The sequence below is a fragment of the Veillonella parvula genome (genome assembly GCF_024461875.1).
GTDB classification, from domain to species: domain Bacteria; phylum Bacillota; class Negativicutes; order Veillonellales; family Veillonellaceae; genus Veillonella; species Veillonella parvula_I.
This window is the reverse complement of record NZ_JANGAL010000006.1, coordinates 1-57671: the sequence shown is the minus strand read 5'-3', so window position 1 is coordinate 57671 and position 57671 is coordinate 1. Positions and strand designations below refer to the sequence as shown.

42 protein-coding genes and 3 tRNA genes (1 of these 45 running past the window's edge) are annotated in these 57671 nt (G+C 39.4%); 41 read left to right on the top strand and 4 right to left on the bottom strand.

Annotated features, from left to right (window positions below; all coding sequences use genetic code 11):
* The 20 genes from NE668_RS08570 to NE668_RS08475 all read left to right on the top strand — a co-directional run.
* Positions 1-97, top strand: partial view of an immunity protein YezG family protein gene (locus NE668_RS08570; RefSeq protein ID WP_004695250.1) — the 3' portion only. 50 nt of this gene lie to the left of the window's left edge; only the last 97 of its 147 coding nucleotides appear in the window; its start codon lies beyond the left edge, outside the window; its stop codon occupies positions 95-97.
* An 11-nt stretch (positions 98-108) separates the two neighbouring features.
* On the top strand, positions 109-996 hold the full coding sequence (locus NE668_RS08565; RefSeq protein ID WP_004695252.1) for an immunity protein YezG family protein: 888 nt from the start codon (positions 109-111) through the stop codon (positions 994-996).
* 156 nt (positions 997-1152) lie between these two features.
* Positions 1153-1584, top strand: coding sequence for a hypothetical protein (locus NE668_RS08560; protein ID WP_004695256.1), 432 nt, complete (start codon positions 1153-1155; stop codon positions 1582-1584).
* 23 nt (positions 1585-1607) lie between these two features.
* Positions 1608-1997, top strand: coding sequence for a hypothetical protein (locus NE668_RS08555; RefSeq protein ID WP_004695258.1), 390 nt, complete (start codon positions 1608-1610; stop codon positions 1995-1997).
* 201 nt (positions 1998-2198) lie between these two features.
* Positions 2199-3896: a ShlB/FhaC/HecB family hemolysin secretion/activation protein gene (locus tag NE668_RS08550; RefSeq protein ID WP_004695260.1), complete on the top strand. Its 1698-nt coding sequence runs from the start codon at positions 2199-2201 to the stop codon at positions 3894-3896.
* A 44-nt stretch (positions 3897-3940) separates the two neighbouring features.
* Positions 3941-9850 (top strand): two-partner secretion domain-containing protein, encoded by a 5910-nt coding sequence (locus NE668_RS08545; RefSeq protein WP_227037405.1) that lies wholly within the window; start codon positions 3941-3943, stop codon positions 9848-9850.
* Between the two features lie 22 nt (positions 9851-9872).
* Entirely contained in the window at positions 9873-10340 is a 468-nt protein-coding gene (locus tag NE668_RS08540; RefSeq protein ID WP_004695264.1) for a hypothetical protein, read from the top strand.
* Positions 10341-10574: 234 nt separating this feature from the next.
* Positions 10575-11342: a M48 family metallopeptidase gene (locus NE668_RS08535; RefSeq protein WP_004695265.1), complete on the top strand. Its 768-nt coding sequence runs from the start codon at positions 10575-10577 to the stop codon at positions 11340-11342.
* A 12-nt stretch (positions 11343-11354) separates the two neighbouring features.
* On the top strand, positions 11355-14762 hold the full coding sequence (locus NE668_RS08530) for a DNA polymerase III subunit alpha (protein ID WP_227037407.1): 3408 nt from the start codon (positions 11355-11357) through the stop codon (positions 14760-14762).
* 200 nt (positions 14763-14962) lie between these two features.
* Positions 14963-16711, top strand: coding sequence for a pyruvate kinase (gene pyk, locus NE668_RS08525; protein WP_227037409.1), 1749 nt, complete (start codon positions 14963-14965; stop codon positions 16709-16711).
* Between the two features lie 35 nt (positions 16712-16746).
* On the top strand, positions 16747-17490 hold the full coding sequence (locus NE668_RS08520) for a Bax inhibitor-1/YccA family protein (RefSeq protein ID WP_004695271.1): 744 nt from the start codon (positions 16747-16749) through the stop codon (positions 17488-17490).
* Positions 17491-17503: 13 nt separating this feature from the next.
* The gene (locus NE668_RS08515) at positions 17504-18415 is read left to right on the top strand and encodes a LysR family transcriptional regulator (RefSeq protein WP_119563344.1); all 912 of its coding nucleotides are present in this window, start codon (positions 17504-17506) and stop codon (positions 18413-18415) included.
* Positions 18416-18782: 367 nt separating this feature from the next.
* The gene (locus NE668_RS08510; protein WP_004695275.1) at positions 18783-20186 is read left to right on the top strand and encodes a DASS family sodium-coupled anion symporter; all 1404 of its coding nucleotides are present in this window, start codon (positions 18783-18785) and stop codon (positions 20184-20186) included.
* A gap of 103 nt (positions 20187-20289) precedes the next feature.
* Positions 20290-20559 (top strand): citrate lyase acyl carrier protein, encoded by a 270-nt coding sequence (gene citD / locus NE668_RS08505; protein ID WP_004696923.1) that lies wholly within the window; start codon positions 20290-20292, stop codon positions 20557-20559.
* Complete coding sequence (locus NE668_RS08500) at positions 20559-21524, top strand: HpcH/HpaI aldolase/citrate lyase family protein (RefSeq protein ID WP_004695279.1); 966 nt, start codon at positions 20559-20561, stop codon at positions 21522-21524. The genes citD and NE668_RS08500 overlap by 1 nt, the downstream gene beginning before the upstream one ends.
* On the top strand, positions 21514-23061 hold the full coding sequence (citF, locus tag NE668_RS08495) for a citrate lyase subunit alpha (RefSeq protein ID WP_227037410.1): 1548 nt from the start codon (positions 21514-21516) through the stop codon (positions 23059-23061). Before NE668_RS08500 ends, citF begins: the two co-directional genes overlap by 11 nt.
* A 176-nt stretch (positions 23062-23237) precedes the next feature.
* Positions 23238-24113 carry a DUF4261 domain-containing protein gene (locus tag NE668_RS08490; protein WP_155086597.1) on the top strand — a complete coding sequence of 292 codons (876 nt, stop codon included), beginning with the start codon at positions 23238-23240 and terminating at the stop codon, positions 24111-24113.
* A 28-nt stretch (positions 24114-24141) separates the two neighbouring features.
* On the top strand, positions 24142-24498 hold the full coding sequence (locus NE668_RS08485) for a cupin domain-containing protein (protein ID WP_004696816.1): 357 nt from the start codon (positions 24142-24144) through the stop codon (positions 24496-24498).
* A gap of 241 nt (positions 24499-24739) precedes the next feature.
* Positions 24740-26053: an MFS transporter gene (locus NE668_RS08480; protein WP_004696907.1), complete on the top strand. Its 1314-nt coding sequence runs from the start codon at positions 24740-24742 to the stop codon at positions 26051-26053.
* Between the two features lie 146 nt (positions 26054-26199).
* Complete coding sequence (locus NE668_RS08475) at positions 26200-26817, top strand: SAP domain-containing protein (RefSeq protein WP_227037411.1); 618 nt, start codon at positions 26200-26202, stop codon at positions 26815-26817.
* 158 nt (positions 26818-26975) lie between these two features.
* Here the strand turns inward: NE668_RS08475 and NE668_RS08470 are convergent, their stop codons facing one another.
* Both NE668_RS08470 and NE668_RS08465 read right to left on the bottom strand, forming a co-directional pair.
* Complete coding sequence (locus NE668_RS08470) at positions 26976-27395, bottom strand: hypothetical protein (RefSeq protein WP_227037412.1); 420 nt, start codon at positions 27393-27395, stop codon at positions 26976-26978.
* Positions 27395-28318, bottom strand: coding sequence for a LysR family transcriptional regulator (locus NE668_RS08465; protein WP_008602616.1), 924 nt, complete (start codon positions 28316-28318; stop codon positions 27395-27397). Before NE668_RS08465 ends, NE668_RS08470 begins: the two co-directional genes overlap by 1 nt.
* 386 nt (positions 28319-28704) lie before the next feature.
* Between NE668_RS08465 and nifJ the strand changes: the two genes are divergently transcribed.
* The 3 genes from nifJ to NE668_RS08450 all read left to right on the top strand — a co-directional run bounded on the left by nifJ (position 28705) and on the right by NE668_RS08450 (position 35435).
* The gene (nifJ, locus tag NE668_RS08460) at positions 28705-32241 is read left to right on the top strand and encodes a pyruvate:ferredoxin (flavodoxin) oxidoreductase (protein WP_227037413.1); all 3537 of its coding nucleotides are present in this window, start codon (positions 28705-28707) and stop codon (positions 32239-32241) included.
* Between the two features lie 196 nt (positions 32242-32437).
* Positions 32438-34054: a methyltransferase regulatory domain-containing protein gene (locus tag NE668_RS08455; protein WP_227037415.1), complete on the top strand. Its 1617-nt coding sequence runs from the start codon at positions 32438-32440 to the stop codon at positions 34052-34054.
* A gap of 352 nt (positions 34055-34406) precedes the next feature.
* Entirely contained in the window at positions 34407-35435 is a 1029-nt protein-coding gene (locus NE668_RS08450) for a helix-turn-helix transcriptional regulator (RefSeq protein WP_012864707.1), read from the top strand.
* 47 nt (positions 35436-35482) lie between these two features.
* Here the strand turns inward: NE668_RS08450 and putP are convergent, their stop codons facing one another.
* Entirely contained in the window at positions 35483-36970 is a 1488-nt protein-coding gene (gene putP, locus NE668_RS08445) for a sodium/proline symporter PutP (protein ID WP_227037417.1), read from the bottom strand.
* 316 nt (positions 36971-37286) lie between these two features.
* Between putP and recQ the strand changes: the two genes are divergently transcribed.
* The 5 genes from recQ to NE668_RS08420 all read left to right on the top strand — a co-directional run bounded on the left by recQ (position 37287) and on the right by NE668_RS08420 (position 44799).
* Positions 37287-39155, top strand: coding sequence for a DNA helicase RecQ (recQ, locus tag NE668_RS08440; RefSeq protein ID WP_227037418.1), 1869 nt, complete (start codon positions 37287-37289; stop codon positions 39153-39155).
* Positions 39156-39326: 171 nt separating this feature from the next.
* Positions 39327-40118, top strand: coding sequence for a thymidylate synthase (locus tag NE668_RS08435; RefSeq protein ID WP_004695305.1), 792 nt, complete (start codon positions 39327-39329; stop codon positions 40116-40118).
* A 131-nt stretch (positions 40119-40249) separates the two neighbouring features.
* Positions 40250-40744, top strand: a complete 495-nt coding sequence (locus NE668_RS08430) for a dihydrofolate reductase (protein ID WP_008602629.1) — start codon at positions 40250-40252, stop codon at positions 40742-40744.
* A complete protein-coding gene (locus NE668_RS08425; RefSeq protein WP_227037420.1) occupies positions 40741-43056 on the top strand; it encodes a Tex family protein in 2316 nt (771 codons plus the stop codon). The genes NE668_RS08430 and NE668_RS08425 overlap by 4 nt, the downstream gene beginning before the upstream one ends.
* A gap of 258 nt (positions 43057-43314) precedes the next feature.
* On the top strand, positions 43315-44799 hold the full coding sequence (locus NE668_RS08420) for an aldehyde dehydrogenase family protein (RefSeq protein WP_227037422.1): 1485 nt from the start codon (positions 43315-43317) through the stop codon (positions 44797-44799).
* Between the two features lie 62 nt (positions 44800-44861).
* Here the strand turns inward: NE668_RS08420 and NE668_RS08415 are convergent, their stop codons facing one another.
* Positions 44862-45437 carry a hypothetical protein gene (locus NE668_RS08415; RefSeq protein ID WP_256196587.1) on the bottom strand — a complete coding sequence of 192 codons (576 nt, stop codon included), beginning with the start codon at positions 45435-45437 and terminating at the stop codon, positions 44862-44864.
* Positions 45438-45933: 496 nt separating this feature from the next.
* Between NE668_RS08415 and cshA the strand changes: the two genes are divergently transcribed.
* The 13 genes from cshA to NE668_RS08350 all read left to right on the top strand — a co-directional run bounded on the left by cshA (position 45934) and on the right by NE668_RS08350 (position 57323).
* Complete coding sequence (cshA, locus tag NE668_RS08410) at positions 45934-47499, top strand: degradosome RNA helicase CshA (RefSeq protein ID WP_227037426.1); 1566 nt, start codon at positions 45934-45936, stop codon at positions 47497-47499.
* A 171-nt stretch (positions 47500-47670) separates the two neighbouring features.
* Entirely contained in the window at positions 47671-48090 is a 420-nt protein-coding gene (locus NE668_RS08405) for a Fur family transcriptional regulator (RefSeq protein ID WP_004695325.1), read from the top strand.
* 193 nt (positions 48091-48283) lie between these two features.
* Positions 48284-49120, top strand: coding sequence for a deoxyribonuclease IV (locus NE668_RS08400; RefSeq protein ID WP_227037428.1), 837 nt, complete (start codon positions 48284-48286; stop codon positions 49118-49120).
* A gap of 251 nt (positions 49121-49371) precedes the next feature.
* Entirely contained in the window at positions 49372-50604 is a 1233-nt protein-coding gene (locus NE668_RS08395) for an exonuclease SbcCD subunit D (RefSeq protein ID WP_227037429.1), read from the top strand.
* On the top strand, positions 50605-53688 hold the full coding sequence (locus tag NE668_RS10525) for an AAA family ATPase (RefSeq protein ID WP_227037430.1): 3084 nt from the start codon (positions 50605-50607) through the stop codon (positions 53686-53688).
* A gap of 92 nt (positions 53689-53780) precedes the next feature.
* On the top strand, positions 53781-54155 hold the full coding sequence (locus NE668_RS08385; protein WP_004695332.1) for a VOC family protein: 375 nt from the start codon (positions 53781-53783) through the stop codon (positions 54153-54155).
* A complete protein-coding gene (locus NE668_RS08380; RefSeq protein ID WP_227037432.1) occupies positions 54155-54862 on the top strand; it encodes a tRNA threonylcarbamoyladenosine dehydratase in 708 nt (235 codons plus the stop codon). The genes NE668_RS08385 and NE668_RS08380 overlap by 1 nt, the downstream gene beginning before the upstream one ends.
* A complete protein-coding gene (locus NE668_RS08375; RefSeq protein ID WP_227037435.1) occupies positions 54859-55293 on the top strand; it encodes a peptidylprolyl isomerase in 435 nt (144 codons plus the stop codon). Before NE668_RS08380 ends, NE668_RS08375 begins: the two co-directional genes overlap by 4 nt.
* Positions 55294-55297: 4 nt before the next feature.
* Positions 55298-55927 carry a hypothetical protein gene (locus NE668_RS08370; protein WP_004695338.1) on the top strand — a complete coding sequence of 210 codons (630 nt, stop codon included), beginning with the start codon at positions 55298-55300 and terminating at the stop codon, positions 55925-55927.
* 83 nt (positions 55928-56010) lie between these two features.
* Complete coding sequence (gene speE / locus NE668_RS08365) at positions 56011-56850, top strand: polyamine aminopropyltransferase (protein WP_004695340.1); 840 nt, start codon at positions 56011-56013, stop codon at positions 56848-56850.
* A gap of 218 nt (positions 56851-57068) precedes the next feature.
* A tRNA-His gene (locus tag NE668_RS08360) sits at positions 57069-57144 on the top strand.
* 24 nt (positions 57145-57168) lie between these two features.
* A tRNA-Gln gene (locus tag NE668_RS08355) sits at positions 57169-57243 on the top strand.
* A 4-nt stretch (positions 57244-57247) separates the two neighbouring features.
* Positions 57248-57323 (top strand) — tRNA-Lys (locus NE668_RS08350).
* Positions 57324-57671: the final 348 nt, after the last annotated feature.

Genomic DNA, 57671 nt, shown 5'->3' with positions numbered 1-57671 from the left:
TGAACATTGGTATAAGGCTTATTTATATTTTGCTAGTACAGAAACTGGATCAATGACCTCAGCATATTACTATGTAAATATAATTTTAAATAATTAATAGGAGTACATATGAATATATACATTAATAAAATAAGAGATATATTAGTTGATTTAATGCCCAAGCATTGGTATAAAATTTATTTGTATTTTGAATGTTCTGAGTTAGGATCAACATCAGGTTGTTATTATATAAAAACGCCAGGTGGATCTATTATTCAATATGGTGAATTTATATATAATTTTTCTGATGAAAATAGCGAACGAATAAAACAGGGGATGTATGATATTTTAACGAATGTTAGATTATTACACGAAGCATCGATTGAGAAGTGGACTTGGGGAACAATGTATATTTCACGCGATGATTATGAGCCCCATTGTGAATTTCATAATGATATAGTAAGTGAAGATTATTGGCTTCAAAATAGATATAAGTGGGAATATCAGAATTTTGGTGTTCTAGCTAGAGAAGATGAATTTGATTCGCATGTATATAAAGAAATGCTAAAAGGGCCACGAGGTGTTTTATTATTGGAAGATATGGAATCTCGTGTATTAGCAAAAAATTATACTGCCATTGATAAGGTGTTTAAGTTAAAGCATAAAAGCTTAGAATCAGAACTTGAGAAACATTATAATAAAGTGGCCAAAAGTATATACAAATTAACGCCTTTAAATTGGCATCGTGCTAAATTACACTTTGATATGAATGTTAATAATCCCTCTGTAGAGCTTTTGGTTTATAAAACTGAGGATGATTCATGTATTACAAAGTATGTAGAAAATAATGATAAAGAGCCGGCTATTATTTCGGAAGTTATGTATGATTTAAAAAATGAAGTTGTAGCGATGATTGAGACTTTTAAATTCTATAATCAAAACCCATTCTCTGGTTTAGTATATACATTAACCTCTAATGGTGAGGTATCTTTAGAGCTAACTTATGGAGATAAATGATTTAAAGTTCGTTGATGAAATTGATTAGATAAGCTTTTACGGATCTGTTCATTAGGTGTTCGAAATCGATGGGTGGCAAACTATACTACAAAAAGTCAACTAATAGAACTGATTCTGATATTAGTGATATTGATGAGGTAAGAGGGAAAATTAGGGATGAATTTTAAAACGATTTATTCTGTTGTTTGGTATATATTTATAGGCTGTTTTAGCTTATGGTTAATTTGTGGATTAGGCTATAAGTTTTTGTTTAATGATACTGTTGAGCAGTCTAGAATGGAATTGACACAAGTTTTAAATGCAACTTTTCCACGAGAACACTATATGATCGCTGGAGATGTATATGATTCGAACAGAAAAAATCTATTATCTAGAGGAGTATCAATAAACATAAAGAAAGATTTACTACATAGAGATATAAAATCAATAAAGCCCTTGAGTGGGAATTGGACCTTAGTTGACCAAACTGAGTCTCGTTATGTATATGAAAATCAATCATATAGAGTATATGTAACAAAGGATCCGGTAAATGATGGATATATTGTAGTGTTAGCTCGTAATAATTGGTTAGAAAGATTGCATTTATAATTTTATTTTAAATGGAGCCATATATGAAGATTGGTCTTTCATTATTTTTATTATGTATATATTGTCTATATTTTATTAGGAATCCTTATTTTGTATTAGACAAGGAACAAGTTAAACGTTCTAAATCTATGTTATATACGGAAATAGGAATAGGTTGTCTGGGTTTTATACTCATTAATATTCCTTATGATGGTGCTAATTTAATTCATCTTTTAGCTGTTATAGGCATATTGAGTTGGGTATTAGAATTGTGGTTGAGAATTTTGGCCGTTAAGTCTGACTCTTCACTTACTTTAGAGAAAATGCCTATTCTATTGAAAAAAGCAAAAAAAGATTTTTATTCTGTAATACCTATAATAGTTATTTTTATGCTTATGATTATTTTTAATGTGATAATTGATAATTTTGAATAATCTTAAATTGCAATATGAAACTGAATATAACTAAAATTAAGTATATTTTGATTGATTAGTGAAAGAGAGTTGTATGAAGCAACTCTCTTTTGTCATATAAAACATATATATACATAAAATGTTGATTTTATGTTTTCTGAGAGATATAATCGAACTAATAAGTTAATAATTATTTGAAAGTAATATATAGGAGAGAGAATTATGAAAGTAGTATCAATCGCTGCCGGTTGTGTGGGTCTAGTTGGCGTTATGTGTGTAACGACAACTTTGGCAGCGGATGTACCTTCTTCATTTATACAACAAGAAGCGGCTCGAGCCGATGCTTCTTTGCGTCAACGCGCGGAGGCACCGATGGCAAGGGCCGCTTTGTCGCGTTCAGAATCAAGTTATGACAATTTAAATGGCGTACCTATGGATGCATTACCACAAGAAGCAGTGTCATTTCCAATTGACCAGATTGTGATTACGTCATCAGAACCTGTCTTTAAGAAGTATAGAAATCGACTTAAAATATATAATCATAACAACATTGGGGCAGAGGGGATTGCTGTTTTACAAAAGCAATTACAAGAGCAAATTCTTGCTGATGGATATGTAACGAGTCAAGTGGTAGTTCCGAATCAGGATTTACAATCGGGTACACTTACTTTTGAAATTTTACCGGGCTATGTGGAAGATATTGTTCTCACGAATCCAAAAGCTCGCACGAATTGGCGAAGTGCGTTTTCTGTTCGTCCCGGATATGTACTGCGTAGACAAGCATTAGAGCAAGGTATAGACCAGATGCGAAATGTACCGGGACAAGATGTAAAGCTTAGTATTGAGCCAGGTACAAAGCCACTTCACTCTATTGTGAAGCTAACGGTAGAACAAAAAGGATTTGTGCATGGGTCGTTGATTTTAGACAATGCAGGTTACGAATCGACAGGGAAATACCAAGGTACTATGTATGTATCATTTAGTCAGTTGGCAAGGCTTAATGATACTTTATCGGCTAGTATAACGAAGGATATTGGTCATCATGGTGATGGACATGGATCAAAGCAGTATGCCATAAATTATGCCGTACCTGATGGAAATCGAATGTATCGCTTATCCACGTATCAATATAGTTATCATCAATTGGTATTTATGCCAGAAGCATTCCGTTCTTCTGGGAATACTCGGGGGATTGAGTTTTCTGTAGAGCAGGTTTTGAATCGGACGAGTCGCTCCAAGACCGCTGCTGTCGCTAAGGTGATTCATAAAACACGCCATAGTTACATTGATGATATAGAAATCGGTGTACAAGAGCAACATACCACAGCATTGGAACTAGGATTATCCCATCGTCAGTATAGTGGGAATACCATGTCTGATATATATCTCTTTTATCGTCAAGGCATACGAGGTCTAGGTGCTACAGTTCGCAGCTGGGAAGGCGTGGCAGATAATCCGACTACGTTATATAAAATGGCGGGACTTGAGGGCGAAGTGCAAAGCGGTGTACGCATCGGTCATAAACAAGGTGTGTATACGATGCGTTTTAGAAGTCAGTTTACAAATCAACGATTGTTTGGAACTGATCAATTTAGTATCGGTGGACGCTATTCCGTACGTGGCTTCAGTGGGGAAGAAACATTACGTGGTGACTCTGGTTACTACATTCAAAATGAATGGGCCTTACCGTTCAGACGACAACAAATAACTCCGTATATAGGTGTAGATATAGGTCATGTATGGGGACCGTCAACAGCGACACAAATTGGTAATACATTAGTGGGTGGCGTTATTGGTATCCGAGGAAATATCGGCGATGCATTTCGCTATGATGTGTCATTAGGGACTCCAGTTAAAAAGCCGGATGGTTTTACTACTGATACAAGTGTATGGGCTTTCAGGTCCAGTTATCAGTTTTAATTAAAAATGTGTGTTATTAAATGAGAGAGTATAAGGAAAGAATAATGAAAATTAAACAGTATACAGCAACCGCATTGTGTGCAGCCTTATTAGTTACAAATTCTGGACCGTGGATTCCGCTAGCAGTGGCACAATCTATTGTACCGAATCAAGGAAAAATGGGTCCAACTATGGATGAAGCCCCTAATGGGACGCCCATTGTCAATATTAATAAACCGAATGCTAATGGGTTATCTCACAATCAATATGATATGTTTAATGTAGATGATAAAGGGGTTATTCTAAATAACTCAAGGAGACCTATATCTACAGAATTAGCTGGCTATGTGATGGGTAATCCTAACTTGAGAGGTGCTGCAGCTAAGACGATTTTAAATGAAGTAACTGGAACGGGTGCGACTGCTATGAATGGTGCCTTAGAGGTAGCAGGTCGTAAGGCACATGTTATCATTGCTAACCCAAATGGGATTGCTGTTAATAATGGGACATTTATTAATACTAGTGCGGCTATTCTGACAACAGGAAACCCTATTATTACAGATGGAACTATTGCTGGATATGATGTGAAGCAAGGTACTGTGACGGTATCTGGACAAGGTCTCGATGCATCGCGTACATCTCGTACAGATATTTTGGCTGAAGCGGTACAGCTCAACGGCAAGGTATGGTCTGATGAAAGCCATGTGGTAACCGGTAAAAATGCAGTATCTGTCGATGGTAGTGGTAAGGTAACTAATGTTACGAAGACCAGTAACTCAGAACAGGTAGGTCTTGACGTTTCTCAAATCGGTGGTATGTATGCGAATAGCATGTACTTAGTAGGAACCAATGATGGTTTTGGCGTGAATAATAAAGGGATTCTTTCCGCACAGAATCATATTTCTGTAGACAGTACCGGCAAGGTACAAAATAGTGGCACTGTGGTGGCGCCGGATATAAGCATTAGTGTAAAAGGCTTTACACAAGTCGGTAAGGCTAAATTCTATGCTGATTCGGCACGTATTTCAGCAGATGCTTTCACACAAACCGGTAATGCTGTTACGAAAGATGCACCGGTACTCATCGCGCGTAATAATTTAGCGGTGGCTACCAATACAATAAAAAATACGAATGGTAGTGTGCTGAAGTCTGAAGGCGTACTACAACTAGGAAAGACGATGGATTATAACGGCGCTATAGCCGGCAAGATGGATGCGTTGACTAATGTGGCGGCTACTATCGAGGCCGGTCAGCAGGGAGTGATTTTTGCAAAATCCATTGCTAATAAAAATGGTGGTATTACGTTGAAACGGGCTACTACAGGAACTACGGAGCATATTAAAAATGAAGTGGCACCGGCAGGCAGTATCAAACGATATCAGCTATCTGAGGAACGTATTTATGATCATGATGATCCAATTCCACAAGATAAGGTTGTAGTTCACTCTTCTGAAAATTTACAATTGTCTATTAATGGAGAGCATCATGATAGCTGGACGAAATATGAATATGATCGTACACGAGTAAAAGAAGTAGTGGATACGTCCAAACCAGGGCGTATTATTTCGGGTGGTAACTTACAGATTGAAGCAGACGTTGTTACTAATGATGCTAGCCAAATCAGTGCAGCGGGTACTTTGGCTGGTAAAATCGGCCATTATGAAGCGCTTAATCCGAAAGGAAATGAATATATTAGTGAGAATGGGACTGCTACTGGTTATAGTCGCCATAAACATCATGGATGGGATTCCACGAATATTCGTGAGGCGGAGTATCATAATGATGTAGTGCAACCGATAGATATACCAGTAGCTGTTTATGGTAGCAATATAGCGAACAGCACAACAGGTGCTACGGTAGATGCATCGGTATTGACGTCTATGAGTCAGTTATCCACCAATCCGAATACAACGTATGCGATGGAAACTGACCCGAATTTTACCAATCGAAGAAGCTTCTTATCCTCTGATTATGTCATCAATCGGTTACAACTTAATCCTATGCGTACACAAAAACGATTAGGAGATGGTTACTATGAACAACAATTGGTGATGCAGGCTATTTTACGTCAAACAGGTAAAAGTAGACTACAGGCAGGGCTTACAGAAGAAGAGCAGTACCGTAAATTAATGGATGCAGGTCTTACCGTGATGAAGTCTAAATCGATGACGCTCGGACAAGGATTAACTGAGTCGGAGCAACAGCAATTGACGGAAGATGTGGTAATGCTTGTCAGTCAACCGGTAGTGTTGCCGAACGGTAAGACTGAAACCTTACTCGTACCAATATTATATTTGGCGCCGACCACACAACGTGTTGAGGGGGCTGCAAATATGCAGGCTCAATCGATTAATTTGCAAGTAGGTACGATGCATAATCGCGGTAGCATAGTGGCGGATGATGCGATAACTGTACATGGTAATACGATACACAATGATAACGGACTGATTAAAGGTCGCACAACAACAGTGGTGGCGGATACCGATGTTCGTAATACACAAGGCACGATAGAAGGCCGTGAACGTACAACTGTATATGCTAAGAATGATGTGATAAATGAGGGCGGTACGATTAAGCAAACCGATGAAAAAGGAAAGCTTGTCGTAGTGGCAGAGCGTGATGTTATCAATAACGGAGTTAAGTATGAAGCCAGCAATAGTAAGGTTGTATGGAATAATGCCAATAGCCGCCGTGAAACGGTAACTGCTGTAGATCAAGGTCAAATTACGGCGAAAGGCGATGCTGTAGTTACAGCAGGTCGTGATGTTGCTATGCAGGGTGGTAAAGTGACTTCCGATAAGGATGTTACTCTAGTAGTTGGACGTCAGGTAAACATGCAGTCTATGACAGCGAATCATGAATTAGAGGAACATCGCTATGACAAAGGAAAATCCGGTGGTGGTCATTCTCAGACTACAGAAACACATGATTTAGTGAATGAAGCGACATCTGTAGGTAGCAGTGTGGAAGGTAAGAATGTAACTGTGGCTGCTAATGCTGATGTAGCACTTAGTGGTAGTGAAATTTTGGCAGCTGATAAGGTACAGGTGGAAGGTCAGAATGTAAAACTTGATACTGCATCGGCAACAAGTACCGTTGACCATGTGTATAAGGACAAGAAGAAAAGTTTAGTTAAACGGGAACGTACGGATGCAACCAGTGTAGCACAAGTGACGGCTGTAACAGGTTCTGTTGTGAGTGGTAAAGATATTGCAATTAAATCTAGTCATGATGTGACAGGACAATCCGCTAAACTGATGGGTGAACAAAGTGTTCAAGTGACGGCAGTTGGTAAGGTTGAACTCGGTGCAGATAAGAATGTAACGAAAGAAACGAGTACATATCGTCATAAAACCTCAGGTTTAATGGGAAGTGGTATCGGATTTACTATTGGTACAGAAAAACGAAATATAGATGATACCAATCGTGAAGAGGAAACTGTACGTAATACTATTGCTAGTACGAAGGGCCGGGTAAACATTGCGGCTAATGATACGGTACATCTTACTAGTGCCGACATATTGAGTAAAACCGGTACAACAATTGAGGGGGCTGCAGTGACCCTTGATGGTAATACTGATACGCAACATATGACACATGATGATCGCTATAAAAAGTCAGGTTTAACAGTAGCATTAGGTGGTGCTATAGCTGATAGTGTAACGAATGCAACGCGAACTATTAAACAAGCTGGTGGCCGTGATGATAAACGTTTGGCAGCACTTGAACTTAATGAAGCTCGTAAACAGTTACAAGATGGATATGAAGCTGTAGATAGTGCTTTACATGGAGCTAAAATACGAGATGCAGTAACTGGTAAAGTTGAAAAAGTAGATGGTAAAGCTAAACGAGGTTCAAAAAATATTGATAATGCTATTAATTTATCTGTATCAATTGGAAGCACATCACAGAAACAAGGTCAAACTGTAGATACCGCAACTTATAAGGGAGGCTCTGTTATTAGTGACGGCGATATTCGTATAACGGCTCGTGATACTAAGAAAACTGGTATTACCCTTACTGGTGAAAGTGTATCTGCTCAATCTATTAGTTTGGCTAGCGCTAGCGATATTAATCTTGAGGCTGGTAAGAATACAGTAGATGTGAAGAATGACTATAAGAGTTCTGGCTGGAGTGCAGGCGCGAGTATTAGTTTGACTGGTGGTGGACTTCTCGATATTAATGCGAGTGCTCATATGGCACGACAAAATGGAGATACCCATCAAGAAAGTTATGTGCCAACAAAAATTAAAGCTGCTAAATTAGCACAACTTAAGGCTAAACGAGATACGAATATTATTGGCTCTACTGTAGCGGGTAAAAAGGTAGAAGTAGATACAGGTCGTGATTTACATATTCAAAGTTTGCAAGATGTAGATAACTTTAAAGAACATAGTAAATCCGCTGGATTCTCTGTATCCTCAAAACCTACTTTCAAAGATCCAACTGGCAGTATAAATGCTAGTGTAGGACGAATTGATAGCAAATGGAAAAGCGTAACTCAACAAGCAGGTATCCTTGCAGGAGAAGAAGGCTATGACATTAATGTCGGTAATAGTACTACATTAGAAGGTGCTGTAATAAAAAGTGATGCTCCGAAAGTTAAGAATAAGTTGACCACTAAATCTCTAGAGATGAAAGATATCCAAAACGAAGCTGAGTATACATATAGCAATAATGGTATTGGCTATAACTACTATGGCAGTAAAAAGAAACTCGAAGAGATGAAGACCAACGATAAAAAAGGCTATGATAAGATTTATAACAGTATCGGTCTAGTTCCAAATTTAGGCGTAGGCTCTAAAGGGAAAGCAAGCTCCACTTCTCAATCTGCTATTTCTGATGGTATACTCACAGTAGATGGTAAAGAAATTGATACTAAAACCATCAATACGAATACCGAAAATACATTACATCAACTAGATAAGATTTTCGATAAAAAGAAAATTGAAGAACGTCAAGAATTAGCTCGTCTTTTCTCTAAAAACGCATATGAACAACTACATAATTGGCAACCAACAACTAAGGATGGAAAAGTTGCTAAGTCAATAGCACATGGTATCATTGGCGAGTTGTCTGCACGTATGGCTGGTAATGCACCGGGTAGCGGGTTTAAAGCTACTATGACTAATGAGTTGCTAATTGGTGAAATAAAGAAAGTAGCTAAACATGATCCCGCATTAGCACAATGGTTGAGTGCTGCAGTAGGTGGTGTGGTTAATAAAGTAACTGGCGGCTCAGTAAATACTGGTGCAGCAGTGACATCTTATGCCACTAAATGGAATGATGAATCTGGTGTAAAAAGTTCTTTAGAAGAAGCTTATGCTGCTATAGATAGAGATATATTAGATGAAATAAATAAGCAAGAATACGATGACCTTAATTTTTTATCTAAGTCAATAATTAAAGGCACTCAGATTGGAGAAAGGTCTGATTTGTTAGCTTCTATATTTGGCAAACACTCTCCTAACTATAGTGTAGCTGTAGCTTTATACAAACATGCATTATATGGTGATGGGGAAAAGCAATATTTTCCTCTAGGTACAGGTGCCTCTCAATTAATAAGTAACCATTCTTCATTTATTAATGGAGTGAAAGAAAAAAGTGCAGATTTGTCAGTTGGTGAAAGTAAAGTACAATACTTTGTTATTAAAACAGATGGTAATGCTAAAGCTGCATTCGGAAAATTAAAGATTGGTGTTAGAATGACAAAAATTTCTGAAGATAAAGTTCATGTGGTTGGGCAAGCAAAAGATATGTATAATTTTGAATGGCTTCCTGATTATGATAGTGATATTCCAGCTGTTCCACCAGCGGAATTCTCTGTTGATTATATAGCTAAACTGTTGTCTATAGCGGAAGATACATCAAAGCAAAGCGCATTAATTGCTGCAAATAATATTGCTTATTTAGAACAGAGAGCTGGAATTATAAAGCCTTATAAATATGGAATTCAAATTGATACTGTTATTTAAACTAAAGTGAGTGCATAGTGAAATGAAATATATATTAGGTATTTTTATAGGTATTGTTCTTTTGATAGTAGGTTCAATAATTTATATTGGTGAATCTAATTCTTATAAATATGAACCTCGTTATTTTTTAGGTTATTCAAAGGGTGAAAATTATATACTAGATACTCAAACTGGTGTTACATTAGAACATAATGGATACTCTTATGAAGCGCAATCAGATTATTTATATAGTTATGGAAAAACAGGTTTTTTAAAGCTTGATTTAAACTCAGGTCAAACTCATTATTTGTTTGATGACCAAACTGATGAAATATATAAAAATAATATTTTAAATAGATGTTTAATAGAGAAAAGAGAACAGAAACCAACACTAACATATATTTGGTCTAATAAGAATGACTTAACTTTAGAAGAACAGGATGTTTATAATCAGTTGAAAGATAAGAAGATGAGATATCCTAATCGTTCTATCATTGTTAAAGTAAAATAATAGTACTTAATATTTTTAGGTAATTTATATGCACCGTAAGACAAACTTGTGATATATTTATTAAGACTTTTATACACTAATAAATAATTTGATATTACAGATTATTTTAATGGCACCTATATCCCCCATATGGGGAAGATATAGGTGTCATTTTTATAAGCCCGTATTAAAAATCAGTATTACTCAAAATCTAAGTAGTTCTATTAAAATCACTAGATTTTTACGATTTTATGAGTGTTTTATGATAAAATAAAAGGTATGAATACTTCAATAACTAGGTCTATTACCTATAATGGCGACAGAATTGAATATGAGTTAACCATCAAGCGTGTGAAGAATATGAACATGCGCATTACAAAGGATGGTGTGATCCATGTGTCGGCGAATGGGTATGTGCCGGATTATAGGGTGGACAAGTTTGTCATCGAGAATATGCCTTTCATTGAGCGGGCTCGTTACAAGATTGATGCATTGAATGCCAAGCGTGTTGAGGCGTTACAGTATGTGAATGGTGAAAGCTTATCCATCCTCGGTATTCCCGTTACCTTACGCCTAGTTGAGCAGGATGGAAAGCCTCATATCGGTTTTGATGGAAAAGCCATCCTTACCATGGTGGTACCTCGAGGTACGACCTTTGAAGCAAAGCATAAATTAATGCAAAGTTACTGGCGTAATTTAGGGGAGAAGGTCTTTGTCCATTGGGCGAAGGTCGTATATCAGCGCTTTCACAAGCAATATATCGATGTTCCTATGCCAACTATAAAGCAGCAGCGTATGAAGAGCCGTTGGGGTTCTTGTACGCCAGCAAAGCAGCTCATCAAGATGAATACCCGCTTATTAGAGGGGCCACAGGCGTATATTGAATACGTTATGGTTCATGAGTTTGCCCATTTTAAATATTTAGACCATTCCAAGAACTTTCACAATCTAGTGGCACAGTTTTTGCCAGATTGGAAGGCTCGTAAGAAGTCATTGAACGTGTATTTTGCTCATCGCCCTTAAAGGAGGTGTACCATGCAGCCATTTGTACATTTACATAGTCATACAGAGTTTAGTTTGCTTGACGGCATCAGTCGTTTGCCTGACATGGTACGTCGTGCGAAGGAGCTAAATCAGCCCGCCCTTGCCATTACAGATCACGGCAATATGTACGCAGCTATTTATTTCTACAAAGAATGTATGGCGCAGGGCGTTAAGCCTATCATCGGTTGTGAAGTGTATGTAACGGAAAATAGCCGATTTGATCGTCCTGAAGGTCGCAGCCGTGAACGATTAAAACATCTCATCCTATTGGCGGAGACCATGGAAGGGTATCGAAATCTCGTTAAAATTGTGTCGAAAGCCTCTACTGAAGGGTTTAATTATAAGCCTCGTGCAGACCGCGATTTATTGCGCCAATACAGCAAGGGCATAATTGCCCTTAGTGCTTGTATTCAAGGGGAGATTCCTCAGTATATTTTGCAAGATAATATGGAAGGCGCGAAGCGATCCATTGAATGGTATATCGAGACGTACGGCAAGGATAATTTCTTCTTAGAAATTCAAAATCATGGCTTGCCAGAGGAGGCTAAGGCCCAAGAGGAGCTCATTAAGCTCAGCAAGGAATATGGCCTTGGCATCGTAGCGTCTAACGATTTCCACTATGTCTTAAAAGAGGATGCGGACGCGCAAGATATTAAGGTTTGTATTTCTACAGGTCGTCGCCGTGCCGAGGTGGACCGCTTAAAGTTCCCTAATGATGAGTTTTATCTCAAGTCTGGGGATGAAATGGCAGAGTTATTTGGACATATTCCGGGGGCCATCGAAAACACCTTAAAAATTGCAGACCGCTGTAATGTAGAGTTTGATTTCGATGAACATCACTTGCCGCACTTTGATGTGCCAGAAGGGGAAACCTCTAAAACGTATTTACGTAAGGTTTGTGAACGAGAAATTCCACGCCTTTATGGTGAAGCCTCTGAAGAGTTACAAAAACGTTTAGATTACGAGTTAGATGTTATTGGCACCATGGGCTTTGAGGACTACTTCCTCATCGTATGGGACTATGTACGCTATGCCAGAGAGCACGATATCTTAGTAGGCCCTGGCCGTGGTTCTGCGGCAGGTTCTGTAGTAGCCTACCTATTGGGTATTACCGGTCTTGACCCATTGAAATACGACTTGCTCTTTGAACGGTTCTTAAATCCAGAACGGGTAAGCATGCCCGATATCGATATTGACTTCTGCTATGAAAAGCGTGGTCAAGCCATCGAATATGTGACGAGAAAATACGGTCAAGCTCGCGTATCTCAGATTATTACCTTTGGTACAGAGGCAGCACGTGCCGTTATTCGTGACGTAGGCCGCGTGCTCGACTTACCACTGGCGGAGGTAAATCGTATTGCTAAGATGATTCCTAATGAACTAGGGATTACCTTAGATAAGGCGCTACAAGGCAAGGACTTAAAGGCTTTATATGAATCAGATTCAAATGTAAAAGAACTGTTTGATTTCGGTAAAAAGTTAGAAGGGATTGCACGTAATTCGTCCACTCATGCAGCGGGCGTCGTAATTTCTGCGGATCCTCTAGATGATCACGTACCGGTACAAAATGCCAACGATGAAGGCTTTGTAACGCAGTACGATAAGGATAACATCGAGGAATTAGGCCTCTTAAAGATGGACTTCTTGGGCCTACGTACCTTAACGGTTATGGGGGATGCCTTAAAGCTCATCAAGGCTAACCGCGGCATTGACCTCGACTTAGATGCTATCCCACTTGATGATAAGGCGGCTTGTGATATCCTTACAAAAGGCGATACATCTGGTGTATTCCAGCTTGAGTCGGAAGGTATCACCAAGCTTGTTATGGACCTTAAGCCTGAGCATTTTGAGGACTTAATCCCGTTGGTAGCTTTGTACCGTCCAGGGCCACTAGGCTCTGGCATGGTGGCAGACTTTATTGATCGCCGTCACGGTAAAAAAGAGGTTACCTACTTACATCCCATATTGGAACCCATATTGAAAGATACCTTTGGGGTAATCTTGTACCAAGAACAGGTTATGCAGATTGCCTCCGCCATGGGGGGATTCTCCCTTGGTCAAGCAGATTTGATGCGCCGCGCCATGGGTAAGAAGAAGGAATCTGTCTTAAAAGCACAGCGGGAGTCCTTTATTCAAGGCTCCGTTAAAAACGGTATTGATGAATCCGTGGCGAACGAAGTATTTGATTTGCTTGTATACTTCGCAGGCTATGGCTTTAATAAATCACATAGTGCGGCGTATGCGTATATCGCGTACCAAACGGCGTATTTGAAAGCCCACTATTTCCCTGAATTCATGGCGGCAACCATGACTAGCTTCATGCAGAATATGCAGAAATTGACTTACTACATTAATGCCTGCAAGAAGCACAATGTTAAGGTACTAGGCCCAGATATTAACTATTCTGAGCGTAGCTTCGCCGTACAAGACGATGCTATTCGTTTCGGGCTTGGCGGTATCAAGAACGTAGGGGACAATGCCATCGATCGCTTGATTACTGAGCGCAATGAGCATGGTCTATATACGGATATCGTGGACTTCTGCAAACGGGTGGATAATAAGGTCGTTAATAAACGATTGCTTGAAAGTCTCATTCGTTGTGGTGCCATGGATGGTTTCAAGGAAAATCGTAACCAATTGTTGCACATGTATGAAAGCGCACAAGCCGTTGGTGCTAAAGAGCAAAAGGATGCCGCTATGGGCACTATGAACCTCTTTGGCGATATGGAAGAAACTGTCGATTTCATTCCTGTTCCTAATGTGGAGGATTTATCGGAAGACGATAAATTAAAGGATGAAAAGGAATATACTGGCTTTTACATTACGGGGCATCCATTGCAAGGATATGCGAAGGAGTTGGAAGGGCTCTTTGAATTAGGGGCTCTTGTAGAAAATCCAGAGCAATATGATGGTCAAACCATTACCTTTGGCGGTCTCATCGAAAATAAATCGGACCGCATGACAAAGCGCAATGAGGTTATGTCCATTCTTCGCATCGAAGATTATTCTGGTGCGGCTAACGTAGTAGCATTCCCTAAGGTCTTTAGTCAAAGTCAACAATTCCTTGCGGTCGATATGATCGTTAAGGTAAAAGGTCGGGTTGATGCGGATGAAAAGGGTGTGCAAATCATTGCAGATCGTATTACGCCATTAAAGGTAAACTATAGTCAGGCAAAACAGGTGGCAATCCACATTTATAGTCAATATGATACGCCAGAAAATAGTGAAGCCTTAAAACGCGTGCTAGTAAATACAGCAGGCTCCGTGCCAACATCGTTATATTTACACCGTCAACGGAAACGCATTAATTTACCACCGAATATGTGCTTTGACCCTAGTGACGAATCCATTAAGGCTATTGAAGCTATTCTAGGGGAGGGCTCCGTAGAGGTGCAGTAAACATATAAAGTTAACGCAAGTATGTGTGACATGTAATGAGCATATATAGGTGCAACATGTAATAAGCATATACTTGATACAATAAGTATATAAACGGTGAAGAAAGACATATGTTGCGTGGGGCACAGATAGCTTTTACCAACATTGATATAATAAGAAATGAACTATCCTATCTAGGGATTGCTTTCATAGGAGGGATTATGAAACGTACAAAAATTGTATGTACTGTAGGTCCAGGAACGGATAAATTTGGCATCTTAGAAGATATGATGCGAGCTGGCATGAATGTAGCTCGTTTTAACTTCTCCCACGGATCCCATGAAGAGCAAGCCGAACGCATGCAAATGGTGCGCGATGCGGCGATGATTGTGAATAAACCAATCGCATTAATGCTCGATACAAAAGGTCCAGAGGTACGTCTTGGTCTATTTAAAGAGGGCAAGGTATTCCTCGAAGCGGGTCAACAATTTACGTTGACTACAGATGATGTGGAAGGCACAAAAGAAATTAGTTCCGTGAATCACAAAGGTCTTACAGGCGATGTGTCCGTAGGGGATAAAATTCTCTTGGCTGATGGGCTTGTAACACTTACCATCGATGCTATCGAAGGCAATAATATCGTTACAACGGTTCAAAACAGCGGAGAAATCGGCAACCGCAAGCGCGTAGCCGTACCAGGTGTAGCGCTAAGCTTGCCACCCGTATCTGAACAGGATGAAGCGGACTTGCGCTTTGGCTGTCAACAAGGGGTAGACTTTGTGGCCGCATCCTTCATGCAACGGGGTAAAGACATTGTGGCTATTCGCCGCATTCTTGAGTCTGAGAAAAAAGATATCAAGATCATCGCGAAAATTGAAAATGCGGAAGGCGTTAAAAATATTGATGAAATCTTGGAAGTAGCTGACGGCCTCATGGTTGCGCGTGGCGATCTCGGTGTAGAAATCCCTGCTGAAGAAGTGCCAGTACTTCAAAAGATGATGATTGAAAAATGTAATAACTTGGGTAAACCCGTTATTACGGCGACACAAATGCTTGAGTCTATGATTCAAAATCCACGTCCAACACGTGCGGAAGCAAGTGACGTAGCTAACGCCATTTTGGATGGTACCGATGCGATTATGTTATCTGGTGAAACAGCCAATGGGGCCTATCCTGTAGAAGCTGTTGCGACCATGACTCGTATTGCAGAAGTAACGGAAAAGGCTGCTATTTACGATAGCTATAGTCGCGCTCGTGAGGATGAAGAAATGACTACTACAAGCGCCGTATGCTTGGCTAGCGTGCGCGTAGCTCAAAACCTCGGGGCCGCAGCTATTTTGACATGTACTGAATCTGGTCACACCGCACTTAGTGTGGCTCGTCATCGTCCAGATTGTAAAATCATCGCTGTCACACCTCATGAGGAAACTATTCGTCGCATGCAATTATGCTGGGGCGTAGAGGCTATCAAAGGTCATGAAATTATCAACTCCGATGAAATGGTAAAACAAGCCATTACCGGTGCGCTTGGTATTGGTGCCATCGAGTCTGGCGACCTCGTAGTTGTTACCGCTGGTGTGCCATCCGGTGCAACCGGTACTACAAACATGATTCGCGTTCACATTGCAGGTCGAGTACTCTTGTCTGGTAATGGTATTTTACGTAAATCCGTTACAGGTAATGTGTACATTGCGGCTAATCATAAAGGTAATTATGAAAGCTTCAAGAATGGCGATATCCTTGTGGTAGGCACAATGGAGCCTGAATTGATGGCTATTGCAAAACGAGCAGGTGGCATTATTGCCGTAGAAGATGGTTATACATCTGACAGCGCTATTGCGGGCATTACCTATGGTATTCCGGTTATTTTAGGCGCTAAAAATGCTCATGAAGTGCTCCTTGAAGGTCAAGAAGTGACTATCGATGGCGAACGTGGCAAGGTGTTTGCGGGCATTGCAAATGCTCGATAATCTCTATGAGTGATAATTAAATAAGGAGGGATAGTATGAATCCATATAATGTAACAGGACCTACTGCAGCTGAGGTTGCACAGGTTGAAAGTATCGTATCCCAACGATTAAAAGGATCTTTCTTGTGGATGGTTGTAGGCTTACTTACAACTATCGGTGTTGGCTTTGCTGCATTAGTGAATCCAAATTGGTTACGCTTTGCATACCAAAATTTTAATATTATCTTATTAGTAGAGCTAGGTGTGGTATTCCTTTTTAGTGCTCGTGCATATTCTGCTAATGTAATGACGTTACGAGGTATGTTCTTTCTCTATAGTGCTTTGAATGGTCTCACATTGACTTTGGTATCGTTGCGATACAATGTGTTTGATGTTGTTATTCCGGCGTTAATAGGTACGCTTGCTTTCTTTATTGGCTTTGCCGTGGTAGGGGCTACTACAAAACGCAATTTATCATCCCTTACACCATATGTGATGGCGGCATTATTCGGCATGATCATCGTATCCTTGGTGATGATGGGAGCCCGCTTCTTTAACTGGACTGTACTTAGTGGTTTTAGTGATACTGTTAGTTTAGTTCTAGGTTATGTAGGTGTTGTAGTGTTCTCTATTTTTACAGCTATCGATGTGAACCGCATTAAAAATAATGTGACACAAGTGGCGCTCATGGAGGATGAAACAATTTTAGACCGCATTGAAATCACAGGCGCTTTGAGCCTATACTTAGATTTCATTAACTTATTCTTATCCTTATTACGCATCTTTGGTAATAAGCGATAACAAAGGAGTTTGTATGGACGATAGAGAATGGCAAACCTTTGTTACTGTTGTGGATGAAGGCAATATTACAAGGGCTGCTGAAAAATTATTTTTATCGCAACCAGCGTTGAGCTATCGGTTGCGTCATATGGAAAAAGCCTTGGGCCATTCTCTGTTGTTGCGGACTGCTGAGGGGATTGCCCTCACGGCACAAGGCGAAATTTTCTATGATTACTGTAAGCGAATGATGCAAGAACAAGAGGCTTTGGAGCACGCTATGAACTCCGCTTCTGGCAAGATTCAAGGAACCTTGAAAATCGCATCATCTATTAACTTTGCAGATTATGAACTACCGGCTTTATTGAGATCTTTCCGGGAACAATATCCTGATGTTCATATTCAAGTGAAGACTGCTTTCAGCCATCAAGTGGTAAAGATGTTTAATACTGGTGACTGTATGGTCGCCTTTGCTCGTGGTGGCTATGACGTGTCTGGTAAGTCTGAACTGTTACTAGCAGAGCCATATTGTTTAGTATATAAAGAATTAGTGCCGCCTGAATCCTTGGTAAAGGTACCGTTCATTAAATACCAAACAGATGCATCGGTGGCAAATATTATCGAAACTTGGTGTGCAGAACATTTTGACGAGCCTCCAAGTGTGGCGATGGACGTAAATTCCATGAGTACGTGTCGTCACTTTGTTCGTGCTGGTCTTGGTTGGTCTATCTTGACCTATATGGGACTTGGATCCTGTAAGGATAAAGATATCTATGTGAGTCCATTGCGTAGCAAAGATGGTGAATATATCACTCGTGATACCAATATGGTGTACACAAAAGATTCGGAAAATTTAATCGTTGTTAAAACCTTTATTGAATATGTCCGTAACTATTACAAGGAACATACCGTTGTAGATAATAGTATATTTAGAGAATATAAAGCATAGGACGTTACTTAACCATGCTGTTTCAGTATTGGACTTTTTCGATATAATAGATAATAATAAAAGTGTCTCGAAAGAGAAAGGCAGTACCATGTAAGTGCATGTATACACCCCTTTGGGGACGTATACATGCATTTTTTTCATTTGGAACTGTAAAACTATGCTCAAAATGCATAAAAAGTATGATTAGTAGATATAAAAGTTTTTATAACCCCTATAAAGGTAATCTATTATTCATATTTCTTTTAAACATATATAATGAGTGTAGACAAAAAATCCTAGAGTTCAATAGATGATAGTCGCGTATTAAGAATTTCTGGGGTAGTGTTAGGATGATATATATGCCTATGTTTTTAAGAAAGGAATAAACATGGAAAGATTCTTAAAACTAGCACTTATTGTGCTAATCCCTGTTATCCTCTGGTTTACAACTCCACCAGAAGGACTCACTGATACGGCGTGGCGCCTCTTAGGCTTCTACATTGCAGGTATCGTAGGTTTGATTTTAAAACCATACCCAATTCAAATTATTTTATTAGCTGTATTATCTGCATCTGCATTATTCTTAGACAATGCAAAAGATATCTTGGTAGGTTACGGCTCCACAGCATTGTGGATGATTATTGCTGCGTTCTCCTTGAGCGTTGCATTTGGTAAAACTGGTCTTGGTCACCGCGTTGCTTACCATTTGATTAATGCATTCGGTTCTACTGTATTACGTCTTGGTTATGTAACAGCACTTCTTGATTTAGTATTATCTCCAGCAACACCTTCTAATACAGCACGTGCAGCTGGTATCGTATATCCAATCAATTTATCCATTGCTGAATCTATCGGTTCTTATCCTGGTGATACTGCTAAACGCGGTGGTTCCTTTATCTTGATGAATGGTTATTTCGTAACAAAAATTACATCATTCATGTTCTTAACAGCTATGGCTCCTAACGTGTTGGCTTTGGACTTTGTTACTAAAATTACTGGTCTAAACATGACTTGGGCTGAATGGGCTTTGGCTTTAGCTCTTCCTGGTCTTGTAATGTTGATCTTCGTACCACTTGTAGGTTACTGGATTGACCGTCCTGAAGCAGTAAAAATTGACAATAAAAAATTAGCTGCTGACGGTCTTGCAAAATTAGGACCTATGAAAATGTCTGAAAAAATCTTGGCTGTTGTATTTATTCTTGCTCTTATCGGTTGGGCATTGCCTTCCATCGGTTTCGACTTGAGTCCAACAGCAGTAGCTTTAGTAGCTATGACTATTGTATTCTTTGCTGGTATCATTACTTGGGATGATATGGTTCAAACTAAAGCTGTTTGGAACACATTCATCTGGTTTGGTGCTATCCTTGGTTTATCCACTGCTTTAACAAAAGCTAAATTCTTTGCGTGGCTTGCAGCATATATGCAAGCAAACTTGGCACTTGATGTATCTCCACTCGTAGTTGTATTAATTCTTTCTGCTATTAGCGTTGTAATTCGTTACTTATTCGCTTCCAGTACTGCATATATTGCATCTATGCTTCCAGTATTCTTGACTGTAGGTATGGCGTCAGGCGTAGACCCAGTTATGTTTGGACTTGTATTGCTTGCAACAAATGCGTTTGGTGGTCTCGTAACTCACTACGGTGCATCTCCTGGTCCAATCATTTACTCTGCAGGTTATAATAACTTGAAAGATTGGTGGACTGCTGGTGCTATTTTAGCAGTATTGAGCTGGGTTCTACTCTTCGTAGTAGGTATCCCTTGGTGGACTTTCATCGGTATGATTGGCTAATCATACAATCTTATAATTATTATTGTTTTAACAGCACGGACCAGACATTTGCGACACGTCTGGTCTTTGCCATTTGATATATTTATTAGTGAAAGGATGCAACATGGCACAATTAGTAAAAGCTGCACAAGCTGGCTTCGACGAAAAAAATGATGCATTAGTAACGGTTGAACCGATTGCTAGTGGTATTGAAATTGAATTAACATCCAAAGTTATCCGCCAATACGGCGACCAAATTAAATCCGTTATCTTGAACACAGTGAAAGAAGCTGGTTATGATGGCGTAAAAGTAATCGTACAAGATAAAAATGCTTGGGATTACACAATTAAAGCTCGCGTATTAGGTGCATTGGAAAGGGGGAGCAAAGCATAATGGCTAACGATAAAACATTCCCAGAAGTTAAAACAAACCCATTAACAGAGGCTGCTAAAAAACGCTTGTCTCGTTCCATGATGTTCGTACCGGGTAATACACCTAAAATGATTAACAGTGCAGATATTCACGGTGCTGACTCCATCATGATCGATATCGAAGATTCCGTGCCAATTACAGAAAAAGACACAGCTCGTCTTTTAACTGCAGAAGCATTGAAATCCCGTAAATTCCGTGCAGAAACAGTTGTTCGTATCAACCATCCTACACAAACTCCTTATGGCTATGACGATCTTGATGTCATCGTTCCAGCTAAGCCTGATATGATTCGTTTACCTAAAACTGAAGATGTTTCTGAAGTTGAAATCGTAGCGAAGAAGATTGAAGAAGTGGAAAAAGCTAACGGTTGGCCGGAAGGTACAATCAACATTATCGTGGCTATTGAATCCGTTCGTGGCTTGTACAATGTTCGCGAAATCTGTCACGGTCCTCGCGTAGTTGCTATCGCTCTTGGCGCTGAAGACTACCGTGCTGACCTTCGTACAGGTAAACATAAACCAGCTGTTGAATTATTGTTCGCTCGTCAAACAATCCTTCATGCGGCGCGTGAAGCAGGTATCCGCGTAATCGATACTGTATTCTCCGACGTAAAAGACCCACAAGGCTTCCGCGAAGAAGTTGAATTCATTAAAGCTTTGGGTTATGATGGCAAATCTTGTATCCATCCAAGCCAAATCAAAATTATCCACGAAGTATTCACTCCTGACGAAAAAGAAATCGCTCATTCCGTTAAGGTATTGAACAGCTATGCAGATGCATTGCGCAACAATAAAGGCGTAATCTCCGTAGATGGTAAAATGATTGATGGTCCTATCGTAGTTCGTGCACAACGCGTAGTTGATAAAGCACGTGCTGCAGGCATTAAAGTTGAATTAGAGGAAGGAGCAGAATACGATGTTAAATAAAGTAGGTCGCGATATCCCAACAAATATCCCAGCACTAGAAGGTCGCGAAATATATCAAGGTGAATTCGTAATCGAACCTAAAGCTCATCGCGCAGGTAAACCTGTACACATGAGCCGTGTTGGTACAAATAAAGTACTTGCTTCCATCGATGAAGCAATCGAAAAAGCTGGCGTGAAAGATGGCATGACTTTGTCCTTCCATCATCACTTGCGCAATGGCGATTATGTAATGAAAATGGTCATGGAACGTGTACAAGCGAAAGGTATTAAAGACATCACTGTGGCATCTTCTTCCTTGTCCCCATGTCACGAATTCTTGGTAGAAATGATTCAAGACGGTACTGTAACAGCTATCGAAACATCTGGCTTGCGCGATCGTCTTGGTAAATTCTTAACACAAAACCCAGGCGTATTGAAACGCCCTGTAATCATTCGCTCTCACGGTGGCCGTGCTCGTGCTATCGAATCTGGCGAAGTTCATATCGACGTTGCTTTCATGGGCGCTCCTACAGCTGACCCACGTGGTAATGCAACTGGTCGTACAGGCAAATCCGCTTGTGGTGCGCTTGGTTATGCTAAAGTTGACTCCCACTATGCAGATACAACTGTTATCATCACTGATAACTTAGTTGACTATGTACACAACTATGCAATTCCTCAAACTGACGTAGATTATGTTGTTGAGGTTGAAAGCATTGGTGATCCAGAAGGTATCGCTTCTGGTGCGGTAGGCTTCACTAAAAACCCTATTCAAATTAAAATTGCTGAATTAGCTGGTGAATTCCTTGATCAAGCGGGTATCATTAAAGATGGTTTCGTATTCCAATTGGGCGCTGGTGGTGCTCCATTGACTGTAGCGAAATTCATTGCTGAAAAACTTCGCAAACGCGGTGAAGTAGGTGGCTTCGCTATCGGTGGTGCTACTGGTATCTTGACTGGCATGCTTGAAGAAGGTTTGATTCGTGCCATTTACGATACTCAAACATTCGATACTACTGCAGCTGCATCCTTGGATAAAAACCCTGCACATATCGAAATGTCTGCTTCCATGTATGCTAACCCATGGACTGACTGCACTACAAACTACCTAGACGTAGTATTCCTTGGTGCTACTGAAATCGACCTTGATTTCAACGTAAACGTAATGACTGACTCCAACGGTGTATTGATGGGCGCTTCCGGCGGTCACTCCGATACAGCAGCAGGTGCTAAATGCACAGTTATTACCTGCCCATTGATTCGCGGCCGCTTGCCAATGATTCGTGACAAAGTAGCAACTGTAATTACACCGGGCTCCTCCGTTGACGTACTCGTTACTGAATACGGTATTGCAATCAACCCAGCTCGTACTGATTTGATTGAACGCTTCAAAGATAGCAACTTGCCTATCTACACAATTGAAGAATTACAACAATTAGCATTCGACTTAGTTGGTAAACCACAAGATATTCCTGTATCTGACAAAGATGAAGACATCATCGCAATCGTAGAATACCGCGATGGCTCTATCATCGACGTGGTTCGCAAACCTCTATAATTAAAATTAAAACACTCTCTATGGTCTTCGGACTGTAGAGAGTGTTTTTACGTTGTATCAAATAATCGAAAATACTTGTAGTTATGTATATAAATGATTGTTATACTCATAAACATTTGATATACTATAAGAGAGAGGGCTTTGTTTTACATTAATTTTTAACTTTAGGAGAGAATATGAGCCAAGTATTTAAACAAGATTTAACAGATGATTCTGTTCGCCCTGGCGGTTTGTTTTTTGTTGAGTTATTAATGCCGAAGCAGTGTGATATGCCTGACCGCGATACAATGGTAGAGGTATTCACAAAGCATTTAGGCCCTGTTGATTGCTTTAGTTATGGCGCTGAATCTGCTGGTTTTGCACCTCAGAATTATAAGGTTCATTATGAAGATAATGATGCCGATGTTCCACCAACATTGATGGTGACGAATTGTGAGAAAATCGACAAACCTGTACTAGATGATTTTGAGCGCAGTCAGGTGTGGGATTGTCCAAATGTAGATGAGTTGCTAGATGAGTGCCAATATAGAGTATTTGCTACAGATATGTTAGCTTCGGGTTTAGAGCCTAAAGAACGGGCTGATATGTTAGTAAAATATGTAGATGCACTGCTAGAGTTATATCCATCTTGTAAGGCCGTTGTCTTTGGTCCATCTCGTAAGTTCTTAAGTCGAGAAACCATTGAAAATCATCCAGATAAAGCTGTAACTCGTTTTATTTATTATGCCGTAAATGTGCGATATTTTAGCATTCAAGGCACAGATGACATGATGGTTGATACGCTTGGTATGAGCACCTTATTCTACCCTGATTTGCAGTATCATTTTCACGGTATGAATCCCGATGAGATTGTAAATCATGCGTATAGTGTGTTGTACTATATCTTTGAGCACGATAATCCTATTGATGACGGGCAAACGATTGCAGGCTTAGAAAATGGAGATATGAATCCAGATATTAAATGGGCGGTTCAGTATGAGGATTCCTTGATTCAACCTCTTCGAACTGTTATAGATATTAATATGGGCGAATATGCATCTGGAACTCGCTAGTTGTAAATCGATGAAAGGTGTGAGCATTATGAATGATCAACGTATTTTTGACATGGAACTTGTGAAAGTCGAAAGTTTGGAGAAAGCTGTTAGGACTCCATTTTATCAAACTGATTCCACAGGTGGTTCAGTATGGGTTATTAAACCTGGGCAAACCCTACCAAAGCATTACCATCATAACTCTGATGATATATGGGTTATATTGCAAGGTAAGGGGGTATTTTATCCAACGCCTGATACAGAGGTGCCTTTTACAAAGGGACAAGTTATAGTATCTAAAAAGGGTGAATGTCATGGCGCAAAAAATACTGGGACAGAAGATGTTATCTTTGTAAGTATCGTTGCTCCTGTGCCTGCTGATTATGATCCTGTTAGTACAAATTAATATGAAAGCACTTTATAGTATTTTCTTATCTTGTGATAGAGATATATTTATACTATAAAGTGCTTTTTGTTTTATACAGTCATTCCTAGCAAATATCCTTTTTCTATTTTTAAAGGCCATTATTTTGGTGTTACTATTCCTATTTGTTATTTCTATATTCTATATAATTCCATTGACAGAGGACTTTTGTTTTCTTAAGATAGTAAGGTATGTAATATCTTAAGTAGTAGAAAGGAATTATATGAACTCATCTACACCAGAGCCTCAAAGTGGGGCCATCGATTTCAAAGACTTTACAAAGCGGCGTATGCTACACGTAGTCTTACCTTTATTTATTGTTTCTATTATTGCCTTCTTAGATCGCGTTAATATTGCCTATGCAGGCTTGACCATGAAAGAGAACTTACCATGGTTAACACCAGAGGTATTCGGTATGGGGGCCGGTATTTTCTTTATAGGCTATGTTTTATTTGAAGTGCCAGCATCCTTAATAGCTGCTCGCTGTAATGCTATGCATTGGGTGGCTCGTATCATGTTTAGTTGGGGTCTCGTATGTATTCTTATGACGACGATGACTACAGAGTTGGAGTTTTATATTTATCGATTCTTACTCGGTCTATGTGAAGCCTCTTTATATCCTGTAATTTATTCGTTACTGATACCGAATTGGTTCTTGCCAAAGGAACGTGCGAAAGCGATCTCCTTGATGTTAACATCTTTATTGTTCTCTAACATCATCGGTGGTCCATTGGCAGGTATCTTACTTGATACAACATTCTTTGGCCTTCATGGGTGGCGCACACTCTTCATCGTTGAAGCTATTCCAGCTGTTATCTTTGCTTTCATTTTTGCGTTCTGGATGAAAGAACGTCCAGATCATGCATCTTGGGTAACTGATACAGAAAAAGCCTATATCAAGGCTGAACTTGAAAAAGAAGAACAACAAAAGCAAGCCATAAAGAAATATACTACTTGGCAAGCGTTAAAAGACCCAAAAGTATTGCGTTTAGCGTTAATCTATTTCTTGTGGGTTATTGGTTTCTGGGGCTTTAGTTTCTGGATGCCTCAAGTTCTTAAAAGCTTATCTGGATGGCCACCAAGTGTGGTAGCGTGGTCTATTGCTATTCCAATGACAGCAGCCTTACTTGTACAAATATACTGTGGTTACTCTTCTGAAAAGCGCAATGAAAAACGTTGGCACGTTGCTACTACATTGTTCATTGGTACTATTGGTTTCTTAGCAACACCACACAGTCCATCTCCAGAAGTTAGCTTATTCTTTATATGCTTAACTGCAGTAGGTGTTTACGGTGGTATGGGTGTATGGTGGACCATGCCAACAACCTTCTTATCTGGCGCTGCTGCAGCGGGGGCGATGGGACTCATTAACTCTTCAGGTAACATGGGGGGCTGGGTAGGTCCTTATATGCTTGGATTCATCAATGGTCACACAGGTAGTTTTGCTTATGGCTACTATGTAATGGGGGCTTGTATGTTCCTTGCTGGTCTATTAATTTTGACACTTCCAAAATCTATGGAGCATAAAGAGGATTAAGTAGAGCTATATTATAGATAACTATATTATAGACAACTTAATAGGAAAATATTTAACGAATGCTTCAATGGTGTGATTTTGGGTACTATTCAATTTTATGTTACAATTTACAAAATAGTATTATTTAAACTTGAGGAGACAGAATATTGAAAGAGTGTAGACCTAAGTTTGATGAAATTACATCGTTTGATGAATTTAAAAAATATTATTGGTATCGTGATGAACTTTCACAAATATGTAAATCATTAGGATTAGAATATAGGGGAATAAAACAAGAACTCAATCATATTATTGAGCAGTACTTTAAAGGCAATTTAATTAAAAAATCATCAATAAAAAATAGAAAAAAACAAGTGGAAAATATTACTTTAGATACACCATTACTTGAATGTAATTTTTCTTTTAATACGAAGTTTAGAGAATATTTTTCTGATTTAATAGGTGTTTCACGATTTAAATTTAATGCTGATATGGCTACTGCCTGGAGAAAAGTAAAAAGTGAAAAAAATACAAGCTTTACAATTGGAGATTTGCTGAAAGTATATTATGGTGAATCAGATTATGCAAAGTATGACAATTCGGTTTGTCAATGGAATCAATTTTTTAAGGATTTTTGTGCAGACGAATGTAGTGGCAATTATTCGAATAAATTAAAAGTAGCATCTATTATTTGGAAAGAAGTTAGAGATTCAAAAAATGAAAAAATCTATTCAAAGGATCTTTTAAGTGAATATGAATATAAATTAGAAGCGTATCGCAAGTAGAAGCAACTTGTCATTGCAGAGACGTATGGGAAAACTAGCAATTAAATCTATAATAGAATAATGATAAAAGCACCTTATATCCTATGAGAAGAGTCATTTGTGATGACTTTTGTAGGTATATAAGGTGCTTATATTTATTCCTGATTTCTTTATTGATTTTATTTTGTTACATCCGGTACTTTCCCAGGATTCATATCGAGGTTTAGATCTGTGGATTTGAATGGGCGTGGGTTTGCCTCTGGTGGTTGTACTTTGAGTTCTGGATGTAACCATTGTAATTGTTTTAGTTCCCAGTCGTACTTGGCACCGTCATTTTGTAGCTGACGAATATCTTTTAGGACTTCATCTAGTTGGTCGCTATGCTTATTAGCCATCCCTTCAAGAATGTAAAGACGACCTGCTACACTGTCAATGGTAGATCCATCGTGGTCTTCATCGACACGCCATTGTAATTCAGAGATTTGTATTTGCTGGAATATGATAACGATAACCAGCACAATGATAACGCCCCACATGGGAGCTTCTTTAGCTTTCAAAAGGGCCCGCAATTTTGATGCGAGCCCAGATGGTTTGTTCATTATTGACGATCCTCGAGTTGTAATCCAGGTAATGGTAATTTGGAGTTTACGAAGTCTAACCACAAGCGAGAAGCGTGGGAGAGGTAATGTCCCTTTTTCCAAATTACATAAAGGGTATGAATAATTTCAGGTACGAGAGGTCTAACGACAACCTTGGAACCAACCTCCGTATTTTCACCTACCTCAGGGCAGAGGCGAGATGGTAATAATGCAATAGCAAGGTTTGCACTAACCGTTTGTAACATGAGATCACGTTGGCTCGTTTCAAACACGATGTGCGGTTGGAAGCCGGTGTGTTTACAAGCTTTGATGATTTCATCATGTAAGTTGAAATCGTCTTTATGCAATACAAAGGATTCATCAGCTAGCATTTCTAGACGAATTTCTTTTTCTTTTGCCAAAGGGCTAGATTTTGGAATGATAACGGACAGTGGGTCACTCGTAAGGTAGAAAGATTCAAATTCTTTAGGGTTTGGTTTAGTACAGATGATGCCAATATCAATTAAACCTTCCTGAACGCTGATCTCAACCTTTTTAGAACCTTGTTCGTAGAGTTCCAATTCGATTTGTGGATATACTTTTTTAAATTCACCTAATAACTGGGCAAAAATGGGAGCATCAGTAATTGGTGGAATACCAATTCTGATGGAACCTTGCTCCAAACGAAACTCGTTTTCAAAATCAGTTTTTAGATGTTCAAACATAAACACAACGCGTTTAGCGTGGGTTAAGAAGATGGTACCCCCATCAGTAAGTTCTACAGATTTAGCATTACGCATGAAGAGAACAACACCAAGTTCGTCTTCTAAAGCTTTAATTGTACGGCTGATTGCAGATTGGGAGATGTGTAAATTCCTTGCAGCCTTACTAAAGCTTTTTTGATCAGCTACTTCAACGAAGTATTTCAAATGATGAAAATCCATAATTAACCCCCTAAAAATAAAACTTGGTTATAGGACGTGACCTAACTAAATGAGAATAGTTATTACTGTAATGCAATTAGCTATTACTTTATGTAAAGCATGGATAGCAATATTGGCAAAGCGACAGTCACTGTATGTGTTGCGTTGATAGGGCCCAGCACGTTATAATTAGCATATAGGGCTATATCAAGTTATGATATTAGGAATTATGGTTGTGCCCATCACAAAAAAGTATGCTCACACATAATGCCATATTATATATAACATATATATTATTGCATTATTTTTTCATGTGCGCAAGTTTGTAATGGTTGTTATTCCTAAACATAATGATAGATTAAGCAAGTGTTCTATTTTTGCTAAATGCTTAAGGAGGCAATAATCACATGAGTCGTAAATTTAAAACTATGGACGGCAACCAAGCGGCTGCTCACGTTTCTTATGGTTTTACAGAAGTTGCTGCGATTTATCCAATCACTCCATCTTCTCCAATGCCAGAACACATTGATGAATGGGCTGCATCTGGTCGAAAAAACATCTTCGGCAACACTGTTCAAGTTGTAGAAATGCAATCTGAAGCAGGTGCTGCTGCTGCAACCCATGGTTCTTTACAAGCTGGTGCATTAACAACAACTTTCACATCTTCCCAAGGTTTGTTATTGATGCTTCCTAACTTATATAAAGTAGCAGGTGAATTACTTCCAGGTGTATTCCAAGTAGCTGCTCGTGCATTGGCTGCACATGCTTTGGCTATCTTTGGTGACCACCAAGACGTAATGGCTGCTCGTGCAGCTGGCTGTGCTATGTTAGCTGAATCCTCTGTACAAGAAGTAATGGACTTGTCCGCTGTAGCTCATTTGACAGCTATTAAAACTCGCGTGCCTTTCATCAACTTCTTTGATGGTTTCCGTACATCCCACGAAATTCAAAAAATTCAAATCTGGGACTATGAAGATTTAAAACCATTAGTTGACATGGATGCTGTTAAAGCTTTCCGTAAAAATGCTTTAAATCCAGATGCTCCTGTAACTCGTGGTACTGCAGAAAACCCTGACGTTTACTTCCAACATCGTGAAGCATCCAATAAATTCTACTTGAACGTTCCTGACGTTGTAGAACACTACATGAACGAAGTTAACAAATTGGCAGGTACTAACTACCAATTGTTCAACTACCATGGTGCTCCTGATGCTACTGACGTTGTTGTAACTATGGGTTCTTCCGCTCAAGTTGTAGAATCCACTGTGGATTACCTCAACAAATTGGGTCGCAAAGTTGGTTTTATCAACGTTCATTTGTTCCGCCCATTCGCAACAGATCGTTTGTTGAAAGCTCTTCCTAAAACTGTAGAACGCATTGCAGTTCTTGACCGTACTAAAGAACCAGGTGCTTTGGCTGAACCATTGTTCTTAGACGTACAAGCAGCTGTAGTTGACGGTGGCCGTAATGTAAAAGTTATCGCTGGTCGTTATGGTTTGAGCTCCAAAGACGTTATCCCTGCAGACATCGTTGCTGTATTCGATAATTTAGCTGCTGAAAATGGTAAGAAATTCTTCACATTGGGTATCAATGATGATGTTACATTCTTGTCCTTAGATCGTGCTGAAGGCGTAGAAGTTGAAACTCCTGGTTTGACTGAATGTAAATTCTGGGGCTTTGGTTCTGACGGTACAGTTGGTGCGAATAAATCCGCTATCAAAATCATTGGTGACCACACTGATATGTATGCTCAAGCATACTTTGACTACGACTCCAAAAAATCTGGTGGCGTAACAATGTCTCACCTTCGTTTTGGTAAAAACCCAATCAACTTGCCTTACTTGATTACTGAACCTCAATTCGTAGCATGTCACCGTCAATCTTATGTACATGAATACGACTTGATTCGCGGCATCAAAAAAGGCGGTACATTCTTATTGAACTGTACTTGGTCTCCTGAAGAATTGGATGAACATTTACCTGCTAAATTACGTCGTCAAATCGCAGAAAAAGAATTGAACTTCTACATCATCAATGCTGCGAAAATCGCTTCCGAAATCGGTTTGGGCGGTCGTATCAACATGGTAACGCAAGCTGCGTTCTTCAAATTGACTGAAATCATCCCTGTAGATGATGCTGTTAAATACCTTAAAGAATCTGTAGTAACTTCTTACGGTAAAAAAGGTCAAAATATCGTTGACATGAACAATGCTGCTATCGATCAAGGCGTTGGCGCTTTGGTAAAAGTAGATGTTCCTGCTAGCTGGAAAGACGCAGTAGATGATGGCAATCATGCAGTTAAACCTGGTTGCGAATCTTGCCCATCCTTCGTTCAAAATATTGCACAACCAATCAATGCACAAGCTGGTTATGATCTTCCTGTATCCAAATTCTCTGGCTATGAAGATGGTACATTACCTGCTGGTACTGCTAAATTCGAAAAACGCGGTCCTGCATTGTTCGTTCCAAAATGGTTGCCTGAAAACTGTATTCAATGTAACCAATGTTCCTTCGTATGTCCACATGCTACAATTCGTCCAATTTTGGCAACTGAAGCAGAAGTGGCTGCAGCTCCAGACCATTTCGATACAATCCCTGCATTGGGTGCTAAAGATCTTAAATTCCGTATCGCTGTATCCCCATTAGATTGCTTGGGTTGCGGTAACTGTGTTGATATCTGTCCAGCTCCTAAAGGCAAAGCTATCGTGATGACATCCATCGATACTGAAATCGAACAAGCTGAAGCTTGGAACTATGGTGTTAACCTTCCTGTAAAAGAAAATCCTATGAAGAAGGAAACTGTTAAAGGTTCCCAATTTGAACAACCATTGTTCGAATTCTCCGGTGCTTGCGCAGGTTGTGGTGAAACTCCTTATGCTAAATTGTTAACTCAATTGTTCGGTGACCGTATGATGATTGCCAATGCAACTGGTTGTTCCTCCATCTGGGGTGCTTCCATGCCTGCATCTCCATACACAACTAACCAACAAGGTCATGGTCCTTCTTGGGCAAACTCCTTGTTCGAAGATAATGCTGAGTATGGTTATGGTATGTACATCGGCGTTAAGAAAATCCGCCAACAATTAGTAGAATTGGCTGCTAAAGCAGTTGAAACTGCTACTGGCGAATTGAAAGACGCTTTAGAACAATGGATTGAATTTGCTAACCTTGGTGCAGCTACTCGTCAACGTTCCGAACGTTTAGTAGCAGCTATCGAAGCTGAAGGCGCTACAACTCCTGAATTGAAAGAAATTCTTGAGAAAAAACAATTCTTGATCAAACGTTCTCACTGGATCTTCGGTGGTGACGGCTGGGCATACGACATCGGCTTCGGCGGTGTTGACCATGTATTAGCTTCTGGCGAAGACGTAAACATCTTCGTATTCGATACTGAAGTATACTCCAACACTGGTGGTCAAGCATCTAAATCCACTAACGTAGCAGCAGTTGCTCAATTCGCAGCTTCTGGTAAACGTACTAAGAAGAAAGACCTTGGCATGATGGCTATGTCTTATGGTTATGTATACGTAGCACAAGTAGCTATGGGTGCAGACAAAAATCAATTGATGAAAGCTGTTACAGAAGCTGAAGCATATCCAGGTCCATCCTTGATCATCGCTTACAGCCCATGTATCAACCATGGTATCAAAGCTGGTATGGGTAAAGCTCAAGAAGAACAACGTAAAGCAGTTGCAGCTGGTTACTGGGATCTTTACAGATACAACCCTCAACTTAAAGAAGAAGGTAAAAATCCATTCTCCTTGGATTCCAAAGAACCAACTGAAAGCTTCCAAGACTTCCTTAAAGGTGAAGTACGTTACGCTTCCTTGGCTAAAGCAGCTCCAGACGTTGCAGAAGAATTATTCGCTAAAACTGAAAAAGACGCTAAAGAACGTCGCTTAAGCTATGTTCGCTTGCAAAAAGGTTTTGAAGACGTAAAATAATTCGTTATTTAACGACTGAGAACTATATGAGGCACCCTTTCAAGGGTGCCTCTTTTGTATGTAATACTATATAGCTAAATGTGTTAATATCATATTATTTAGGTAATAACTGCTTTAAACGTAGGTAATATACTAGTAATTTGGTATAATGATAAATAACAATGTATATTTCATAAAGTTAAACATAGAGGTACATATGGCTAAGGATAATTCACAAATAGCAATGGAAGACATGCAACAAACGATATATAAAGAGTTAGGCTATAAATCCTATCCATTTCCTTTTACAACGCCGGCCTATTTAGAAGCATATGGTGCTCTTATAGGGCTAAATACTCCACCTGCGAAGACAGCTCGTGTTCTTGAACTAGGTGCTACTTATGGCGGTAATATTATTTCTCAAGCTGTATTTAACCCAGAGGCGACCTTTGTAGGCATTGAACTTTCACAAGACCAAGTAGAGAAGGGCAATCAAATTATTTGTGATGCAAAATTAGAGAATGTATCCTTGGTGCAAGGAGATATTTTGAATTTTGACGAATCTATGGGGACTTTCGATTATATTATTGCACATGGATTCTACTCTTGGATCAATGATGAAATGAAGGATAAGCTGCTCAATATTATTTCTAATCATTTGGTGGATAATGGTATTGCCTATGTGTCTTACAATACGTATCCAGGTTGGCATACCATGGAAGAAGTACGTCAGCTCATGCTGTTTGCTAATCGTGGCCAAGATAAGTTGACCCATAAGGAAAAGGTGTTGCGCGGTAAGACCGTAGGCAGTCTTGTGGGTGCTCAGATTCTTAACTATGATAATCTTAAAGAACGAAATAGTAAATTCCTTGGTGCATTGCGCTCTGTAATGCAAAAGGATGACTATTATGTAGGTCATGACCATCTAGAGCCGCATAATGATCCGTGCTATTTTTATCAATTTAATGACCAATTGAAAGCGCATAATCTTGCTTATGTATGTGATGCAGACCTTACACTATCTATGGTTCGTACCTATGATGAAAGTATTGCAGCTAAAATTGAGCAATTGGCACCTAATAGCCAAGCGGATCAAGAACAATATTTAGATTTTATATTAGATACAACATTTCGCAAGTCTATTATTTGTAAAGCTAGCGTTGCAAAAGATATCAATTTTGCTGTTGCAAATCCAGCTGAAGTGAATACAATTCCTGTACGTACTATTGTAAATAGCTTTGTTTTCCAAATTCTCTTTGACGAGGAAGCACTGGAAATGTTTGAAAACGAGCTCGTAAGAGATACGTTCCAAGCAATAATTAAAGATGGGGGCACTTTCAATATGATTGAAGCCCTCGCTATTTTGAAAGCGGCTCATGAGGCGGCTCATGCATCTGATGATGAATTAGAACCTGCTGTATGTAATTTATATCGAGCTGTAGTAGAACATATGGTACGCGGTGGTATTCGCTTCTATAAAACATTCCCTGTAAAAGAAGAGTATATGGAGGGCATATCTTATATACCTGCCCGTTTTACAAACTTTGTAAAAGCTATTGTGAATGGTGGTAGTGAATATATGTATGGAGCAGATATGTTTAATGATGCTATTGGTGATATTTCTGAAGAGGATTTATTATTTATGGAGTTGTTGAACAAACCAAAAGCGAAATCCACGGTAATTAAAAAGATTAAAGATGCTCTCTTTAGTGCAGATCAGTCTCAACCTACAAAGCATCAAAATGCCATGGCTGAAGCTTTTTATAATGAATTAACAACGCGTATGGAACAATTGGGCTTTATTAGAAGTAAGAAAACAGGTAGTATTTCCTAATTGATAGAGCTCGTTATTTGATTGTATTGCTATGAAGTTGTATTATATTCATTTTGATTTCATAGTTAAAATAAAAACCCGTTACACTTATAATATTTATATGTATTAAGTGTTAACGGGTTTTATTTAATATAATTAAATTTACTTTTATTTTATATTTATTACTTTTAGTTATTTTATATTGCTGAAAAAGTATAGTAAATCGATAATTTTAATGAGGAAAAAATGAACCGTTCATGAAAGTATGGTATAATGTGTTTGGGTATTTTGTAAATATCATCCGATGTGTTGTGGATGATTCTATAAATTGTATTAGTTGATAAAGTTGTATTAATTGTAAAAGGAGTCTTTTATGGCATCTAAGAAGGCAGTTCTAGTATACATACTAGAAATCCTGAAAGACGAAACAGATGCTAATCATACGTTATCTCAAGAGGAGATTCGCAGTATATTAGCCGAACGGTACGAGGTATCCGTCGATCGGAAAACCTTAGGCCGTCATTTAAATGATTTATATGAATCTGGAGATTTTAGTATTCAATGTGAAGAGTCTGCTGTGGGAGCAGATGGCACAATTCGACGTACTGATTTCTATATGATTCATACCTTTGAAGATTCTGAATTGCGATTATTGATTGATGGTATATTGGCATCTCGCCATATTACTGCATCTCAACGTAAAGATTTAATCGGGCGTGTTGCAAAATTGGGTAGTTCCTATTTTAAGCCTCATGGTATTGATATTGAAAGTAATACGGGGTACCTTCATAGAAGCCAAGATTTATTTCTTAATATTGATCTCATAGAAGAAGCAATACAAAAGGGTAGAAAAATTTCATTGGCCTATTGCCAACCAGATGTGGATAAGCGATTACATATTAATCTTGGGCCAGATCATAAGGAACGGAAGTATGTATTTAATCCATTCCAACTAGTAATGAATCGAGGACATTATTACTTGGTAGGAAATCACGAAAATTATGATGACATGTCTACATTACGCGTTGATCGAATTGCACATATTACGGTGCTAAATGAACGTAGAAAACCTTTACGGGAGATAAAGGGATACCAACAACAACGCACCTTTAACGTGTCACAATACGTAAAGGAACATATTTATATGTTCGGTGGTGAATCTATTACTGTTACGTTTAAAGCTAGACGTTCCATCGTAAATCAAATTTTAGATTGGTTCGATGGCAATGTAGAGTTTACAAATATAACAGCTGATAATGTTGTATGCCGCGTACGTGTTAATCATGACGCCTTTAAATATTGGGCGCTCCAATATATGCAAAGTGTAAAAGTGCTTACTCCAGCTTCTTTAGTGACAGAGGTAAAAGCCGCAATTGAGGAAGGTTTACACCAATACTCATAAATAAAAAGCTAGTTGATCGATGAATCAACTAGCTTTTTTATGTTATATTATAGAACGTGCATTTTTTCTGCTTCTCTATAGTCTTTTAGAACAGGACGTGGAGGCAATTTGCCCATGAGGCTCACAATATAGATTGCGATAGAAGAGAAAATGAAGCCTGGCACAATTTCGTATAGGCCAAAGAATCCAAATTGTTTCCAAATGAGTACTGTCAAACCACCTACAACAATACCAGCGATACAGCCGTGACGTGTCATGCGCTTCCAGAACAAGGAGAACAAGATAGCTGGACCGAAGGCTGCGCCGAAGCCTGCCCAAGCATAGGCTACCATCGTCAAGATATAGCTGTCAGGGTCCATTGCCATATAGATGGCAACCAATGCCACTAGAAGTACTACGATACGGCTTACTAATACAAGCTCTTTATCGCTTGCTTTTGGATGGATAATATTGGCATAGAAGTCATTAGAAATAGCAGAGGCTGTTACTAATAATTGAGCAGATGCGGTACTCATAATAGCGGCCAATACAGCAGACCAGATAAGGCCTGCTACAAATGGAGTAAAGAGCCGTTCAGTCATGATGAGAAATATTGTTTCCGCATCAGTGCCTACTAACTTATCTGGCAGCATGTAAACATGACCGATGAGACCTACTGCAATAGCTGCCATAAGGGATAAGATAACCCATACCATGGCGATGTTCGTAGATTTTTTAAGTTCTTTTGCATCAGAGATAGCCATGAAGCGCACTAGGATGTGTGGTTGACCGAAGTAGCCAAGACCCCAACCAAGAGAAGAAATTAGGCCGATAGCCCAAGTAAACCAATCAGACGGATTACCAAACAAGCTAAGTCCTTGTGGGAACTCATGTTGGATGAGCTGGAATGTTTCTATAGGGCCCCCCATGTACATGGCTGCTGTAATTGGTACGGCCAAGATGGCAAAGAACATTAATGCACCTTGAATACAGTCTGTCCAAGATACGGCGAGGAATCCGCCAAGGAAGGTATAGAATACGACGATACCAGCTGTGATAAAGAGGGATACGGTGTAATCAAGACTGAAGATGGTATTGAACAATTTGCCCCCTGCCACGAAGCCTGATGATGTATAAATCAAGAAGAAAATCAAGATAAATAAGGCGGAAATGACAGCTACCGAATGAGACTGATCGTGGAAACGATTCTTTAAATAATCCGGTAAGGTCAAACTGTCACTGGCTACCTCGGTATGGTTGCGCAGGCGTCTAGAAACGAATTTCCAGTTCGCCCATGTGCCTAATGTGAGGCCTACGGCAATCCACACACCAGAAATCCCCGTAGTATACGCTAGGCCCGGCACACCCATGAGCATCCAACCACTCATATCTGATGCTTCCGCACTAAGTGCTGTAATCCATGGTCCTAATTGTCGGCCACCGAGGATGTAATCACCAATGCTGTTCGATTTACGATAATAGTAGACCCCGATATACATCATGAGTCCTAGATATAAGGCAAAGGCGATAATAATCATTAAGTTGTCTTGTGTCATGCCTATATAAGACCTCCTTAGGTTCTAGTTATATTCTATAGTATAGTAAATAATTTTTATTGTACCACATATTAGTACTTTAGAGGGTAAAAAATTGGTGATATCAATAAGATTCCTATATTAATTTAGGCTATATATTTTAGAGATACGCATTAGCTGATTACTTATGAAATCATATATTAATAAGCCCCATACCGAATGAAATATGATAAAATAAAAGAATGAAAAAACGATATTTCGTATTGAGTGTACGAAATATTTGTCAGTAGTAATCGAAATTAATACTTATATTTCTGGAACGTGAAAGGAGGACCCTATGGAACAACAGGTAGGCGGAAAACAAGATGTATCTAGACAACATCAAGTTGTGACGAAACAACAAGCATTGCGCATGTTGGAGACCTACTTTGGGTATACCTCCTTTAGACCAGCTCAAGAGGCTCCTATTGCATCCTTGTTGCGGAATGAAGATGTAATTGGAATCATGCCGACAGGGGCTGGGAAGTCTATCTGTTTCCAGATACCTGCGCTCTGTAAGGCGGGCTTGACTATTGTGTTTTCTCCTCTCATTTCTCTTATGAAAGATCAAGTGGATGGTCTCTTGGTGCAGAATATACCAGCAGCGCTCATCAATAGTACACTTACACAATCTGAGTTTAATAAGACCATGTACGAAGTACGTAGTGGTAAGATTAAACTCTTATATATTGCACCAGAGCGGTTGAGTTCTAATTTTTTTTGTAATGTACTGCGAGCGTTACCGATTGCTCAAGTCATTGTGGACGAGGCTCATTGTATCTCTGAGTGGGGTCATGATTTTAGACCGTCTTATCGCCTTATCGGTGAGTGGCTCAATTCATTGCCAAAGAGACCTATCGTGGGGGCTTTCACAGCGACGGCGACGAAATATGTAGAAAACGATATAAAAAAATTATTAGGCCTAGATAAGGCTAATGTATACGTGACGGGTTTTGATCGGCCTAATTTATCCTTCTCTGTTATCCGCACACCAAAGCGGATGGATTACGTTGTTCATTATGTGCGTCAGCACGCCAATGAAAATGGTATTATCTATTGTGCAACGCGCAAGGATGTAGATCGTGTGTATGAAAATTTAACCCGTGCGGGCATCAAAGCGGGACATTACCACGGAGGACTCAACGATGAGGTGCGCCGCGAAATGCAGAATGCCTACGCAGACGATAAATTGCAGGTTATGGTGGCGACGAATGCCTTTGGTATGGGTATTGATAAAAGCAATGTACGCTATGTACTACATTATCAAATGCCGCGTAATATGGAGTCCTATTATCAGGAGGCAGGACGAGCTGGCCGTGATGGGGCACCTGCTGAATGTATCTTGCTTTATAGTGGGCAGGATGTGCAGGTTCATAAGTATTTAATTGAACAGTCTATCGAAACGCCTGAGCGACAAAATGTGGAATTACGCAAATTGCAGTTCATGATTGATTACTGTTTCTGTAGTAATTGCTTGCGTAAATATATGCTTAATTACTTTGGTGAAAGTACTGTTTGGACAACCTGTGATAATTGTAGCTCTTGTAAAGGCTCTGCTGATAAGGTCAATGTTACGAAAGAAGCAAAGGCTATTTTCCGTGCCATCATGGGCACCGATGAGCGATATGGGGCATCAATGATAACCTCTATCGTCCGCGGAGAGCGAACGGATCGGATTATGCGTGCTGGTCATGATGCATTGCCAGTCTTTGGCTTACTGAGTAATGTAGATGAAAAATCTATTAAAGGACTTATCCAACAGTTTGTAGCATCTGGCTACTTGCGCAGTTCGACGGGAAAATATCCTGTATTATCCTTAACGGCTGGTGCAGAGGAAGTGCTAGCAGGTCATAAAGAGGTAGAGGAAATTAGACAACAAGTGTTTGTGCCTTCTCGCAACAGTAAGTCTGCTGCCTCAGTGGTGCGAGGAAAATCCAGCTCTACATCGGGCGGCTTATTTGAACATTTACGGCAACATCGCAAACGCTTGGCAGAAAAAGCGGGTCTTAGGCCGTATCTTATCTTCCCTGATACAGTACTCATAGATTTGGCAAATTTACGACCTACTACATTAGGTGAGTTTGACAATGTTAAAGGCGTAGGGGAAGCAAAATTAAAAAAATATGGACTTACCTTTTTACAGGCCATTGCAGAATATAAGGGATAATAAATTTTGCTGTATATATGGTAGTACTGTATATTTTTTAGTATGATAGTACTATATATTTTAGTGAGATAGTACTATATATTTTAGTGAGATAGTACTATATATTTTAGTAAGATTATCAAGATATACGTTAGTATTTTTTGCTTATTATAAATAGATCTAGGGGGATAAATGAGCTTAGCAGATACACAATACCTCGGTATTATTGAAAATATTTTAGATCATGGCATTTATGGTCAAAATCGCACAGGCATTGCAACGTACAAATTGCCTCAACAAATCATGCAATTTGACTTGCAAGAGGAATTTCCAATTTTAACCACTAAATTTGTAGCTTTCAAAACAGCTGTAAAAGAATTATTGTGGATTTGGCAAATGCAGTCCAATGACGTGCGCAAATTGCAAGAAATGAATGTGCACGTATGGGATGAATGGATGCGTGAAGATGGTACTATTGGTAAAGCATACGGCTATCAAATTGCGAAGTACAAACAACTAGATAAGCTCATCAAAACGATTAAAGAAGATCCTGATAGCCGCCGAATGATTGTAACCCTTTGGAATATTGAAGATTTAGAGGATATGGCGTTGCAACCATGTGCGTATGAAACCTTATGGGATGTAGGGGATGGTTACTTGAACTGCATGCTCATCCAACGCAGTGGCGACATGGGGCTTGGCGTCCCATTTAACACGGCTCAATATGCGGCATTACAATGTATGATCGGTCAAGTAACCGGCCTAAAACCCGGTAAATTTACACATGTTATCAACAATGCCCACATCTATGAAAATCACGTAGATGCATTGCGTGAGCAATTAGCACGTCGCGATCAAGCATTGCCTGCTCCAAAAATTATCGTGAATCCTGAGGTAAAAGACTTCTATGACTTCACACCAGAGGACATTACCTTAGATGGATATGAACATTTAGGTAAATTATCCATGACTGTTGCTGTATAGCATTGTATTTATGACAATTGTTAAATAGCATAATATGTATGGCTATTGCTATATAGTATTGTGTTCATAGACATTGCTAAATAGTATAATTTATGACTGTTGCCATATAGTATTAACTGAAAGAGGGCAGTATGTTAGCATTAATCGTAGCCGTAGCACATAATCGTGTAATCGGTAAAGATAATACTTTGATTTGGCATTTGCCAAATGATTTGAAATTCTTTAAGGAAAAAACAATAGGACATGTTATTATCATGGGCCGTAAGACCTTTGAAAGCTTACCGTTCTTGTTGCCAAATCGTGAGCATTGGGTAATTACTCGTGATAAAGGTTTTGATGCACCAGAAGGTGTTAAGATTTTCCATAACCCTGAGGCGGCTGCTGAAGCAGCACGTGCGCTTGATGCGGCCTACGTTATTGGTGGCGCTCAAGTATACGAAGCTTTTCTACCTTATGTAGATACTATGTATATCACTGAAGTAGACCATGAATTTGATGGGGATGCATTTTTCCCTGAATTCTCAGAGGATGCTTTCACCATCGAATCCGTTGTAGACGGCATTGTGGATGAAAAGAATCAATATCCTCATCGTTTTGTAACCTATCGCAGAAAGGCAGCTAAATGAGTGAAAGAATGTTTGCCCTTATTGGGAGTGAATTAAATGTTAAGCCAAAGCAGGTGCAAGCTGCCGTAGAATTATTGGACGAAGGCAATACGGTGCCATTTATTGCGCGGTATCGTAAAGAGGTAACGGGCGAATTGCAAGATGAGCAATTGCGCACCATTGAAGAACGCATTAAATACTTGCGCAACTTAGAAACACGTCGCCAAGAAATCATTGCTTCTATTACAGAGCAAGAAAAGATGACAGACGAGTTGATGAAGTCTTTGGAAGCTGCTACAAGGCTACAAGAGTTAGAAGACCTGTACTTGCCATATCGTCCAAAGAAACGTACGCGTGCTATGATTGCCCGCGAACGTGGTTTAGAACCATTGGCTGATATGATTATCAACGATACGGTTACTTCTGGAGATCCGTTAGAGATTGCAAAAGAATACATAACAGAAGAGGTTCCTACGTCAGAGGATGCCATACAAGGCGCTTCTGATATCGTAGCGGAAATCGTCAGTGATAGTGCAGACTTCCGGGCGTATTTGCGTAAGAAGATGTGGAATGAAGGCTTTATTCAAGCTGAATTGAGCGGTGAAGAGGAAGAACAACAACAATTCTTGCAATACGCTGAATATGCTGAGCCCGTATGTCAAATGCCGTCCCATCGTATCTTGGCGGTAAATCGCGGTGAAAAATTAGGTGCTTTAAAACTAGCTCTAACTGTACCAGGTGACACCTATATTGCTTATATGTTACAAAAGTTAGAGAAAAATCCGAAGTCTATCTTTGCAGAGTATAAAGCGGCTGCTGTAGCTGATGCGTACAAACGTCTTGTTTTTCCAGCTTTAGAGCGTGAAATTCGCAATGAATTGACGGAAAAAGCCGATGAGCAAGCTATCAAGGTGTTTGGTGTAAATCTCAAAAATCTATTGTTACAACCACCATTGGCAGGACATGTTATCATGGGCCTTGACCCTGGTTACCGTACTGGCTGTAAAATGGCGATTATCGATCAACAAGGCAATGTGCTCGATTACGGTGCGTACTATTTAACAAATAGTGAAAAGCTTCGCAAGGAAGCTCAAAAGGTATTGGCTGATAAAATCCGTAAGTTTAAGGTTACTCTTTTATCTATCGGCAATGGTACTGCATCCTACGAAACAGAGCAATTTGCATCTACCATGATTGAAGAGGAACAATTAGATTGCCACTATATCATCACTAATGAAGCAGGTGCATCTGTATACTCTGCATCTAAATTAGCTATCGATGAGCTACCAGATTTAGATGTAACCATTCGCGGTGCCGTATCTATTGCACGCCGCGTACAAGATCCATTGGCTGAATCTGTTAAAATCGATCCAAAATCTATCGGCGTAGGTCAATACCAACATGATGTAAACCAAAAACAATTGACTCATACCTTAGATCAAGTGGTTGAAACTGTAGTAAACCATGTTGGGGTAGAGCTAAATACTGCATCCCCAGCTATTTTGCAACATGTTGCAGGCATTTCTAGTGCGGTGGCTAAAAATATTGTTGCATACCGTCAAGAGAATGGTGTATTTAAAAGCCGTAAGGAATTGCTAAAAGTGCCTCGTTTAGGCCCTGCCGCCTTTACACAATGTGCTGGTTTCTTGCGCTTACAACATGGTAAAAACCCACTGGATAATACATCTGTTCACCCAGAGTCCTATGAATTGGCTGAGCGCATCATTGGTGAGTTAGGCTTTACCTTAAAAGACTTACAAGATAAAGCTCAATTAGAAGCGTTGCAAGTAAAATTACCTCTTGTAGATGCTGAGAAAATGGCTACTAAACTTGATGCGGGCGTGCCGACTGTTAGGGATATCTTAGCGGCTCTTGCAAAACCAGGTCGTGATCCTCGGGAAGATTTACCGGCTCCGCTTACTAGAAAGCACGTAGTGAGCCTAGAAGATATTAAAGTAGGCACCATTGTAAAAGGTACCGTTCATAACGTAGTTGATTTCGGAGCTTTCGTAGACTTTGGGCTTAAAACGAATGGTTTATTACATCGCAGCGAGCTTTGCAACAGCCGTCAGCATCCATCTGATGTGCTTGCTGTAGGTGATATTATCGAAGCACAAATTATTTCTGTTGATGTAAAACGCAATCGCATCGGTTTGTCTGTAAAAGCATTGCAACCAGAAAAGCCGAAGAATAACGATAATAACCGTAATAGAAATAATAACGGTCAGCGTCGAAATAATGATAACCGAAATAATAACCGTAATAATGGTGGACGTCAAAATGAGAATCACAATAATGGCTCTCGTAATAATGGGAGTCGTCGTAATTCATAATTTAATAGAAGTCTAGTTAATCTACATTAATAGATTTTAAATGATAGTCATTCTTGACTAAAAGTCATTATACTAAAAACCACACCCTCTATGGTCTTAGAGGGTGTGGTTTTCCTATATAGCTAAAATCTATGCATATTAATGCAGAATAGATATATCGAAAATAATATATCTGATTGAAAATTTTAGATATGAGGAGTATGATGAAATCAAAGAGGGGAAATTCCTAAATCATATTCCTAAAGAGGAGGTAATGCAATGAGCTTGAACCTTAAAGAAAGATATGGACTTTTAATTAATAATGAATGGGTAAAGGCATCTGACGGTGCTGAATTTAATGTATATAACCCTGCTAATGGCGAACAACTCGCTATCTGTGCAGAGGCGACGAATGATGATGTTGATAGAGCGGTAGAGACTGCAACAGAAGCTTTCAAAACATGGAAAAAGGTATCTCAAGTAGAACGTGCCGATTATTTGTTAAAAATTGCGGATGCTATCGATGCGCATAAAGAACATTTGGCGCAAGTTGAAACATACGACAATGGTAAACCTATCCGCGAAACATTGAATGTGGATATTCCACTTGGGGCTGACCATTTCCGTTATTTTGCAGGCGTGCTTCGTTCCGAAGAAGGTTCTGCACAAGTATTTGATGAAAATACATTGAGCCTTATTGTGCGCGAACCAATTGGCGTTGTAGGCCAAGTTGTACCTTGGAACTTCCCATTCCTAATGGCCGCATGGAAATTGGCTCCAGCTCTTGCAGCAGGATGTACAGTTGTTATCAAACCTTCTAGCCACACATCTCTTAGCTTATTAGAACTTGGCGATATTTTAAAAGAAATCTTGCCGCCAGGTGTTGTAAACATCGTAACTGGTAAAGGTTCTAAATCTGGTCAATATATCCTCGATCATCCAGGTTTCAGTAAACTTGCTTTCACAGGCTCTACAGAGGTAGGTCTTGATGTATATAAAGCAGCATCTGAACGCTTGATCCCTGCCACATTGGAATTAGGTGGTAAATCTGCGAATATCTTCTTTGAAGATGCGAACTGGAAACAAGCTCTTGATGGAGCAATGCTCGGCATCCTTTTCAACCAAGGTCAAGTATGCTGCGCTGGTTCCCGTATCTTCGTACAAGATACAATTTACGATAAATTCGTAGCTGAACTTGCCGCACTATTTGATAAGGTGAAAGTCGGGTTGCCTTGGGATCCATCTACTCAACTTGGCTCCTTGATTTACGAAGACCAAGTTAATAAAGTATTGAGTTATGTAGACCTTGCAAAAGAAGAAGGAGCTCGTATTGTAGCCGGCGGTGTGCGTGTTACTGATGGCGAACTTGGTAAAGGTTGCTTTGTAAGACCTACACTTATTGTAGATGCTACAAATGATATGCGCGTGGCTCGCGAAGAAATCTTCGGTCCTGTAGCCGTTGTCATCAAATTCCACAGCGAAGAAGAAGTGATTGAACAAGCAAATGACAGCTTATACGGTCTTGGCGGTGGCGTATTCACTCAAAACATCAACCGTGCTATCCGCGTAGCTCGTGGTATCGAAACAGGTCGTATGTGGGTAAATACATATAATTCCATCCCTGCAGGTGCTCCGTTTGGCGGTTACAAACAATCCGGTATTGGTCGTGAAACTCATAAAGTTATCCTTGAGCACTACACTCAAATGAAAAACATCATCGTAAACTTGAGCGATAAACCATCTGGTTTCTACGATTTAGATTAATAACATATAAACTTCTCCGATGAACTATAACAAAGAGGCACCTCGAAAGAGGTGCCTCTTTATTAATATTGAGATAAACGGAATATTTTTCTATACGCCTCTGGTGCATTAGAACCATCAGAAGGTTTTATAATAACTCTAATATATATATCTTCTTTAAAGTCTGGATATATTGCTGCATATTCTTTGCAGAATTGATCCATTCGATTGTAAAAATTTGTTACATCTTGGTTTTGTATGGCCGAATAGGGAATAGGCATTTCAATATACAAAGAAGATGTATCGTATGTAGCATAGGATAACTCCTCTGCTGTTATATAGTTTTTCATTAATGGGAATGCAGTTATTAACGGGATGTTGGTTATCAGTATTCGCTCAACTTGTGGTACAACAGGTGCAGAGGTGTTCAAGGCTTCAGATATTTCAATGGGCATTTGTGGATATTTGTCAAAGGTGACTTGCCATGTATTGTTCCTATGAGATTCCAAGTGATATGTTAGATTAGGATAATCCTCATTTATATATTGTTGTACTTCATCTTTACTATAATGTGAGAGAAGATGACAACCCGTTGTTAGTATGAGGGATAGTATAATCAGTGGCAATAATATAAATCGTTTTAGGGTAAAAGGTTTCATTGTATATTCCTTTTATACTACTTTAGGAAGTTTAGTAAATCGTAATTGCTTAACAGGCATTGTTTAATTTATTGGTGGAATTTTGGAGTACACTATTTTAATTATATTATATCTAAATTAAATGTTTATTCATATAGCTGATTAATACCACACACCTCTCAATAAATCATAATAAAGAAGCAGCCCGAAAGAGGCGCCTTTTTTGTACTTAACAATAGTCTATTTATGATTGCTGATAAAATAAGAACGAAATGGATTTCTAAATTAATTTTGATTCTATGGGTTGTTCTTGTTGAATGCTTGTATACGCCTATTCATTTGTCATATCTTGTTTTGTTATGTGTATCAGGTGGAATTGTGTTGATTGAACATTTTAAGGGGAAAAGAAATCCTATTTAGCTTAGATTCAGAATTACTTTTATAGCGCTCACCATCGAAATATGATATACTACTTAAATGCGCATAGTTCGTGCGCGATAGGAGGAAACACATTTAGATGTTAGAAAAATTTGAACAATTAATGATTAGCGAACCTGTTCTAAGAGCGTTAAACGATATGGGCTTTGAAGAGCCTACGCCAATTCAACAGGAAGCTATCCCAGTTGCCATGAGCGGTAAGGACATGATTGGTCAAGCTCAAACAGGTACTGGTAAGACAGCAGCATTTGGCTTGCCTGTATTGGAACGCGTAGACGGGAATGAGCGTCACGTTCAAGTAGTTATTTTATCCCCTACACGAGAATTAGCTATTCAAGTAGCTGAAGAGCTTAACAAAATGGCTCAGTACACGAATATCACAGCATTGCCAATCTACGGCGGTCAAGATATTAATCGTCAGTTCCGTGCCTTGAAAAAGAATCCTCAAATCATCGTTGCCACTCCTGGCCGATTGATGGATCATATGGATCGTGGTTCTATTAAATTTGACCATGTGAAAGTTGTGGTATTGGACGAAGCCGACGAAATGTTAAATATGGGCTTTGTTGATGATATCAATAAAATCTTGGGTGCTATCCCAGAAGACCATCAAACATTGTTGTTCTCCGCAACTATGCCTAAAGCTATCCAACAATTAGCTGAAACATATTTGACAGAGCCAACATTGATTCGTATGAAACCGACTCAAGTTACGATGGACTTAATTGAACAATATTATATCGATGTGCAAGACCGTCAAAAATTCGATGTTCTTTGCCGTTTATTCGATATCCAAACACCTGAACTTGCTATTATCTTCACGCGTACGAAACGTCGTGTTGATGAAGTGACAGAAGGTCTTAAGAAACGTGGTTACATGGCGGAAGGCATCCATGGCGACTTGTCTCAACAAAAACGGGATAGCGTAATTCGTCAATTCCGCGAAGGTACCATCGATATTCTCGTGGCTACTGATGTGGCAGCTCGTGGTCTTGATATTTCTGGCGTATCTCACGTATATAACTATGATATGCCTCAAGATCCTGAAAGCTATACACACCGCGTAGGTCGTACAGGTCGTGCCGGTAAAGCAGGTCAAGCTTTCACGTTCGTTATCCCTCGTGAAATGGAGCATTTACATGCTATCGAGCGTTTAACAAAACGTAAAATTGCACGTCGTCGTGCACCTTCATTAGGTGAAGTTCTTGAAGGTCAACAACGTTTGGCAATTGAAAGCCTCGTTGAAATGACAGATAATCTAGAAGCATTGGCGCCTTTCAAATCTAGTGCTGAGGAATTGTTGAATGATACAGATTCCGTAACACTTTTGGCGGCAGCTCTTAAATTGTTAACAAAAGAACCAGATACTACTCCTGTAAATATTACAGAAGAAAAACCATTGCGTGTACGCCGTCGTCGTGAAAGTGGTCGTAGTGACCGTCGCCGTCGTGATGGTGATCGTCGTAGAGATGGTGACCGTCGTCGTGACGACCGTCCACGTCGCAGTCGCGATGATCGTAGAAGTGATCGTCGCAATGACCGTAAAGGTGACCGTCGCAGAGATGATCGTAAATCTGATCGTCCGCGTGGAGAGAAAAAAACTCGCCATCAAAGTGAAGGTTTTAAGCCTTACTTTAAAGACTAATAGGATGTGGATTGCTTCTGGGCAATCCACATTTTTTATTACTTAATAGTTAATACTATTTATCTTGATAAGTGTTGAGAATTTTGATATAATAAATAATAATTATTTCTTGTAAACGGTCGATAATGGCCTATGCCTTATAGATTTCCAAGTGGAGAAAGGTAGATTATTATGGATATCGCACAAATTTTGCGTAGTCAGGGGTTTAAAGTAACTCCACAACGTATTGCGATTTATGATGCTTTGCGTGGTCATCATGATCATCCAACAGCAGAGATGTTGTATCATACGTTGCGCCCAGAACATCCAAGCATGAGTTTGGCTACAGTGTACAAGACGATGGAGATTTTTGAAAAAATCGGTCTTGTTAAAATTCTAGAAGTTGGTGATGAGCGCGCTCATTACGATTGGGACACACAAGCTCATTCCCATATCCGTTGCATTCGTTGTAATAAGGTAGAGGACATGATGGGCATTGATTTGAAAGCTATCAAAACGATTGCTGATCAAGGTAGTGAATATCAAATTACAGGTCAACATATTACCTTCGAAGGTGTTTGTCCTGAGTGTGCAAAAAAAGAAAGTCATTAATAGATAACCCCTGTTGTTGAAGGGCTCCTTCACGGCAGGGGTTATATTAGTTATCATATATCTTTATCTATTAGTGTTATAGAATAGCTATAGTAACAAAAATAGCTATAAGCATAATACAATAGATATTAGAGTTAGGCGTTTTATAATTATAAAATTGTAGAAATCGTATAGTCATATATAGAGGAGTATTATGTTTGTAATAGGCAGTCACTTATCAATTAGCAAAGGTTATTTACATATGGGCAAGGAAGCGACTAAAATTGGGGGCAATACGTTCCAATACTTTACGCGCAACCCTCGTGGTGGTAGCATGCGAGCTCTCGATGTTGAGGATATGAATAACCTTAGTGCATATATGAAAGAACATAACTTTGGTACCTTGTTGGCCCATGCGCCGTATACCTATAACCCATGTGCCGCCAAAGAGGATTTACGCGCTTTTGCGAAGCAATCTATGATGGAAGATTTAGAGCGTATGGAATATTTGCCAGGTCAAATGTATAACTTTCACCCTGGTAGCCATGTGAAGCAAGGCGTAGATCAAGGTATTGAATACATTGTAGAGTGTTTGAATGAAATCTTATTTCCCGGTATGAAGACAACAGTCCTCTTGGAAGTAATGGCTGGTAAGGGTACAGAAATTGGCTCTCGTTTTGAAGAAATTGCACGCATCATCGATGGCGTAAAGCTAAAAGAGTATATGGGTGTGTGCGTTGATACTTGCCATATTCACGAAGGTGGTTATGATATCGTAAATAATCTCGATGGCGTTATTGACGAGTTCGATCGAATTGTAGGTCTTGATCGTTTGAAAGCCATTCATTTGAATGACTCTAAAAATCCTATGGGTGCCCATAAAGATCGTCATGAAAAAATTGGGGAAGGACATATTGGTATCGATGCTATTGCCCGCGTTGTAACACATCCTAAATTGACGAACTTGCCATTCTATTTGGAAACACCAAATGAATTGGACGGGTACGCAAAGGAAATTTCTATGCTACGCTCTATCGTAGAGAATAAATAATTAAAATACAGAAGTTAATTTAGTTATATAATAAATATGTAGAATACCTGATGCTATACTAGTTATTGCAAACTCATAAAGTTATTAAAACTATTAAAGCTGTTAAAGCTATTAAAGCTATATAAAGCTAAAGCTATATAAAGTTATATAAAGTTATTGAATTTCTATAAACTTATGGGACTAATAGCTTGTTTTGGCCTTTGAATACATACATTGTGTAAGGTATAGGGAGAGCTGGAAAGGGGGACAAAATGCGTTTTTTACATACTGCTGATTGGCATTTAGGGCGTATTTTTTATGGCCAGTACTTAACAGAAGACCAAGCTCATGTGTTGGAACATCAGTTCTTTAATATTTTGAAAGATGAAAACATCGATGGCATATTGCTCGCAGGGGATATTTTTGATAGAGCGGTGCCACCCATTGAAGCTATCGAATTGTGGGATTCCATCATCACTCGTCTCGCTATGGACTACAAGGTGCCTTTCTTTGTGGTGAGCGGTAATCACGATGGGGCGGAACGTCTTGAAGTGGGACGCTCTATGTTGAGTCAATCGGGTATCCATATTTGGGGCTCTCCTCATCACGCGTTGATGCCTTTTGAATTTGAAGGGACAGATGGCAAGGTGGCAATTTGTCCTATGCCTTTTAGTGAACCCCGGCGCATAGGAGAGGCTTTATTTGCTGATGTAGAGGCTACTAATGCAGAATCTACCGATACTGAAATTGCTGACATAGTAACACAGTGTCATGAGCAAAATTGCGAAAGCGCTTTGAATCTTCACAATTATGACCAAATGTATCAGGCTTGGAGCGACCACTTGTATAAACAAGTACCTAAGGGGATGCGCAGTATCGCTATTAGCCATGCCTTTGTTATGGGCGGTGAAGTAGGGGGTTCAGAGCGTACCTTGTCTGTAGGTGGCAGCGAACAGGTAAATCCTCAAGTCTTTAAAGACTTTCACTATACTGCCTTGGGACATTTACATGGGCCTCAACGAATGGGTGCAGATTATATTCGCTATAGTGGCTCTCCATTAAAATATTCCTTTGATGAACATATGCAGAAGAAGTCTTTCACCATCATTGATATGGATACAAAGGGGAACGTAGATATTAGTACGATTCCTGTAGAGGCGAAGCGAGATGTAGTTATTTTGGAAGGATATTTTGAAGACCTGTTAAATGATAAAGCATTACAGGCTAAACATAGGGATGATTATGTGCAAGCCCGTTTACTTGATACGATGCCGATTATGGATGGAATGGCTAAACTGCGCCAGGTATATCATCGTTGTATGACCATTGATCTAGTTGGTCGCGTGGCAGGGCCTATAGCAGATATGGGTGAGGCAATTTTCAAAGAATTAAATGAACGTGATCTATTTAATCAGTTTGCAGAAATTGTGTGGAAGGAACCTTTAACAGAGAAAGAACAGCAATATATCAACTCTGTATGGGACCGAATTCTTAAGGAGGACTAAATGAAGCCTATATCATTAACTATAGAAGCCTTTGGCCCGTATCGTGATTCGGTCACTTTAGATTTTAATGAGCTTCAAGACCATTCCATGTTTCTCATTGCTGGTCCTACGGGGGCAGGGAAAACATCAATCTTAGATGCCATAGTGTATGCCTTGTATGGTGAGCCGAGTGGAGAAGTACGCAAAACAGATGCTATTCGCAGTGACTTTGCAGAACCTCATCGTATGACTCGTGTCGATTTCTCCTTTGCTATTGGCAATGCACAATATCGTGTTGAACGATTACCGAAACAGATGGTAGCAAAGAAACGTGGTACAGGGATGCGTGAGCAGAATGCTAGCGCTACTGTATATGAGAAGAAAGATGGTGAGTGGAAGGTCATTGCTACCTCTGCTGTCGCCATTCGCGATACTATTCAGCAAATTATAGGATTTCGTAAGGATCAGTTCTTACAAGTTGTGCTATTACCTCAAGGGGAATTCCGAAAGTTGCTAGTGGCCTCTACGAGTGAACGTGAGGAATTACTACATACACTTTTTAGAACGGAGCTATATCGAAAATTACAAGAAGCACTGAAGGCTGCTTATGATGAAGCAAAGGCAGGTATTGAAGAAAATCTAACTAAGCAAACTGCATTTATGCAGTCTATCCCTCATGATGGAGCGACTCCAATGGTAACCATTGAGCATGTGCGTGAGTTACTAGTAAATCGGGGCCCACATCGAGATGCTCTCGCGGTAGAACGAGATGAGGCAGTAACCGTGGTAGAACAGTTTAATGTGCTCCGAAATCAATGGTCTTTATATAATCAGGCTCAACAATCTCTTGCTGAGGCTACTTCGAAACTTGACATGGTGAAAGTAAGGGAAACTGAGCGTGTAAATCTAAGCGAAAAGGTTCAGTTCCTTAACTCTTTGGCACCAACTCATGAATTATATAAACAATATATTGAGAAACAAGCTATATTAAAAACTTTAGAACAGGCCCTTTCAGATGCGAAAGAACATGTAGAACTAGCAACTCAACATGAGGCTAAATGTTTAGACTTATACAGTGACTTAGAAGGTCGAGCTGAAAGTATACAAGATAAAAGAACTACTTTGGCTCAATTTCAACAACAAGCAGAGAAGTTTAATGAGTTAGATGTATTGAAAAAGGAATTGTCCTCATTACAGAGTAATTTAGAAGAATTAGATAGTAAAAAAAGCGAAGATGCCTTAACTAAACAACGGAAGCTTGTAAAGACTTTAGAAAACGACTTAGAAGCTTTGCGTAAACAGTTACGAGATAATAATAAATTTTTAGAGGGTGCTAATGTTATTCAAGGGCAACTAAATGAGTTACATAGATATTCTGAATTGCTAGAAGAAATTAATAAGGTACAAAAAGAAATCGACGATAAAGGTCAAACGTTAGCGTCTTTAGATGAAACCTTGCAGGTTGCAAAGGTACATCTTGAACGATTAGAGCATCTAATGCAAGAAGGGCGTGCCTTTGAGCTAGTTCATTTAGTTGTAGATAATGAGCCTTGTCCGGTTTGTGGCTCTACAGATCATCCACGGTTAGCAGCTAAGCCGGAGATGTATCCGACTAAGGATGAAATTGAAGAGGCTCGCAAAACCCGTGACGTGGCACTGCAAAAGCAAGCTAGTGAAGTGGGACAACAGAAAACATTAGATGCTCGTCTTAAGGAGTTAGCTAAGTTAGAAGTAGAACAATGTTCCAAACTTAAGTCATCTATGGATGGTTTTTCTAAGAAAAACTTTACATCTGTTCAACAAGATTTGTTGACTAAAATGGAGCGACTTACAGCTTTACATGGTGAGTCTGAATTGTTGAGTAACACTATAGCTGACAATGAACATAAGTTAAAAGTAGCTAGAGATAAGTTAGCAACTTTAGAACTTGCCCATAATGAATTACTTAAAAATCTACACGACCTAGAAATTCGTATTAGCTCAGTACAAGCTAATATTGATGCTCTATCTAAAACTTTACCAATCACGGATATAGATGCATGGCAAAAACAGTTAGAGTCATTGGATAGTGATATTACACTCTACAATGAGCAGGTGAAAGTTAGCAAAACTAATTTAGATACTGCTCGAGAACAGTTGAATGCCAAACGTGGACGCTTAGAAACTTTGTCCTTTCAAGTAAAAGAAGAAACAAAAAATCTTAATTTGCGGTATAAGAACTATACAAAGTCATTACAAGCCATTTCTTTAGGAGAGGATGATTTTGTAGAGTCTTTACGTGATATTAAAGAGATAGAGACCTATAGAATACAGCTGCATGCTTTGGATGAAGCCTTTAATAAAGCACAAGCTGTATATGATGCGGCGTTAAAGGTAGCAGAAACTGTGGTTAAACCAAGTGATACTGTTTCTGATGAAATCTATGCTACAGCAGTAGAGCATCGAGATATATTAGTAGGTAATCTTGCGGCATGGGATAAAGAAACAAAGCATATCGAAACTACGCTCACCTCATTAGAAGCACTCGAAGCTGCTATGGGCGAGGCTCGTGAAAAGGTGAAGTTCTTAAGCCGATTAAATGATCTCGCTAATGGTGGGGAGCAAGGCTTTAAAAATGTTACCTTTGAACGCTATGTACTGGGGGCGATTTTAGATGAGGTTGTATATGCTGCTAATTTACGACTTCAGAAGATGAGTCGCAACAGATATTCCTTGGAAAGATCCGATTATACAGGTGGTGGTCGTGGCAAGCAAGGCCTCGATTTGGCGGTTATGGATGCTTTTACAGGCCAATCTAGACCAGCAAATACCTTATCTGGTGGTGAAACATTCTTGGCTTCTATGGCGCTTGCCTTGGGATTAGCGGATGTTATCCAAAGTTATGCTGGTGGCATCCATATGGATACGATGTTTATTGATGAAGGTTTTGGTACACTCGATCCAGATACATTGGAACTCGCCATGGAAACATTGTTACAGTTGCAATCGTCAGGACGTCTCATCGGCATCATTTCTCATGTACCTGAGTTAAAGTCTCGTATACCTGCTCATTTAGAAGTGACTCGAGGTGACGACGGTAGTACGGCAAAATTTGTTATTAACTAGATATCATAAACTAGATATAGATTTGCCAAATGTGTTACTATAAAAAGAGGAGAATTCCTACAAAAACATCCTGTATTTACGAAGGGGGTTCTATGAAGTTTTCGTTTGCTCATAATAATATAAATGTTAAAGACCTTGATAAAAGTCTAGCATTCTATAAAGAGGCATTATTGCTCGAGGAGTCTCGTCGTTTGGAAGATCCAAGCGGTGCTTTTACCCTCGTGTATTTAAAAAGTCCTTATACAGCACATGAATTAGAACTTACATGGTTGCGTGACTGGGATCGTCCTTATAATTTGGGGGATAATGAATTCCACTTAGCATTCTATGTAGATGACTATGAAGCGGCTCTTAAAAAGCATAAAGAAATGGGCGTTGTTGCTTATGAGAATGCTGATATGGGTATTTATTTCATAGCAGATCCAGATGGATATTGGACAGAAATCATTCCGGCGGGTAAATATTAATGGAATATATGTTAACCCGTTTAGAGTGGTTGGTTGGTCCCAATAAAATCCAAACATTAAGAGACACGTCTATCGCGCTCTTTGGTGTAGGTGGCGTAGGTGGTGGTGCCCTTGAGGCATTGGTGCGAGCTGGTGTAGGTCGCATCGTCATTATCGATGGAGATTCCATAGCGCCTAGCAATTTGAACCGTCAAATGATTACGACTCATAATACGATTGGGGAACGTAAGGTAGAGGTAGCAAAGGCGCGAGCTCTTTCTATTAATCCTGATGTGGTGATAGAAACTCATGATATTATGTATACTGAGGAAAACTATCCTGGATTTATTCAAAGCTTGAACGTTGATTATGTTATTGACGCCATCGATATGGTAACGGCGAAACTTAATATCATTGAGGTTTGTCAACGTGAAAGCATCCCTGTTATTTCTTGTATGGGCGGAGGTAATCGCTTTTACCCAGAAAAACTTATGATTGTAGATATCAATAAGTCTCATACATGTCCTTTGGCACGCGTTATGCGTCGGGAACTCAAAAAACGGGGTATAAAAAAACAATTAGTTTTATTTTCTACTGAAAAACCGACAAAACCACAGTTCCGTGGTGATGCCACAAGTCCTGGGACATGTAGTTTTGTGCCACCCGTGGCAGGTTTTATATTAGCAGCACATGTGTTGCGTACAATTTTGGAGGTACCTGAACAATGAAAAAAGCGAAAATCCATATGGCTGACGGCGGCGATATCGTAATTGCATTATTTGAAAAAGAAGCGCCTGGCACAGTACAAAACTTTATCGACTTGATTAACAAAGGCTTCTACAATGGCCTTCGTTTTCACCGTGTAATTCCTGGTTTCGTAGCACAAGGTGGTTGCCCTAATGGCAACGGTACAGGTGGTCCTGGCTATACAATTAAAGATGAATTAGTTGGCAATCCGCATAAACATGAGCGCGGTGCTTTATCTATGGCTCACCGTGGCCCTAATACTGGTGGTAGTCAGTTCTTTATTGTATATGAGCCACAACCTCATTTAGATGGTGTACATACTGTATTTGGTAAAGTCATTGAAGGTATGGATGTAGTTGATGGTATCCAACAAGGTGCTATCATGGAAACTGTAGAAGTAATCGAAGGTTAATCTCATGAATGAAGTATCTATTAAACATCCAGAATGGCTATATATCGATGTAAATGGTAAAACATCATATGGGTATGACCAAGAGTGGTTCACTGATGAGTGGCAACGCTTGTCTGGTTGTGGGCCTACATCGGCATCACAAGTATTGGGCTATTCGCTATTTAGGGATGGCTTATTAGATCTAGAAACCACATCCGACCAAACGCTTGCTTTAGAACGGATGAACTTAGTTTGGAAATATGTAAAGCCACGTTTTGGTGGTGGTGTTTATAAAACTCAATGGATGGAACGTGGTCTTACTCGCTTACTCGAGGATAAAAGCCTATCTTATGATGTACATATGTTGAATGTATCTCCGTTCTGTGCATCACGCGTAGAGGTGGAGGCTGCAGCTCAGTTTATACATGATGCATTGGCACAGGATGTGCCTGTAGCATTTTTAAATCGTCATAAAGGAAAAGAGAAGGCTCTCTATACCTGGCATTGGGTTCCGATTCACAAGATGTTTATGGACGGCGATGATATCCGCTGTGGCATCTTTGATGAAGGTGAAATTCGTGATTTCTCTTTGGCGAATTGGATGAAAGACACTATTTTAGGTGGTGGATTCTGTTACATTAGTCGCAAAGAGTAAGTAACAGGGTAATTAAAGTAATATATATACGCATCGCAGTGATTTGCGATGCGTATTGTAGTATAAATAGTAGGAGGTACTACATGAGTCAATGGATTACTGAGGAACAAACACCTCACTTACGTCTAAGCGCTGAAGCGGAAGAAGTGCTTTACTCTGGGGAATCTGAGTTTCAAAAAATTGAAGTTTTTAAATCAAAAGAGTATGGTATGATGCTCGCTTTAGATGGCGTTTTTCAAACATCTGAGCGTGAAGAGTTTATCTATCATGAAATGATGAGCCATATCCCTTTGTTCTTACATCCTAATCCTGAACGTGTCTTGATTATCGGTGGTGGTGATGGTGGCGTAGCTAGAGAATGTGTACGTCATGATTGTGTAAAAGAAGTAACAATGGTTGAAATCGATGGTAAGGTTGTAGAGTTGGCAAAACAATATCTACCAACTATTGCTAAAGCTATGATTGAAAACCACCCTAAATTGACTGTAAAAATTGGTGATGGTATTGGTTTCATGGCAGAAGCAGAAGATTACTATGATGTAATTATCGTGGATTGTTCCGATCCAATCGGTCCTGGTGAAGGCTTATTTACAGAAGAATTCTATAAGAATACATTAAAAGCTTTAAAAGCTGATGGCTTGTTTGTACAACAAACAGAATCTCCGATGTTACATCAACCATTAGTGGAAAAAGTTTTTGGTTACGTTAATAGCCATTTCCCAATTGCTCGCTTATATACAGCTTTTATTCCAATCTATCCTGCAGGAATGCATTGTTTTACATTGGGTTCCAAAACATTTGATCCTCTAACATGGACTCCAAACCGTGAACAAAACTTTGAAACTAAGTATTATAATGCGGATATTCAAAAAGCTGCATTTGCATTGCCAAATTTTGTAAAAAATTATTTGCCAACTAAGTAAATAATATGTATAATGGGGGAGCACCATTTGTGAAATGAAAGTTTCCGATAGTGCTTCCTTATTTATATGAGGATTAAAGGGCTTATATTAGAGATAACACAATCAAAAGTTTCGGTTGTAAAAATTAATGAAATTGAGAAAAAGGTGTTGACACAAATCTCTAGAAAAGATATAATTCTCTTTGTTACGAAGACAATGTCTTCGATACCTACAAGGTGGTGGGTATGGTGAAGCGGTTAACACGGCGGATTGTGGCTCCGTTACGCGTGGGTTCGATCCCCACTACTCACCCCATAACCTACACATCGTAATCACTGTAGGGGTGTCGCCAAGTGGTAAGGCAACGGACTTTGACTCCGTTATGCGCTGGTTCGATCCCAGCCACCCCTGCCAACATGACTCACTAGCTCAGTTGGCAGAGCACCTGACTTTTAATCAGGGTGTCCCGCGTTCGAGTCGCGGGTGAGTCACCAAATTAAAACTCACAAACTTCGGTTTGTGAGTTTTCTATCTCTATTTTTAGAGATTTTGGTTATGATTGTGAGTATAAATTTAATCAAAAATCGGTTGAAAAATCTTTGGAAAAGAGGTTGACGATTTAAGGTTAGATTGATATACTATACAAGTCGTTAGGGCGCAGAACTAACGTAACAGATCTTTGAAAACTGAACAATGATAGGTAATCAATCATATGATTGAACATATGCCAGAGTGCGGGTTTTGACATAGTCAAAACCAACCATAATTCAAAGTTACTTCAATGTAACGACAACAAATAATGAGCTATTCAAATAGCTTCAAGATATCTTGGAGAGTTTGAT

Excerpts from the sequence above, each read along its gene's own strand:
- NE668_RS08420 (WP_227037422.1), top strand. The coding sequence starts at position 43,315 with ATGAGCTTGAACCTTAAAGAAAGATATGGACTTTTAATTAATAATGAA.
- NE668_RS08540 (WP_004695264.1), top strand. The coding sequence starts at position 9,873 with ATGAAATATATATTAGGTATTTTTATAGGTATTGTTCTTTTGATAGTA.
- NE668_RS08500 (WP_004695279.1), top strand. The coding sequence starts at position 20,559 with ATGGCTAACGATAAAACATTCCCAGAAGTTAAAACAAACCCATTAACA.
- NE668_RS08485 (WP_004696816.1), top strand. The coding sequence starts at position 24,142 with ATGAATGATCAACGTATTTTTGACATGGAACTTGTGAAAGTCGAAAGT.
- NE668_RS10525 (WP_227037430.1), top strand. The coding sequence starts at position 50,605 with ATGAAGCCTATATCATTAACTATAGAAGCCTTTGGCCCGTATCGTGAT.
- NE668_RS08380 (WP_227037432.1), top strand. The coding sequence starts at position 54,155 with ATGGAATATATGTTAACCCGTTTAGAGTGGTTGGTTGGTCCCAATAAA.
- NE668_RS08480 (WP_004696907.1), top strand. The coding sequence starts at position 24,740 with ATGAACTCATCTACACCAGAGCCTCAAAGTGGGGCCATCGATTTCAAA.
- NE668_RS08550 (WP_004695260.1), top strand. The coding sequence starts at position 2,199 with ATGAAAGTAGTATCAATCGCTGCCGGTTGTGTGGGTCTAGTTGGCGTT.
- NE668_RS08520 (WP_004695271.1), top strand. The coding sequence starts at position 16,747 with ATGAATCCATATAATGTAACAGGACCTACTGCAGCTGAGGTTGCACAG.
- NE668_RS08545 (WP_227037405.1), top strand. The coding sequence starts at position 3,941 with ATGAAAATTAAACAGTATACAGCAACCGCATTGTGTGCAGCCTTATTA.
- NE668_RS08490 (WP_155086597.1), top strand. The coding sequence starts at position 23,238 with ATGAGCCAAGTATTTAAACAAGATTTAACAGATGATTCTGTTCGCCCT.
- speE (WP_004695340.1), top strand. The coding sequence starts at position 56,011 with ATGAGTCAATGGATTACTGAGGAACAAACACCTCACTTACGTCTAAGC.
- NE668_RS08375 (WP_227037435.1), top strand. The coding sequence starts at position 54,859 with ATGAAAAAAGCGAAAATCCATATGGCTGACGGCGGCGATATCGTAATT.
- citD (WP_004696923.1), top strand. The coding sequence starts at position 20,290 with ATGGCACAATTAGTAAAAGCTGCACAAGCTGGCTTCGACGAAAAAAAT.
- NE668_RS08415 (WP_256196587.1), bottom strand. The coding sequence starts at position 45,437 with ATGAAACCTTTTACCCTAAAACGATTTATATTATTGCCACTGATTATA.
- NE668_RS08470 (WP_227037412.1), bottom strand. The coding sequence starts at position 27,395 with ATGAACAAACCATCTGGGCTCGCATCAAAATTGCGGGCCCTTTTGAAA.
- NE668_RS08425 (WP_227037420.1), top strand. The coding sequence starts at position 40,741 with ATGAGTGAAAGAATGTTTGCCCTTATTGGGAGTGAATTAAATGTTAAG.
- nifJ (WP_227037413.1), top strand. The coding sequence starts at position 28,705 with ATGAGTCGTAAATTTAAAACTATGGACGGCAACCAAGCGGCTGCTCAC.
- NE668_RS08450 (WP_012864707.1), top strand. The coding sequence starts at position 34,407 with ATGGCATCTAAGAAGGCAGTTCTAGTATACATACTAGAAATCCTGAAA.
- NE668_RS08395 (WP_227037429.1), top strand. The coding sequence starts at position 49,372 with ATGCGTTTTTTACATACTGCTGATTGGCATTTAGGGCGTATTTTTTAT.
- NE668_RS08560 (WP_004695256.1), top strand. The coding sequence starts at position 1,153 with ATGAATTTTAAAACGATTTATTCTGTTGTTTGGTATATATTTATAGGC.
- NE668_RS08400 (WP_227037428.1), top strand. The coding sequence starts at position 48,284 with ATGTTTGTAATAGGCAGTCACTTATCAATTAGCAAAGGTTATTTACAT.
- NE668_RS08435 (WP_004695305.1), top strand. The coding sequence starts at position 39,327 with ATGAGCTTAGCAGATACACAATACCTCGGTATTATTGAAAATATTTTA.
- NE668_RS08530 (WP_227037407.1), top strand. The coding sequence starts at position 11,355 with ATGCAGCCATTTGTACATTTACATAGTCATACAGAGTTTAGTTTGCTT.
- NE668_RS08455 (WP_227037415.1), top strand. The coding sequence starts at position 32,438 with ATGGCTAAGGATAATTCACAAATAGCAATGGAAGACATGCAACAAACG.
- NE668_RS08370 (WP_004695338.1), top strand. The coding sequence starts at position 55,298 with ATGAATGAAGTATCTATTAAACATCCAGAATGGCTATATATCGATGTA.
- NE668_RS08510 (WP_004695275.1), top strand. The coding sequence starts at position 18,783 with ATGGAAAGATTCTTAAAACTAGCACTTATTGTGCTAATCCCTGTTATC.
- NE668_RS08465 (WP_008602616.1), bottom strand. The coding sequence starts at position 28,318 with ATGGATTTTCATCATTTGAAATACTTCGTTGAAGTAGCTGATCAAAAA.
- putP (WP_227037417.1), bottom strand. The coding sequence starts at position 36,970 with ATGACACAAGACAACTTAATGATTATTATCGCCTTTGCCTTATATCTA.
- NE668_RS08555 (WP_004695258.1), top strand. The coding sequence starts at position 1,608 with ATGAAGATTGGTCTTTCATTATTTTTATTATGTATATATTGTCTATAT.
- pyk (WP_227037409.1), top strand. The coding sequence starts at position 14,963 with ATGAAACGTACAAAAATTGTATGTACTGTAGGTCCAGGAACGGATAAA.
- NE668_RS08565 (WP_004695252.1), top strand. The coding sequence starts at position 109 with ATGAATATATACATTAATAAAATAAGAGATATATTAGTTGATTTAATG.
- NE668_RS08405 (WP_004695325.1), top strand. The coding sequence starts at position 47,671 with ATGGATATCGCACAAATTTTGCGTAGTCAGGGGTTTAAAGTAACTCCA.
- cshA (WP_227037426.1), top strand. The coding sequence starts at position 45,934 with ATGTTAGAAAAATTTGAACAATTAATGATTAGCGAACCTGTTCTAAGA.
- recQ (WP_227037418.1), top strand. The coding sequence starts at position 37,287 with ATGGAACAACAGGTAGGCGGAAAACAAGATGTATCTAGACAACATCAA.
- NE668_RS08515 (WP_119563344.1), top strand. The coding sequence starts at position 17,504 with ATGGACGATAGAGAATGGCAAACCTTTGTTACTGTTGTGGATGAAGGC.
- NE668_RS08385 (WP_004695332.1), top strand. The coding sequence starts at position 53,781 with ATGAAGTTTTCGTTTGCTCATAATAATATAAATGTTAAAGACCTTGAT.
- NE668_RS08430 (WP_008602629.1), top strand. The coding sequence starts at position 40,250 with ATGTTAGCATTAATCGTAGCCGTAGCACATAATCGTGTAATCGGTAAA.
- citF (WP_227037410.1), top strand. The coding sequence starts at position 21,514 with ATGTTAAATAAAGTAGGTCGCGATATCCCAACAAATATCCCAGCACTA.